Annotated in this window: 54 protein-coding genes (1 of these 54 cut by a window edge); 33 read left to right on the top strand and 21 right to left on the bottom strand. The window is 56.7% G+C overall.

What is annotated here, in order from left to right:
• Together ABIE60_RS01625 and ABIE60_RS01620 are read left to right on the top strand one after the other, a co-directional pair.
• Positions 1-580 carry the 3' portion of an undecaprenyl-diphosphate phosphatase gene (locus ABIE60_RS01625; RefSeq protein ID WP_354467213.1) on the top strand. 245 nt of this gene lie to the left of the window's left edge, so 580 of the gene's 825 nt are visible here — the last part of the coding sequence; its start codon lies beyond the left edge, outside the window; the stop codon is at positions 578-580.
• The gene (locus ABIE60_RS01620) at positions 577-1,365 is read left to right on the top strand and encodes a class I SAM-dependent methyltransferase (RefSeq protein ID WP_354467212.1); all 789 of its coding nucleotides are present in this window, start codon (positions 577-579) and stop codon (positions 1,363-1,365) included. The genes ABIE60_RS01625 and ABIE60_RS01620 overlap by 4 nt, the downstream gene beginning before the upstream one ends.
• A 6-nt stretch (positions 1,366-1,371) precedes the next feature.
• Here ABIE60_RS01620 and ABIE60_RS01615 read toward each other — a convergent pair whose 3' ends face one another.
• The gene (locus tag ABIE60_RS01615) at positions 1,372-1,623 is read right to left on the bottom strand and encodes a SlyX family protein (protein WP_354467211.1); all 252 of its coding nucleotides are present in this window, start codon (positions 1,621-1,623) and stop codon (positions 1,372-1,374) included.
• Positions 1,624-1,768: 145 nt separating this feature from the next.
• Between ABIE60_RS01615 and ABIE60_RS01610 the strand changes: the two genes are divergently transcribed.
• Positions 1,769-2,233: a cold-shock protein gene (locus tag ABIE60_RS01610; protein WP_354467209.1), complete on the top strand. Its 465-nt coding sequence runs from the start codon at positions 1,769-1,771 to the stop codon at positions 2,231-2,233.
• 50 nt (positions 2,234-2,283) lie between these two features.
• On the opposite strand, the gene hrpB is transcribed toward ABIE60_RS01610, so the two are convergent.
• Positions 2,284-4,803: an ATP-dependent helicase HrpB gene (gene hrpB / locus ABIE60_RS01605; RefSeq protein ID WP_354467207.1), complete on the bottom strand. Its 2,520-nt coding sequence runs from the start codon at positions 4,801-4,803 to the stop codon at positions 2,284-2,286.
• A gap of 135 nt (positions 4,804-4,938) precedes the next feature.
• Between hrpB and ABIE60_RS01600 the strand changes: the two genes are divergently transcribed.
• Together ABIE60_RS01600 and ABIE60_RS01595 are read left to right on the top strand one after the other, a co-directional pair.
• Positions 4,939-5,547, top strand: a complete 609-nt coding sequence (locus tag ABIE60_RS01600) for an IMPACT family protein (RefSeq protein WP_354467205.1) — start codon at positions 4,939-4,941, stop codon at positions 5,545-5,547.
• A gap of 75 nt (positions 5,548-5,622) precedes the next feature.
• Positions 5,623-7,338 carry a phosphoethanolamine transferase gene (locus ABIE60_RS01595; RefSeq protein ID WP_354467203.1) on the top strand — a complete coding sequence of 572 codons (1,716 nt, stop codon included), beginning with the start codon at positions 5,623-5,625 and terminating at the stop codon, positions 7,336-7,338.
• Here ABIE60_RS01595 and ABIE60_RS01590 read toward each other — a convergent pair.
• The 4 genes from ABIE60_RS01590 to ABIE60_RS01575 all read right to left on the bottom strand — a co-directional run bounded on the left by ABIE60_RS01590 (position 7,311) and on the right by ABIE60_RS01575 (position 11,319).
• Complete coding sequence (locus ABIE60_RS01590; RefSeq protein ID WP_354467201.1) at positions 7,311-8,339, bottom strand: sensor histidine kinase; 1,029 nt, start codon at positions 8,337-8,339, stop codon at positions 7,311-7,313. The genes ABIE60_RS01595 and ABIE60_RS01590 overlap by 28 nt on opposite strands.
• Complete coding sequence (locus ABIE60_RS01585) at positions 8,336-9,040, bottom strand: response regulator transcription factor (protein ID WP_354467200.1); 705 nt, start codon at positions 9,038-9,040, stop codon at positions 8,336-8,338. Before ABIE60_RS01585 ends, ABIE60_RS01590 begins: the two co-directional genes overlap by 4 nt.
• Positions 9,009-9,791 carry a phosphatase PAP2 family protein gene (locus tag ABIE60_RS01580; RefSeq protein WP_354467199.1) on the bottom strand — a complete coding sequence of 261 codons (783 nt, stop codon included), beginning with the start codon at positions 9,789-9,791 and terminating at the stop codon, positions 9,009-9,011. Before ABIE60_RS01580 ends, ABIE60_RS01585 begins: the two co-directional genes overlap by 32 nt.
• A 79-nt stretch (positions 9,792-9,870) precedes the next feature.
• Entirely contained in the window at positions 9,871-11,319 is a 1,449-nt protein-coding gene (locus ABIE60_RS01575) for an HD domain-containing phosphohydrolase (RefSeq protein ID WP_354467197.1), read from the bottom strand.
• Positions 11,320-11,485: 166 nt separating this feature from the next.
• Here ABIE60_RS01575 and ABIE60_RS01570 point away from each other — a divergent pair, with 166 nt between their 5' ends.
• Genes ABIE60_RS01570 through ABIE60_RS01550 form a run of 5 tightly spaced genes read left to right on the top strand, consistent with a single transcriptional unit; the run spans position 11,486 to position 14,672 of the window.
• The gene (locus ABIE60_RS01570; protein ID WP_354467195.1) at positions 11,486-11,755 is read left to right on the top strand and encodes a PepSY domain-containing protein; all 270 of its coding nucleotides are present in this window, start codon (positions 11,486-11,488) and stop codon (positions 11,753-11,755) included.
• Positions 11,756-11,765: 10 nt separating this feature from the next.
• Complete coding sequence (locus ABIE60_RS01565) at positions 11,766-12,302, top strand: cytochrome b/b6 domain-containing protein (RefSeq protein WP_354467194.1); 537 nt, start codon at positions 11,766-11,768, stop codon at positions 12,300-12,302.
• A 32-nt stretch (positions 12,303-12,334) separates the two neighbouring features.
• The gene (locus ABIE60_RS01560; protein WP_354467193.1) at positions 12,335-12,652 is read left to right on the top strand and encodes a PepSY domain-containing protein; all 318 of its coding nucleotides are present in this window, start codon (positions 12,335-12,337) and stop codon (positions 12,650-12,652) included.
• A gap of 2 nt (positions 12,653-12,654) precedes the next feature.
• Positions 12,655-13,332 (top strand): response regulator transcription factor, encoded by a 678-nt coding sequence (locus ABIE60_RS01555; protein WP_354467191.1) that lies wholly within the window; start codon positions 12,655-12,657, stop codon positions 13,330-13,332.
• The gene (locus ABIE60_RS01550; RefSeq protein WP_354467190.1) at positions 13,329-14,672 is read left to right on the top strand and encodes a sensor histidine kinase; all 1,344 of its coding nucleotides are present in this window, start codon (positions 13,329-13,331) and stop codon (positions 14,670-14,672) included. The genes ABIE60_RS01555 and ABIE60_RS01550 overlap by 4 nt, the downstream gene beginning before the upstream one ends.
• A gap of 30 nt (positions 14,673-14,702) precedes the next feature.
• On the opposite strand, the gene ABIE60_RS01545 is transcribed toward ABIE60_RS01550, so the two are convergent.
• Positions 14,703-15,257 carry an HD-GYP domain-containing protein gene (locus ABIE60_RS01545; RefSeq protein WP_354467188.1) on the bottom strand — a complete coding sequence of 185 codons (555 nt, stop codon included), beginning with the start codon at positions 15,255-15,257 and terminating at the stop codon, positions 14,703-14,705.
• A 247-nt stretch (positions 15,258-15,504) separates the two neighbouring features.
• Between ABIE60_RS01545 and ABIE60_RS01540 the strand changes: the two genes are divergently transcribed.
• The 8 genes from ABIE60_RS01540 (at position 15,505) to dnaB (ending at position 21,289) form a co-directional block, all read left to right on the top strand.
• Complete coding sequence (locus tag ABIE60_RS01540; protein WP_354467187.1) at positions 15,505-16,086, top strand: anthranilate synthase component II; 582 nt, start codon at positions 15,505-15,507, stop codon at positions 16,084-16,086.
• A 25-nt stretch (positions 16,087-16,111) separates the two neighbouring features.
• On the top strand, positions 16,112-17,152 hold the full coding sequence (gene trpD, locus ABIE60_RS01535; protein ID WP_354467185.1) for an anthranilate phosphoribosyltransferase: 1,041 nt from the start codon (positions 16,112-16,114) through the stop codon (positions 17,150-17,152).
• Positions 17,152-17,970: an indole-3-glycerol phosphate synthase TrpC gene (gene trpC / locus ABIE60_RS01530; RefSeq protein WP_354467184.1), complete on the top strand. Its 819-nt coding sequence runs from the start codon at positions 17,152-17,154 to the stop codon at positions 17,968-17,970. The genes trpD and trpC overlap by 1 nt, the downstream gene beginning before the upstream one ends.
• Positions 17,971-17,999: 29 nt before the next feature.
• Positions 18,000-18,407, top strand: a complete 408-nt coding sequence (locus ABIE60_RS01525; RefSeq protein ID WP_354467635.1) for an OsmC family protein — start codon at positions 18,000-18,002, stop codon at positions 18,405-18,407.
• A 133-nt stretch (positions 18,408-18,540) separates the two neighbouring features.
• The gene (gene rpsF / locus ABIE60_RS01520; protein WP_354467183.1) at positions 18,541-18,957 is read left to right on the top strand and encodes a 30S ribosomal protein S6; all 417 of its coding nucleotides are present in this window, start codon (positions 18,541-18,543) and stop codon (positions 18,955-18,957) included.
• 30 nt (positions 18,958-18,987) lie between these two features.
• Positions 18,988-19,218 carry a 30S ribosomal protein S18 gene (gene rpsR / locus ABIE60_RS01515; RefSeq protein ID WP_091825431.1) on the top strand — a complete coding sequence of 77 codons (231 nt, stop codon included), beginning with the start codon at positions 18,988-18,990 and terminating at the stop codon, positions 19,216-19,218.
• A gap of 127 nt (positions 19,219-19,345) precedes the next feature.
• A complete protein-coding gene (rplI, locus tag ABIE60_RS01510; RefSeq protein ID WP_354467182.1) occupies positions 19,346-19,792 on the top strand; it encodes a 50S ribosomal protein L9 in 447 nt (148 codons plus the stop codon).
• A 114-nt stretch (positions 19,793-19,906) separates the two neighbouring features.
• Positions 19,907-21,289, top strand: coding sequence for a replicative DNA helicase (dnaB, locus tag ABIE60_RS01505; protein ID WP_354467633.1), 1,383 nt, complete (start codon positions 19,907-19,909; stop codon positions 21,287-21,289).
• Between the two features lie 8 nt (positions 21,290-21,297).
• Here the strand turns inward: dnaB and ABIE60_RS01500 are convergent, their stop codons facing one another.
• From ABIE60_RS01500 to ABIE60_RS01465, 8 genes are all read right to left on the bottom strand, one after another.
• Positions 21,298-21,729, bottom strand: a complete 432-nt coding sequence (locus ABIE60_RS01500; protein ID WP_354467181.1) for an acyl-CoA thioesterase — start codon at positions 21,727-21,729, stop codon at positions 21,298-21,300.
• A gap of 24 nt (positions 21,730-21,753) precedes the next feature.
• Entirely contained in the window at positions 21,754-23,049 is a 1,296-nt protein-coding gene (gene bioA, locus ABIE60_RS01495; protein ID WP_354467180.1) for an adenosylmethionine--8-amino-7-oxononanoate transaminase, read from the bottom strand.
• Positions 23,050-23,129: 80 nt separating this feature from the next.
• Complete coding sequence (locus ABIE60_RS01490; RefSeq protein ID WP_354467631.1) at positions 23,130-24,086, bottom strand: sensor domain-containing diguanylate cyclase; 957 nt, start codon at positions 24,084-24,086, stop codon at positions 23,130-23,132.
• Positions 23,968-25,044 (bottom strand): cache domain-containing protein, encoded by a 1,077-nt coding sequence (locus tag ABIE60_RS01485; RefSeq protein WP_354467178.1) that lies wholly within the window; start codon positions 25,042-25,044, stop codon positions 23,968-23,970. The genes ABIE60_RS01490 and ABIE60_RS01485 overlap by 119 nt, the downstream gene beginning before the upstream one ends.
• A gap of 94 nt (positions 25,045-25,138) precedes the next feature.
• Positions 25,139-26,122 (bottom strand): SLAC1 anion channel family protein, encoded by a 984-nt coding sequence (locus tag ABIE60_RS01480; protein ID WP_354467176.1) that lies wholly within the window; start codon positions 26,120-26,122, stop codon positions 25,139-25,141.
• A 57-nt stretch (positions 26,123-26,179) separates the two neighbouring features.
• Positions 26,180-26,905, bottom strand: coding sequence for a tRNA (N6-threonylcarbamoyladenosine(37)-N6)-methyltransferase TrmO (tsaA, locus tag ABIE60_RS01475; protein ID WP_354467174.1), 726 nt, complete (start codon positions 26,903-26,905; stop codon positions 26,180-26,182).
• A 37-nt stretch (positions 26,906-26,942) separates the two neighbouring features.
• Entirely contained in the window at positions 26,943-28,574 is a 1,632-nt protein-coding gene (locus tag ABIE60_RS01470; protein ID WP_354467172.1) for a Na/Pi cotransporter family protein, read from the bottom strand.
• Positions 28,575-28,675: 101 nt separating this feature from the next.
• A complete protein-coding gene (locus tag ABIE60_RS01465) occupies positions 28,676-29,293 on the bottom strand; it encodes a ComF family protein (protein ID WP_354467171.1) in 618 nt (205 codons plus the stop codon).
• A gap of 176 nt (positions 29,294-29,469) precedes the next feature.
• On the opposite strand from ABIE60_RS01465, the gene bioB reads away from it, so the two are divergent.
• From bioB to ABIE60_RS01430, 7 genes are all read left to right on the top strand, one after another.
• Positions 29,470-30,525: a biotin synthase BioB gene (bioB, locus tag ABIE60_RS01460; protein WP_354467169.1), complete on the top strand. Its 1,056-nt coding sequence runs from the start codon at positions 29,470-29,472 to the stop codon at positions 30,523-30,525.
• Between the two features lie 9 nt (positions 30,526-30,534).
• On the top strand, positions 30,535-31,704 hold the full coding sequence (bioF, locus tag ABIE60_RS01455) for an 8-amino-7-oxononanoate synthase (protein WP_354467168.1): 1,170 nt from the start codon (positions 30,535-30,537) through the stop codon (positions 31,702-31,704).
• Positions 31,701-32,477 carry a pimeloyl-ACP methyl ester esterase BioH gene (gene bioH, locus ABIE60_RS01450; RefSeq protein ID WP_354467166.1) on the top strand — a complete coding sequence of 259 codons (777 nt, stop codon included), beginning with the start codon at positions 31,701-31,703 and terminating at the stop codon, positions 32,475-32,477. The genes bioF and bioH overlap by 4 nt, the downstream gene beginning before the upstream one ends.
• A complete protein-coding gene (bioC, locus tag ABIE60_RS01445) occupies positions 32,464-33,246 on the top strand; it encodes a malonyl-ACP O-methyltransferase BioC (protein ID WP_354467164.1) in 783 nt (260 codons plus the stop codon). The genes bioH and bioC overlap by 14 nt, the downstream gene beginning before the upstream one ends.
• Positions 33,243-33,929, top strand: coding sequence for a dethiobiotin synthase (bioD, locus tag ABIE60_RS01440; RefSeq protein WP_354467162.1), 687 nt, complete (start codon positions 33,243-33,245; stop codon positions 33,927-33,929). Before bioC ends, bioD begins: the two co-directional genes overlap by 4 nt.
• A gap of 134 nt (positions 33,930-34,063) precedes the next feature.
• The gene (locus tag ABIE60_RS01435; protein WP_354467160.1) at positions 34,064-34,309 is read left to right on the top strand and encodes a hypothetical protein; all 246 of its coding nucleotides are present in this window, start codon (positions 34,064-34,066) and stop codon (positions 34,307-34,309) included.
• Between the two features lie 35 nt (positions 34,310-34,344).
• The gene (locus ABIE60_RS01430; protein WP_354467159.1) at positions 34,345-35,088 is read left to right on the top strand and encodes a putative metalloprotease CJM1_0395 family protein; all 744 of its coding nucleotides are present in this window, start codon (positions 34,345-34,347) and stop codon (positions 35,086-35,088) included.
• Here the strand turns inward: ABIE60_RS01430 and ABIE60_RS01425 are convergent.
• From ABIE60_RS01425 to xseA, 3 genes are all read right to left on the bottom strand, one after another.
• Positions 35,072-35,839: an alpha/beta fold hydrolase gene (locus tag ABIE60_RS01425; protein WP_354467157.1), complete on the bottom strand. Its 768-nt coding sequence runs from the start codon at positions 35,837-35,839 to the stop codon at positions 35,072-35,074. The genes ABIE60_RS01430 and ABIE60_RS01425 overlap by 17 nt on opposite strands.
• A gap of 57 nt (positions 35,840-35,896) precedes the next feature.
• Positions 35,897-36,523: a BamJ family beta-barrel-assembly machinery protein gene (gene bamJ / locus ABIE60_RS01420; RefSeq protein WP_354467155.1), complete on the bottom strand. Its 627-nt coding sequence runs from the start codon at positions 36,521-36,523 to the stop codon at positions 35,897-35,899.
• Positions 36,524-36,592: 69 nt separating this feature from the next.
• A complete protein-coding gene (gene xseA, locus ABIE60_RS01415) occupies positions 36,593-37,936 on the bottom strand; it encodes an exodeoxyribonuclease VII large subunit (RefSeq protein WP_354467629.1) in 1,344 nt (447 codons plus the stop codon).
• A gap of 119 nt (positions 37,937-38,055) precedes the next feature.
• Here xseA and guaB point away from each other — a divergent pair, with 119 nt between their 5' ends.
• From guaB to tnpA, 3 genes are all read left to right on the top strand, one after another.
• Positions 38,056-39,525: an IMP dehydrogenase gene (guaB, locus tag ABIE60_RS01410; protein WP_354467153.1), complete on the top strand. Its 1,470-nt coding sequence runs from the start codon at positions 38,056-38,058 to the stop codon at positions 39,523-39,525.
• A gap of 92 nt (positions 39,526-39,617) precedes the next feature.
• Entirely contained in the window at positions 39,618-41,198 is a 1,581-nt protein-coding gene (guaA, locus tag ABIE60_RS01405; protein ID WP_354467152.1) for a glutamine-hydrolyzing GMP synthase, read from the top strand.
• A gap of 146 nt (positions 41,199-41,344) precedes the next feature.
• The gene (gene tnpA, locus ABIE60_RS01400) at positions 41,345-41,593 is read left to right on the top strand and encodes an IS66 family insertion sequence element accessory protein TnpA (RefSeq protein ID WP_354467151.1); all 249 of its coding nucleotides are present in this window, start codon (positions 41,345-41,347) and stop codon (positions 41,591-41,593) included.
• A gap of 13 nt (positions 41,594-41,606) precedes the next feature.
• Here the strand turns inward: tnpA and ABIE60_RS01395 are convergent.
• Positions 41,607-42,814, bottom strand: a protein-coding gene (locus ABIE60_RS01395) for an IS3-like element ISMaq2 family transposase (protein ID WP_354467149.1) whose coding sequence is annotated in 2 segments (ribosomal slippage) — positions 41,607-42,487 and positions 42,487-42,814 — 1,209 coding nt in all. Because the reading frame shifts where the segments join, the coding sequence is not laid out codon by codon here.
• A gap of 171 nt (positions 42,815-42,985) precedes the next feature.
• Here ABIE60_RS01395 and tnpB point away from each other — a divergent pair.
• The 4 genes from tnpB to tadA all read left to right on the top strand — a co-directional run bounded on the left by tnpB (position 42,986) and on the right by tadA (position 50,577).
• On the top strand, positions 42,986-43,354 hold the full coding sequence (gene tnpB, locus ABIE60_RS01390; protein ID WP_354467147.1) for an IS66 family insertion sequence element accessory protein TnpB: 369 nt from the start codon (positions 42,986-42,988) through the stop codon (positions 43,352-43,354).
• 46 nt (positions 43,355-43,400) lie between these two features.
• Complete coding sequence (tnpC, locus tag ABIE60_RS01385; RefSeq protein ID WP_354467146.1) at positions 43,401-45,086, top strand: IS66 family transposase; 1,686 nt, start codon at positions 43,401-43,403, stop codon at positions 45,084-45,086.
• A 137-nt stretch (positions 45,087-45,223) separates the two neighbouring features.
• Complete coding sequence (locus ABIE60_RS01380) at positions 45,224-49,825, top strand: NACHT domain-containing protein (RefSeq protein ID WP_354467144.1); 4,602 nt, start codon at positions 45,224-45,226, stop codon at positions 49,823-49,825.
• A gap of 233 nt (positions 49,826-50,058) precedes the next feature.
• Positions 50,059-50,577 (top strand): tRNA adenosine(34) deaminase TadA, encoded by a 519-nt coding sequence (gene tadA / locus ABIE60_RS01375; RefSeq protein WP_354467142.1) that lies wholly within the window; start codon positions 50,059-50,061, stop codon positions 50,575-50,577.
• Here tadA and mltF read toward each other — a convergent pair.
• Positions 50,569-52,068 (bottom strand): membrane-bound lytic murein transglycosylase MltF, encoded by a 1,500-nt coding sequence (gene mltF, locus ABIE60_RS01370; RefSeq protein ID WP_354467140.1) that lies wholly within the window; start codon positions 52,066-52,068, stop codon positions 50,569-50,571. The genes tadA and mltF overlap by 9 nt on opposite strands.
• A 108-nt stretch (positions 52,069-52,176) precedes the next feature.
• Between mltF and purL the strand changes: the two genes are divergently transcribed.
• On the top strand, positions 52,177-56,079 hold the full coding sequence (gene purL / locus ABIE60_RS01365; RefSeq protein WP_354467138.1) for a phosphoribosylformylglycinamidine synthase: 3,903 nt from the start codon (positions 52,177-52,179) through the stop codon (positions 56,077-56,079).
• A 133-nt stretch (positions 56,080-56,212) separates the two neighbouring features.
• Here purL and ABIE60_RS01360 read toward each other — a convergent pair whose 3' ends face one another.
• Positions 56,213-56,806 (bottom strand): OmpA family protein, encoded by a 594-nt coding sequence (locus ABIE60_RS01360; RefSeq protein WP_354467136.1) that lies wholly within the window; start codon positions 56,804-56,806, stop codon positions 56,213-56,215.
• Positions 56,807-56,933: the final 127 nt, after the last annotated feature.

Here is a 56,933-nt window from a genome sequence, read left to right as displayed (position 1 = left end):
TGCAGAAGGTCGCTTGGCCTGGCTGGTAGCGCTTGCGACCTTGCCGGCTGTGGTCAGCGGTTTCGTGTTTGCAGGTTTGATAGAACACTATGGCCGCTCCATTCTGGTGATTGCAGCGACTACGCTGATTTTTGGTGTATTGCTGGGCCTGGCGGATAAGCGGCGTCAGGAAAACAGGAGTGTCAAGCAGCTGACAAGGCGTGATGCCGTTATGATCGGTCTGGCGCAGGCGCTGGCCTTGATTCCCGGTACCTCTCGTTCGGGGATTACCATCACGGCCGCACTAATGCTCGGCTTTGAGCGCCAGGTTGCGGCTCGGTTCTCCTTTCTTTTATCAATTCCGATCATATTTGGTGCGGGGCTGTTGCAGCTGACCCATCTGGCTGAACGTGGTAATGGTGTTCACTGGCTGCAGATCGGTGTCGGCACACTGGTTGCCGGGCTCAGCGCGCTGGCCTGTATCCACCTGTTCCTCAAATGGCTAGATCGAGTCGGCATGATGCCGTTTGTCTGGTACCGGCTGGCGTTGGGCGTTGTGCTGCTGCTGGTCTGGTTGGCAGGCCCCGGAGGGTTGGTGTGAAACTGGCCGTAGGCTGGCAGGATGAGGCTGGCAGGGCAAAGGCCGAAGCACTGGCGCTTGAGCTTGGGCTTCCCTGTGTCGCGTCACCTGATCTGGCCTCGGCCGAGCTCTGGCAGCAGGTATTGCTGTTTGACTCGCAGGGGCTGGCGCTTTGCGCGACCGGGCCAAAACGCCCGGGGCCTGTCAGGGCCGATTTCGTGTCGGGTGCGGTTGCACACCGGCGTCAGTTTGGCGGGGGTACAGGCCAGTTGATTGCCAAGGCCTGCGGTATCAAGTCAGGCATTCGGCCAACCATTGTTGATGCGACCGCAGGCCTTGGGCGAGATGCCTTTGTGCTGGCAACGCTGGGGTGTCAGGTGCAGATGCTGGAGCGCTCACCGGTGGTGCATGCACTGTTGGCGGCCGGGCTGGAACAGGCCCGCAGAGACCCCGAGCTGGCTGAAACGCTGCAACGTATGACACTGGAGCGGGCTGACGGGCGTATCTGGCTGCAAAACTGTCCTGAACAGCGCCAGCCAGATCTGGTCTACCTTGATCCCATGTTCCCGCATACGGACAAGAAGGCTCAGGTCAAGAAGGAGATGCTGGCGTTCCGAGAGTTGGTGGGTCAGGACGCCGATGATGCCGAGTTGCTGGCGGCGGCACTCCAGGCAGCGCGCTGTCGAGTGGTTGTCAAACGTGCCCGCAAGGCCCCCGCCATCGCTGGTCACAAGCCCTCCCATTCGCTGGAGGGCAAGTCCAGTCGGTATGATATCTACGCCTTGAAGGCACTGAGTGGCAGCTGAAAGCACTCAGTAATGGGGCGGCGGTACATCGGCTGCGGGTGCTTCTTCACTGCCACCAAGTTCACGCAGCTGGCCATGCAGAATCTTGACCATTCGGGTCAGCTTTTCCAGATCCATCTCCTGCCGTGCCACCACCTCACTCAACTTGTCGATGGCGTCTTCCTGAAAGGCGATGCGTGACTCCAGCTCTGCCAGGGTATCGTTGTCGGCCATAATGAACTCCTTGCTGTTGGGACGGGTATCCCTAGGATAGATCATACTACCCTCTGTCAGAAAGGCTGTCGGTCTTAAGCCATTGAAAAAAAATGATGAATGGAGTATATCTGACGAGCTTCAATGCGCGTATTCAAAAACCTGCGCATCTTTATTGTATAAACATTCAGTTAATAAACAGAGAAGATCAATGAGTGGTAATCAGTTAATCAAGAGTGTGTTGGCCAGTGTTCTGGCTGCGTTTATTATTCCTTTTCTGCTGCAGCGCGTTGCGGGTATAGAAACAGGTTTTACCCTGCCGGTATTGGCAATCATTGCCGTTGTGGTTCTGTTGGTAACCCTGGCCAGTGCCTGGCAGCCAGCCGGTTCTGCCGGTGCGGCTCGTACAGCCCGTCCCTCTTCGGATTCATCAGAGCAGGATGATGACGAAGGTGACGAGAACGACGGTCGCGAGATCGGCAGTGTTAAATGGTTCAACGTGTCCAAGGGATTTGGTTTCATCACGCGTGAAAACGGCGATGATGTGTTTGTTCATTTCCGCAACATCCGTGGCCGTGGTCACCGCTCTCTGAATGAAGGTCAGAAAGTGCGTTTCAGTGTGCGTGAAAGTGACAAGGGCCTGCAGGCTGAAGACGTGTCCATCGTTCGCAGCTGATCCCCTCTGCCGGTAGCCTTGCTGCCGGCACCTTTCCATCCCTCCCTTTTTCAAGACGGCTGATGTCGTTTGGTGTATCGAGTCGGCGCTGCGTTGGCAGGGTCATCCGGCCAGGGGTGTTTTGGATAGCGTCCCTTCATCTCCTTCTTCACTTCCCTGTAGCTTCCAGCCCAGAATGCGGCCAGATCGGATGTAACCTGTAGCGGTCGTTGTGCCGGCGACAGCAGGTGCAGCGTAAGGGGAACCCCGCGGCCTACACAAGGTGTGTCAAGGCAGCCAAACATCTCCTGCAGTTTTACCGCCAGCACAGGGGGAGAGTGGCTGTAGTCGATTCGGTAGCTGGAGCCTGAAGGAACGGATATGCGTTCGGGGGCAAGCTGGTCCAGAAGCTGCTGTTGTGGCCAGTCCAGCTGGCTGCGCATGATCGACAGCAGGTCCAGTCTGGCCAGGTCGTCCTGCTGTGTGATGCCCTCCAGCCAGGGTGAAAGCCATTGCTCAAGGTTGTCGTGCAGCCATACGTCTGACAGGTCTGGCCAGTGGCATGAGCTGTCCTGGCTGGCGGCAAAGGCTACGCGTGCCCTGAACCGCTCGACTTCAGGTGTGAAATTGAGTCGTTGCAGCCCTTCGCGCTGCAGCAGCGACAGAATAGCCCTGCGCTTGTGCTCCGGGGTGACGTGCTGCAGCCGTGTTCGGCTCAGTACCAGATTGCCAATGCGCACCTGTCGTTCAGCCACAAGTCTGTTCTGTCGGCTGTCCCACTCGACGACCTCTTCGGCCCGTTTCAGATCCTTTAGCTGGCTTTCGAACAGTTCGGGGTCCAGTGCACAGGCCAGCCTGATTCTGTCTGAAGCGCGGCCGTCGTGGCTGCTGAGTGTGGCGATCGCCAGCCAGTCCTGCTGGCGTAACGGGTCCTGTTCGACAAGCGTGACCCCACGCCCCTGGCTGAGGCGATACTGTGCAGAGCCGGGCTCGCGCTGTCGGGCGATCCGATCCGGGTAGGCGCAGGCAACCAGATAACCGATCCAACGGGGCTGATCCGGGGCGCTGACCGGCTGGGAGGCGATGTCGGTGCAGCTGTTGCGCAGTTGGCGCGCAAGCTGCTGCAGTCGCCGCCGGCGTGGCTCACGACTTGAACCGTGCAGCCAGTCAAGCCGCTGGCGCAGGTCGGCGGACTGAGTATTGAGTGGGTCACGCTCCGTCAGCAGCACGGCAAGGTCTGCCGCTAATGGCAGCAAGCCGTTTTCCGCACCGCACAGCAGCATGTGGGCAAGGCGGGGGTGGGCTGGCAGCTCGGCCATACGTTCGCCTCTGGGGGTCAGTCGAAACTGGTTGGGGGCAGGGGCTTCTATCGCTTCAAGCTGCATCAACAGCTGTATCGCCTGACTGAATGTGGCCGTGGGCGGTGGCTCCAGCCAGACCAGCTCGGCTGGATCGTTGACGCCCCAGCGCAGCAGCTGCAGTGCCAGTGGTGCCAGGTCAGCCTGAAGGATTTCTGCACGTGCGTGAGGCTCAAGCTCACTGTGTTGAGCTTCGGACCAAAGCCGGTAACAGGTGCCTGGCCCGAGGCGTCCAGCCCTGCCGGCACGCTGTGTGGCGCTTGCCATCGATACGCGGGTTGTGAACAGGCGTGTCATGCCACTGGCTGGATCAAAGCGCGCCTGTCGACTCAGTCCGGAGTCGATAACAGCGTCTATGCCTTCAATAGTCAGGCTGGTTTCTGCGATGGCCGTGGCCAGTACCACTTTGCGCTTGCCAGAGGACGGTGGCAGTATCGCCTGTTGCTGCTGATCCAGTGGCAGCTCACCGTGCAGCGGGGTCAACAGCAACTCAGGATGCTGTTCAAGCAGCGGCTCCAGCAGCATCTGGGTACGGCGAATTTCGGCCAGCCCCGGGAGAAATGCCAGCAGACTGCCAGCGTGCTGCTGCAACGCCTGAGCCACCAGTTTCGCGACACGAGGCTCGATCGGCTCGTCGCTGCGACTGCGAGCGGACCAGACGATCTCCACCGGATGAGTGCGCCCGCCGGATTGCACGACCGGTGCACCGCCGAGCCGTTCAGACAATGTCGCGTGTTCGAGGGTTGCCGACATCAGCAGCAGTTTGAGCGGTGGTCCTTCGCGCAACAGCTCCCGCCCCTGCAGTGCCAGCGCCAGGCTGAGATCAGCGTCCAGGCTGCGTTCGTGAAACTCATCCAGAATCAACAGCCCGATGCCATCCAGCCCCGGGTTTTCCTGCAGCATGCGCACCAGTACCCCGCCGGTGACCACTTCCAGGCGGGTGGCATCACTGATGCATGTTTCGAGTCGAACGCGATAGCCAACGCGTTTGCCGACCGGCTCACCCAGTTGTTGCGCAAGTCGCTGGGCTGCGGCCTTGGCCGCAAGCCGGCGTGGCTCCAGCAGGATAATTTTCTGTCCTGCCAGCCAGGGCTGGTCCAGCAGTGCAAGTGGAACACGTGTGGTTTTGCCCGCCCCTGGCTCGGCCTCAAGAATCAGCTCATTTCGTCGCCCGAGTGTGGAGACGATCTCTGGCAGCAGTGAGTCGATAGGCAGCTGAGAGAGGTCGGGCATGGTCAGAATCCTTGGCAGTTCGGGCCTGCGAAGTGTACCAGCAACGCAGTCGTGGTGCTGCCCGCGACCGGACAGAAGACCGTGCGATGTACTATCATCCCGCGTGGACCTAACAATCGAGGACCTGCGTTGCTCATGACCTGTTACAGAACCCTGGCCGAGCCTGTGCACAGCGAGCTTGTGATCAAGAAGTCGCGCTTCATCGGCTGCATCGAGCCGATTCACTCCCATGCGGCCGGACTTGAGCGGGTGGCCGAACTCTGGCGGCAGCACCCGGAAGCGCGGCATATCTGCTACGCGATGCTGGTGGCCGGGCAGGTGCGCCAGTCTGATGATGGCGAGCCTTCCGGCACGGCGGCACGCCCCATGCTCAATGTGTTGCAGCACAAGGGGCTGGATTATGTACTGGCTACGGTGGTGCGTTACTTTGGCGGTATCAAGCTGGGTGCCGGCGGTTTGGTGCGTGCCTACAGCCAGGCGGTCAGCGAGCCGCTGCAGCAGGTCGAATATGTCGAGGTCAAGCCTCAGGCGCAGGCGCAGATTCGATTTGAGCATGCGCATGAAGCACTGGTGCGCCGTTTGGCCGAACAGGCCGGGCTGACACTTGAAGTGGAGTATGAACAGCAGGTGCTGGTCACTCTGCAGGGTGAAGCGGAGCCGCTGGAGCAATGCCTGCACCAACTGCAGGAGCAGACAAGGGGGGAGCTGGAGTTGCTTAACACCAATACAGATGTTGGGGTCTGATTCGAGCCTGCTTTCACGTTAGCCTCACACAGTACAGAGCATGCTGCAGCCCTGATTAATTTTCAGGACATAGCCATGCCTGTTCGCCTGTTTTCAAAACTGTCTTGCCTGCCTCGTCCTCGGCTGAGCGCCGTTCAGCTGGGCTGGTTCGTGACACTGTTGCTGGGGCTGTTCTATAACGGATCGCTCTGGCGCCTGATACTATCGCTTCAGTATGCTGATGCCGTACACAAGTGGTTTTTTGCCGCAGGTTTTTTACTGTTTCTGCTGGCGGTGATTCAGCTGTTTATGGGCTTGTTGTGCTGGCCAAGGCTGATCAAGCCGGTGGCGTTGTTTCTGCTTCTGAGCACGGCGCAGGTCGGCTATTTCATGGACAGTTATGGCATCGTGATTGACAAAACCATGGTGCAAAACCTGTTCGAGACCGACCCGGCAGAAGCGAGGGATCTGGTCACCGGCGCCATGCTGTTTAACCTGTTGTTGAAAGGCGTGCTGCCGTCCCTGTTGCTGCTGTGGATCAGAATCAAGCCTCAGCCCGTCAAGCGGATTCTGGTGGGGCAAGCCATCAGCCTGCTCAGCTGCCTGCTCCTGATCGGGCTGAATGCAACACTGCTGTATAAGGACTATTCCTCGCTGTTTCGCAATCACCGGGAGATCCGCAATCTGGCGCTGCCGTCCAGCTACCTGTACTACACCGGGCGATACCTCAGTGGAGCCTATGATGCTTCCAGGCATGTTTTTCAGCCCCTGGGGCTGGATGCCCGACTTGAATCAGCCGGGTTGCAGACTGTATCCGCGAAAGCGCAAAAGCCTGACGTGCTGATTGTGGTATTGGGTGAGACGGCACGCAGCATGAACTTTGGCCTCAACGGCTATGCGCGAGATACCACGCCCGAGCTGGAGCGCCTGCCGGTGGTGAGCTTTACGGATGTGGAATCCTGCGGTACCAGTACAGCTGTGTCGGTGCCCTGTATGTTCTCGCTGCAGGAGCGAGAACGCTATGACGATGAGCAGGTGGCCTATCAGAGCAATGTGCTGGATATTCTGCAGCATGCAGGTGTTTCTGTACGTTGGCGTGAAAACAACTCCGGTTGCAAGGGTGTGTGTGCACGCATTCCGGTGATCGAGGCGGAGCTGCTCAATCCGGGACACGACTGTACGGCAGAGGAGTGCTTCGATGATCAGTTATTATCCGGGTTGCAACAGCAGCTGGAGGGGCTGAACGGGTCTGCGGTGATCGTGCTGCATCAAAAGGGCAGTCATGGGCCGGCTTATTTCAAGCGAGTGCCTGAGACGTATCGGCATTTCACACCGGTTTGCCAAAGCAGTGAGCTGCAGACCTGTGTTCAGACCGATATCGTCAACGCCTATGACAATACCATTCGCTATACCGACCATCTGCTGGCACGGGTGATCGAGCTGTTGCAGCGGCAAGAGCAGTTTAACACCGCCATGCTCTATGTCTCGGACCATGGCGAGTCGTTGGGTGAGAATAACCTCTACTTGCATGGCATGCCCTGGCTGCTGGCGCCAGCAGAGCAAAAGCAGGTGCCTCTGATCACCTGGCTGTCAGCCGGGTTCCAGCAGGAACATGGTGTTGACTGGCAGTGCCTCAAGGCAAACAGCGACAAACCGCTCAGCCATGACTTTCTGGCACATTCTCTGTTGGGGCTGATGCAGGTCAGCACTTCGGTCTACCAGCCAGAGCTGGACCTGTTTGCGCCTTGTCGTAATGGACAGCGGAGTCTCGCGGTAGCACACACTCAGTCGGCCAAGAAGGCTGATGGCTGAAACTCGATCCGGGCCTGGAACTGCCGAGCATCCTGGTGGTAACAAAAATGTGCTCCGGCCTTGTCACACAGCTGAGCAATGATGGGCAGGCCGTAGCCAAATCCCTGTTGGTTGTTTTCTGGGCCTGCAGTTGTGACTGGGTTGGTCAGGATCAGTGAGTGAATACCCGCCTCAAGTGTCAGTGCCCCCGTACCATGGCGGCGTGCATTGCCCAGCAGATTGTCGAGTATGACCGACAGCACAAAGGGGTGAATGGACCAGTCCAGTGATGGTTCAATCTGCAGCTGCAGATCAAGTCCTGAGTGGTTACTTTGGTTGATCAGTTGCTGCAGCATGTGGCTGTCGACTTTGCAATGCTCTGAGGGCTGTTCACGGGAGAGCCAGAGGAAGGAGTCGGTCAGCTGCTCCATTCGGCTGACGGCTTGGGCAAGGCGCTGATACGCCCGTTTCTCGGCGGGATTGGTGTGATCTCTCGACATCTCCTGCAACAGGTCCAGCGAGCCATGTATCACGGTCAGGGGGGAGCGCAGTTCGTGACTGGCAAAGCGGGTAAAGTTCTGTTCCCGCTGAATAAAACCATCAATGCGCCGTAACAGCTGGGCAAAGCGCTGACTCATTTCACCCAGCTCATCCTTGCGGGGCAGGGGCTGCATCTGTGGTGCAGAAGGATCAACCGCCTCAATCGCCTGCATCAACTCTCGCACGGGGCGTGTCTGTTGCCAGATCAGCAGCAGGGTGATGCCCATGGCTCCAAGCGAAAACAGCAGAATCCCCCCAATTACGAGCGCTCGTTCCATCAGCTCGGATGAATCAGGCTCGTCCAGCAATTGCTCAATACTCGTCTGCTGGAGTTCTGGCTGACTGGCCATGTATTCGAGAATGGCTGCACGGTTGGCATCCTCAATACTTTCGACCAGGTGCCAGCCCGCCAGCCAGTACAGGCTGGTCAAGAGCAGAGTGGAGAGTCCGGTAATCAGGATGATGCGGGTCGTGAATTTCATGGTGTTTCTGCAGTTTTGGGGGCATCTGGAAGTTGTAGATACACACCGCTTCCCCTGCGGGTGTGCAGCATTGCGGAGTCGAATGGCTTGTCGAGTTGGGCTCTCAACTGATACAGCAGTGAACGCAGCGCATCACTGTCTGGGGGCTCGTCTCCCCAGATGGCCTGTTCAAGCTCGCGACGGCTGACCACGCGGGGAGCATGTGCGATCAAGTGGCGCAGCAGGGTAAAGCCCTGAGGGGTCAGCTGCAGCGGTACATCATCGCGCCGTGCCTGTTGCTGTTCCACATCCAGCTCCAGTGGACCGAAATGCAGCAGGCGCAGTTGTTGACGTGATACGCGTCGGCTCAAGGCTTCAATGCGACAAACCAGCTCGTCCATGGCAAAGGGCTTGACCAGGTAGTCGTCGGCGCCGGCGGAAAAACCGGTGACCTTGTCACTCACTTGATCGAGAGCCGTCAGCAGCAGAATCGGGGTGGTGACGCCCAGCTGACGCAGCTGCTGACAGAGCGCAAAACCACTGATGCCGGGCATCATGACATCCAGCACCAGTACGTCATGATGTTGTTGCCGGGACAGTTCGAGTGCCTGCTCGCCGGTACGGGCACAGTCAACACTGATGCCGCGCCAGCTTAAAAAGTCGGCGATCGCCTCAAGAATGCCAGGATCGTCATCGGCCAGTAGAACGGAAATCTGAGACATGGGGCAGACGCTCGCTTACTGATTTTAAATGCATCATAGAGCTGTCGGGGTGGGGGCTGCAATCGCGCCTGGGTGCCAGCATCAGCGCCGCCAGCAGGGCGTTGATCGACCAGCACAGTGCAAAACTCCAGATGTCGTGTGACAGGAAATGGGCGCCTCGCAGTTGCTGAGTGGTCCCGAACAGCAGGCCGAGCCCCAGTGCCAGGGCAAGTGCGGCATATCGCCACCGTGGCTGGACAGTGGCCGCCGCAAAATAGAGCGCAAGCCAGGCGTACCCGGCACTGGCGTGTCCGGCGGGAAAGCAGCTTCCGCTACCGCGATTGAAAAGTTGCTGCAGCAAGGGTGAGTAAGGCAACTCGCCGCCAAAAGGTTGCAGGCTCCAGGGACATTCAACGCCAAGCAAACGCTTGCCCAACAGAATCACTCCGCTGGCAATCAGTGGTGAAATGACCAGATAGGCCAACACTCTCCGATGTGGGCGCACGTGTGGATGAATACAACTGGTCCAGAGCAGCACAAAACATAACAAGAGCAGAGCAATGCTGAGCTGTCGACCGCGTTGATGGAGTAACTCACTGAACAGCCAGTGCTCCTTCAGGGTCCATTCATGACCTTCCAGCGCATAAATCCATTGGGCCAGTGTCAGGTCAAGCTGAAAACGGTGGATGATCAGGGTCGCCACCATGGCGCATGCCAGCGCCGCAAGGGCTGAGCATATGAAGCCTGTGCGGCCTGGAGGGCTGGAATTCATGCTGTAACAACCGCCACTGTAGAGGGAACTGGCATGATGCCTGTCTCAGAGTGAAGAGGACGTGAAAGCCTCGCTCGCGTCACACAGAGGTGCTTGGTCGAGACGAGCATTCGGCTGCCGAAGGAGGATCCTCAGGCTGTTCCTGACGAATCATGGCAATGAACACCCGTATCAGTTCAGGATCAAACTGCCCTTGATCCTGCTCGGATTCGAGAATATTCAGGGCTTTCGTGACGGGCATTCCGGGGCGATAGATGCGGTCACCGGTCATGGCGTCCCAGGTGTCGGCAATTGCGACGATGCGTGCCAGTAGTGGGATCTCGTCACCCTTGAGTCCATCGGGGTAGCCGGTCCCGTCCCAGCGCTCATGGTGCCAGGCGGCAATCTCGGCAAAAGCGCTGAAGCGTTTCAGCGGCTTCATGATGGCGGCGGTCATCACCGGGTGTTTTTTCATCTCCTGGTATTCGGCACCGGTGAGAGCAGAGGGTTTGTTGAGAATGGTGTCGTGAATGCCGATCTTGCCCAGATCGTGCATCAGTGCTCCCTTCTTCAGCAGGGCCAATTGGTCGGTCTCCAGACCCAGCTGCTGTCCCAGTTTGACGGCATAACGTGAGACGCGGCCGGAGTGAGCGGCGGTATAGGGGTCCTTGGCTTCCAGTGCCTGAGCCAATGCACTTAGCGTCGCCATGTAGGTTCTTTCCTGCTCGCGCAGTAATTCCTGAATACTCTCGGCCAGGTGATTGACGCCGGATGCCAGCTGTCCCATTTCATCACGGGTCGTCACGTTGACACGGCTGTCCAGCTCTCCACGGGAAAGTGCCTGTACGCAGCGATGAAGTCGCTGTATCGGGCCCGTGAGCCGAAAATGGATCAATCCGCCGAGGAACAGCAGCATCAGCAGACTGCTGATCAAAATGGTATTCCACATGGATTGCTCGAAAGGGCCATCGAAACTGCTGATCGCGTTTTTCAGGCCGGTAATATCGACCTCGGCCTCAATACCTGCGATGGCGCCACCAGGCAGGGTCATCGGCAATAGATAATCCGCCTTAATGAAGTCGCTGTCTGTGCGGTGTTCACGGGATTCGCCAAGTGATGGCTGCCGGTCATGAATGACCCGGTAATAGGTGGAGCCTGGTTGAAGTGTCTTTTGGCCCCGCTGGGCCTGGCTGTGAGCAATAATGTCGCCGTTGGCATCAAAGGCGTAGAGATCCTGAATATGCAGCTGCCAGCCAAAGTCGCTATGGCGGTTCAGATAATCCACCTCGGCTGCCAGTGCAGCGTCTGTCAGCGCAATCCGTTCCTGTTCAACATTGCGTCGAATCTGATCCAGCAGCAGATGTATTTTCTGGTCGGCCTGGGCCAAAAAGGCCTGCTCAATGACTTTGTCAGTCTTGTGTGACAGGAGATAACCGTTCAAGACCAGAATACTGATGGCAAACAACAGAAAACGTGCAGAGAGGGGTAATCGAGCGCGTTTTTCTTCTGCCTGTGAATCCTTGTGGCTGTCGTGATGATGATTCTGCATCCTGCTCTCCCGGACCTGCTCGTGATTCTGTATCACTGCTGACTATGCACAGAGCTTATTAAAGCAGCCTTAAGAAGTCCCGTGGAAAAAATCGATGCTTTAAGTTTGGTTTCAGCCAGCAAGAGTACAGTGACCCCTGTAAACCAATACAGACAGGAGAAACCTGATGAAAAAGCTGCTTGCAAGCCTGATCCTTTCCACCGCTGCCGTCTCCGGTGTGGCCATGGCTGGTGACAAATGTGATGTGCCACAGGATGAATGGCAAACCGAGGAGGCCTTCCGTGCCGCCATTGAGGCCAAGGGGTGGGAGATCAAAAAATTCAAGATTGATGACGGCTGCTATGAGGTCTATGGCTATGACGAGAAGCAGCGTCGGGTAGAGGCCTACTTCGATCCCAAGACCTTCGACATGGTCAAGATGGAACTGGACGACTGAGGATCAGACAATGAATGCCACTGTGAAAGTCTGGGATCCTCTGGTGCGGGTGTTTCACTGGTCGCTGGTGCTCTGCTTTGCGGTGGCCTGGGCCAGTGCGGACGAATGGCAGGACCTGCATGAAATAGCAGGCTATACAGCTGCGACATTGATCGCTTTCCGGTTGATATGGGGGCTTTTCGGCCCCCGTTACGCCAGGTTCAGGCAATTTGTACGTGATCCAAAAGTTGTTGCAGGATATCTGTCGGATATGCTCAAGGGGCGCGAGATACGCTATCTGGGGCACAATCCGGCTGGCGGCATGATGGTTGTGGTTTTGCTGCTCGGTATTGCCATGTTGACGCTCTCCGGCTGGCTTTACACTGACATTCTGTGGGGTGAGGAGTGGGTTGAAGAGAGCCATGAGCTGCTGGCCAATCTGATGCTTGTGCTGGCGGGGTTGCATGTGGCAGGTGTTGTTCTGGCCAGTATCCGTCACCGCGAGAGTCTGGTTAAATCGATGATCACCGGACGCAAGCGTGTGCCGGGTGAGGTCGATGTGAGTTGAGACGGTCTCGACAATTTGCTGGAGGTGACACAATGAAAAGCCTGCTTGCCATTCTGCTGTCTGGCTTTATGGCGCTGACAATGGTGCTGTCGCCTGCTGCCCTGGCCAGTCGTGATGTTGATCAGGATGAAGCGCGTCGCCTGATGTTGTCCGGGCAGATCCGACCCTTGTCGGAGTTGATGCTGCTGCATCCGGAACGGCTGAGCGGGCATCTCCTTGACGTAGAGCTGGAAGAGGAGGATGGGCGCCTGGTCTATGAAATTGAGGTGCTGGGCAAGGATGGCGTGGTACGTGAGTTCTATCTGGATGCCTCCAGTGGCGCTGTTATCAAGGAAGAGATCGAGGACTGAGCATGCGAATTCTTCTGGTTGAAGATGATGTTCGACTTGCGGCGGAGCTCAAACCTCGGCTGCAGCAGGCAGGTTTTGCCGTTGAAACCGCTCATGATGGCGAGGATGGTGAGTTTCTGGGGCGAGAGGAAAACTTTGATGCCGTTATTCTGGATTTGGGCCTTCCTCTCAGGCCCGGTCTTGAAGTGCTGACAAACTGGCGCAGCGCAGGTCTGGATATGCCGGTGCTTGTACTGACGGCACGTGACGCCTGGCATGAGCGAGTCGATGGGCTCAAGGCCGGTGCAGACGATTATCTCGGTAAGCCTTTTCATATAGAGGAGTTGCTGGCGCGTCTTGAAGCGCTGGTTCGTCGTCATCATGGCCATGCCAGCAGCCGTCTGCAGGTGGCCGGACTGGAGCTGGACAACGATCTTCAGCTGGTACGTGATCAGCAGGGGCTGGAGCATCCGTTGACCGGTCGAGAGTTTCGCCTGCTGCGTTACATGATGCTTAATGCTGACAGGGTGCTGTCCAAGAACGAGCTGAGCGAGCATGTCTACGAAGAGGAAGATCTGCGTGACAGCAACGTGATTGAGGTCTATATCAACCGTTTGCGTCAGCGTTTTGGCAAACGCTGCATCCTGACCCGGCGTGGTCAGGGATATGTGATGCCAAGTCAGCCTGAGAGCGGCTCATGAGTCGACCCCAGGCCGTGACGAGCAGCTCGCTTGAATGGCGAATTCGGCGTCAGCTCCTGCTGGTACTGCTGCTGGTCATGACCGGCCTGCTGGTGCTGGTACACATCAGTGTCAGCCATTTGACCCAGAATTTTGTCCTCAGCCGCCTGGAACATGATGCCGAGAGTCTCATTGCGGCTCTGGAACGTGGGGCTGATGGCCGCTGGCAGCTGAATGAGACGACATTGCCGCAAGTGTATCAGCGGGTTCACTCGGGGCACTATTATGTACTTGCAAGTGACACAATGACCTTGCGTTCACGCTCTCTTTGGGACCTGGAAACGTCAACTCGAATGATGCCGGTGGGTGTCAGTCGCAGTGATCTCAAGCCCGGGGTCGGTGATCAGCAGTGGTTGATCAGAGAGCAGGGGTTCAGTAAACAGGGGCAGGGCTTTTCGCTTTGGATAGCCGAAGATATTGCGGACCTGCAGCAGGAGCAGCGGCAGTTTGAAGCTGGGCTTTTGCTGCTGTTGCTGTTGAGTCTGCCGCTGTTGCTGATTCTGCAAAGGCGTGTGTTGCGTTCGGGGTTTGCCCGTCTTGAGCCCTTGCGCCAGAGTCTCGCGCGACAGCTGGCTGGTGCCGAGGTTGAGTTTCCGGCTGAGATACCTCAAGAAGTGGTGCCCTTGGTGGAAACCATCACACAACTGTTGCGGCGCTCTGGTGAGCAGACAAGTCGCTCGCGGATGGCGCTGGGCAATCTGGCACATGAACTCAAGCATCCGTTACAGGAATTGCAGTGGCTTGCACGGCAGCATCCGGACCCTGAGCAGGGTGAGCAGTTGCTGCGACTGTATCGGCAGCTACATCAGCGTATTGATCGGGAGCTGCGTCGGGCGCGGATTGCCGGTGCGCCGGGGCCGGGAAGGCAGTTCGTGCCGAAGGATGAAGTGACACATCTGGTGCGCCTGCTTCAGCGTATCGGCCGAGATGATATCGATTTTGAATCCGAGTTGCCGCCCGGAGCGATCCCTTTTGACCGTGATGACATGCTGGAGATGCTAGGTAACCTGCTGGATAACGCCTGGCGCCATGCTAATCGGCGCGTACGGCTGCGAATACAGCCCCCGGGTGATAATGCGCACCTGTGGTCAATTTGGATCGAAGATGACGGTGCCGGAGTGGGCAGTGCTGACCTGTTGCGGCTTTCTGAGCGTGGCGTGCGTCTGGATGAGCAAGCCGATGGCAGTGGTTTGGGGTTGTCGATCTGTCGGGCCGTAGCAGAGAGCTACGATGGTGAGCTGGTCTTTGCCGTTTCAGAGCTTGGAGGGCTTCAGGTAAAGGTGAGCCTGAGAGCAACATGATTCGGTTTGGCGCATGAAGCCATTCCAGCGCTACATAACGGACGTGGATATGAATGCCGTAAACTCTTTCAGTAGATCAGGGTCATACCAATGAGCATCTGAATGCAGCATGGCAATCGCATCCGCAGACGGTGTCCCCTTATGGTAAGGCCGATCTTCAGTGATGGCATCGTATGAGTCGATAATGCGGACGATTCTGGCCAGTAGAGGAATTTGCTCAGCCGATAATCTGGCCGGGTATCCACTGCCATCGAAATTTTCATGGTGGTGCAACACAATCATCACAACCTGGTCATTGAGTGCCAGCGGCTCAATAAGCTCTGCCCCGAGTCGAGAGTGTTGCTGAACCAGCAAATACTCGGCGTGGGTCAGGCGCGAAGGTTTGTGCAGAATGGATTCGCTGATCGAGAGCTTGCCGATATCATGGATTTCCGCGCCGTAGGTCAGCGTATAGGTATCATCCCTGTTCAGGGACAGGTGTTTTGCAAAGCCTTCAGCATAGGACCTCAACCGACTCTGATGACTTGCAACATCAGGGTCTCGGGCATCAACCACCCGCTGTATGAAAGCAGATATATGAGGCATGAATAATCCTTCTCATTGCCCGTCTTGATTTGATACAGACACTATAGGCCCATTTTTACAAAAATAGAAAGCGCCAGTGATCAGCGGTGGCACGGGTTTCAGTGGCATGTACCAGTTCGCTATTACATCCCTGTAATGTATTATTACTCGAAGTGTCCAATCCGTTTTACCTCGGCGATGGCAAAAGCGGATAAATGTCAGCGGCTGTTATAAAAAAGTATTGGTTAAGCAAGGGGTTACAGAAGCAGTGCTGCTGATGATCGATAATTTTGACAGTTTTACCTGGAATGTTGTCCGCTACTTTGAAGAGTTGGGGGCGGATGTGCAGGTGCACCGCAATAATGCGATCACGCTGGAGCAGATCGAAGTCCTGGCGCCCACTCATCTGGTAATATCCCCGGGGCCCTGCACGCCTGATGAAGCCGGTATTTCGGTTGCAGCCATCCGTCATTTCGCTGGTCGGCTCCCGATACTCGGTGTCTGTCTTGGCCATCAGTGCATAGGGCAGGCCTTTGGCGCTGAGGTTGTGCGGGCGCGTCAGGTCATGCACGGCAAGACCTCAGCGATTGAGCACCATGGAGATGGCCTGTTTGAAGGCCTGAAGCGACCGCTTGAGGTCACGCGTTACCACTCGCTGGTCGTACGACGCGAAAGCCTGCCGGATTGCCTTGAAATGACGGCCTGGACAACGGACGCAGAGGGCGAGCCTGACGAAATCATGGCGCTGAAGCATCGTGAACTTGAACTGTATGGGGTGCAGTTTCACCCCGAATCCGTTCTGACTGAACAGGGACACGCACTGCTGGAAAACTTTATTCAGCGGCGTTGAATCGCATACAAACAGGAGGCATTGGATGAATATTCAGGAAGCACTGGCACGTATTGTCGACCATATCGACCTCAGTTTTGAGGAGATGGAAGACGTCATGCGTCAGGTGATGACCGGACAGTGCAGTGAGTCCCAGATAGCCGGCTTTCTGGTTGGCTTGCGAATGAAAGGCGAGTCGATCGACGAGATTACCGCTGCCGCAAAAGTAATGCGTGAACTGGCCACGCCGGTACGCCCGACAGCAGGGCCGCTGGTGGATATTGTCGGAACCGGCGGGGATGGTGCCAACCTGTTCAATGTATCTTCTGCCAGTGCCTTTGTCGCCGCTGCCTGTGGTGTCAGCCTGGCCAAGCACGGCAATCGTGGTGTTTCCTCCAGCAGCGGCAGTGCTGATCTGCTGGAGCAGGCGGGCATCAACCTGGACCTGGGTGCCGATGAGGTCGCACGCTGTATTGATGAGGTTGGCATCGGTTTCATGTTTGCGCCCGGGTATCACGGTGCCATGAAGCATGCGATCGGTGCCCGCCGTGCACTGGGCATGCGTACCCTGTTCAATATACTGGGTCCCATGACCAATCCGGCTGGCGCGACTCGCGGCGTGATCGGCGTCTTCACCCCCAAACTCTGCCGCCCCATGGCGGAGGTGATGCAGCAGCTGGGTGCCGAACACATCATGGTCGTGCATGCGAAGGATGGTCTGGACGAAATCAGCCTTGCTACCCAGACCCAGGTGGCCGAGCTGCGTGATGGCAGGATCAGTGAATACAGCCTGTCTCCTGAGGATGTTGGGATCGACAGTCAGAGCCTCATCGGCCTGAGTGTGAACAGCCCTTCAGAATCACTGGCCCTGATCCAGCTGGCACTGAGCGGCTCGGATGAGCCGCTGGCACGCAAGGCGGCCGCCATGGTGGCGCTGAATGCGGGTGCAGCGGTGTATTTGAGCGGACAGGTGGAAACACACCGGGCGGGTGTTGAGCAGGCACTTGAAGCCATCCGCTCCGGCACGGCACTGGATAAAATGAAGCAGCTGGCCGCACTCAGCCAGCAGCTGGGGAAAACAGAGTAATGAATGACACACCGACAATTCTGAAAAAGATCATCGCCCGCAAACATGAAGAGGTCGCTGAGCGCCGTGCTCGCGTCTCGATTGAGGCATTGAAGCAGCGCATCGCCGCGCAGCGGGGAAGTGCAGCCGATCCGCGCGGTTTTGCCGAGGCGTTGGCATCCTCGCTGGCGTCTGGCCGGCCTGCCGTTATTGCCGAGATCAAGAAAGCGAGCCCCTCCAAAGGGGTGATTCGTGACCCCTTTGAGCCGGCTGAAATTGCTGCATCGTATGAGCGCGGTGGCGCCAGCTGCCTGTCGGTGCTGACCGATGTGGACTTTTTTCAGGGGGCTGATGAATACCTGCAGCAGGCGCGTGCGGCCTGTAAACTGCCGGTGATTCGCAAGGACTTTATCGTGGACCCCTATCAGATCTACGAAGCCCGTGCGCTCGGGGCTGACTGTATTCTGCTGATTGTGGCTGCGCTGACCGATGCTGAGCTGGAAGAGCTTGCTGCCCTGACCCATGAACTGGGCATGGATGTGCTGATCGAAGTTCACAACGAGGCCGAGCTGGTGCGCATCCTGCCGCTCAACACCCGCCTGGTCGGTATCAACAACCGCGACCTGCATACTTTCGATGTGAGTCTTGATAACACCTTCAAACTGCTGGATCGTATTCCGGACGACCGTATTGTCGTGACCGAAAGTGGCATTCTGACCCCTGAAGATGTGGCGGCGATGCAGGCACGTCAGGTCAACGCTTTCCTGATCGGTGAGGCGTTTATGCGTGCGGAAGATCCAGGTCAGCAGCTGGCGCGCTTTTTCAGCGCCGCACACTAACGCATTGTGAGGAAACAGGCAGTATGAGCATGAATGTCAGTGTTAACTGGGATGGCGATGATCGTTTCAAGGCGACCACGGGTTCCGGTTTTGAAGTGGTCATCGACAAGGATCTGAAGCAGGGGCCGCGTCCCATGGAGCTGGTGCTGACCGGCTTGGGTGGCTGCACCAGTGTTGACGTGGTGGGCATTTTGCGCAAGGCGCGTCAGGATGTGACCGGTTGTGTGGCTGAAATCAGTGCCGAGCGTTCGGACGAAGTGCCTTCGGTCTTCACCGAAATTCATGTCAAATTCATCGTCAGCGGTCGCAAGCTGAAGCCGGCCGCGGTTGAGCGTGCGGTGCGTCTGTCCGCCGAGCAGTACTGTTCGGCATCGCTGATGCTTGAGCGTGGCGGCGTGAAGATCAGTCACGGCTTTGAAATTGTGGAAGTGGAATAAACCCGTTTTTGGGCTTGTTTCTGGAAGGGCGCTGAAGTAGAATTTTGCGTCCTTTTTATTTGTTCAACTCCTTGCTTTCAACCACCGGCATTCGGCGGGTGACTTGAAGGCTGTGAAACCGTAAGGAGCAAAAATGCGTCATTACGAAATCGTATTCCTGGTTCACCCGAACCAGAGCGAGCAGGTTCCGGCGATGATCGAGCGCTACAAGACTCTGATCGAAGGTGCTCAGGGCCAGATTCACCGTCTGGAAGACTGGGGCCGTCGTCAGCTGGCTTACCCGATCAACAATGCACACAAGGCACACTACGTGCTGATGAATGTTGAAACGACTCAGGACATTCTGGACGAGCTGTCCAACATGTTCCGTTACAACGATGCTGTGCTGCGTAACATGGTGATCCGTTGCAACGAAGCGGTCGCTGAAGTTTCTCCGATCAAGGCAGCAGAGTCTCGCGAAGAGCGCAAGCCGCGTCGCGAAGAGCGTACAGAGCAGAAGCAGGACAACAGTTCTGCCGATGACAGCTCTGAAGAAGCTGCTGAAGAGTAATCGTTAACCCTATTTATTGGAGAAGTTCAGATGGCACGTTTTTTCCGTCGTCGCAAGTTCTGCCGTTTCACCGCTGAAGGCGTAAAACAGATCGATTACAAGGATCTGGATACCCTGAAAGGCTACATCACTGAAACCGGCAAAATCGTTCCGAGCCGTATCACTGGTACCAAGGCACGCTATCAGCGTCAGCTGGCCACCGCTATCAAGCGCGCCCGCTACCTGGCTCTGCTGCCGTACACCGACAGCCACGACGTTTAAGCGTCGGTTGATACAGCCGGAGGCAGCACACAGTGCTGCCAGACTAGTTTAATGCTGCTGCCCGGAGATCGCGTGCAGCAGCCGGGATTCAAGACTGCAGCCGTTGCAGAACAAGAGGTTTTACGAGATGGAAGTTATTCTGCTCGAAAATATCGGTAAGCTGGGTAATTTGGGTGACAAGGTCGCCGTTAAATCGGGCTTTGGCCGTAACTACCTGGTTCCTCAGGGTAAAGCCGTACCGGCTACCGCTGATAATGTCGCCAGGTTCGAAGAGCGTCGTGCCGAGCTGGAAAAAGCAGCCGCTGACAAGCTGGCTCAGGCCCAGGCTCGCGCCGAACAGCTGAACGAACTCGAACTGTCTCTGGTCACCAAAGCAGGTGACGAGGGTAAACTGTTCGGTTCCATCGGTACCCGTGATATCGCGGAAGCGCTGAGCTCTGCCGGCGTTCAGGCCGACAAGAGCGAAGTGCGTCTGCCGGAAGGTGCGATCCGTCACGTTGGCGAGTTCGACGTCGACATTCAGGTACACCCTGAAGTGACCGCCACCATCAAACTGGTTATTGCCGGCGAATAATTTCGCACAGCAACCCGGTTAAGAAAAAGCACTGCGTGGTATATACTGCGCAGTGCTTTTTTTATGTTCAAAAATGACGATATTGCATAGCTCAGGAGACGAGATCAGGTGGAAATGGCAGATCTGAACGACGAGGTGCTGGAGCAGATCAAGCAGCCACCCCATTCGATTGAGGCCGAGCAGTCGGTTCTGGGCGGCCTGATGCTGGACAACAACGCCTGGGATACGGTATCGGAAGTATTGCTGGAAGATCAGTTCTACCGCGGCGATCACCGCATGATCTTCCGCACCATGCAAAAGTTGATCGATGAAGGCCGACCGATCGATGTAGTCACCCTGTCGGAAGAACTGGACCGTACAGCTGAGCTGGAAAGCGCAGGTGGTCTAGAGTATCTGGTCACTCTGGCTCGCAATACCCCCAGTACCTCCAATATCCGCGCCTACTCCGAAATCGTGCGTGACCGCTCGCTGCTGCGGCAGATGATCAGCGTAGCCAACGAGATCGCCGACAGTGCGTTTCATCCCGGCGGTCGCGCCTCTGATGAAATCCTCAACGAGGCTGAGCAGAAAATCTTCCAGATTGCGGAAAATCGACCCAATCAGGGAGGTCCCGAGGGGGTAAATCCGCTGCTTAAGCGAGCGGTGGACCGGATTGACGAGCTGTTCAACAATGCGGATTCCCTCACGGGTGTCACCACCGGCTTTGATGATCTGGATGATCGTACTGGTGGCCTGCAGAACTCGGATCTGGTGATCGTGGCGGCACGTCCCTCAATGGGTAAAACCACCTTCGCCATGAACCTGGTCGAGAATGCACTGATGGCGACGGAGAAGCCGGTGCTGGTGTTCTCGCTGGAGATGCCGGCAGACCAGTTGGTAACGCGTATGTTGTCATCGCTTGGCCGTATCAATCAGACCAAGGTGCGTAACGGTCAGCTGGAAGAGGATGATTGGCCCAAGCTGACAACGGCGGTCAACATGCTCAAGAACAAGCCGCTGTTTATTGATGACCAGCCGGGTATCAGCCCCAACGAGATGCGTACTCGTGCCCGCCGTATCGTGCGTGAGCACGGTGATTTGGCCATGATCATGGTCGATTACCTGCAGCTGATGACCCTTAAAACCGGTAAAAGTGAAGGTCGTACCCAGGAAATTTCAGAGATTTCACGATCCTTGAAAGCCCTGGCCAAGGAGATGAGCTGCCCCGTTGTGGCTCTGTCGCAGTTGAACCGCAGCCTTGAGCAGCGGCCCAACAAGCGCCCGGTGAACTCCGACCTGCGTGAATCCGGTGCGATCGAGCAGGACGCAGACGTGATCATGTTCATCTACCGTGACGAGGTGTACAACGAGGACAGTCCGGACAAGGGTACCGCCGAAATCATTATCGGCAAACAACGTAACGGTCCCATTGGCTCAGTGCGCCTGGCGTTTATCGGTCAGTACACCCGTTTTGAAAATCTGTCACACATCAATTACAACTACGATGATGGCGAATAGGAAGATGCTCAGGATTCCCTGAGCATCTTGTTGCGAAACCCTTCGGGCACGGCAACCACCTTGCGGGCGGTGTAATCGAAGAACACGATGCCGGTTTTGGCATGCGCGATCTCCACCGCCGTGTCCTTGTTGCTCAGCAGATAGTAAAGATCGCAGCCGTACTTGTTGAAGTCGGCCACCGTTACGTCCACCTGTACGCGATCACCATGGAAACCTTCCGCCTTATAGACGATGGCGGAATCGGTCATGATGATACCAGCCCCTTCCACATCAAACTCGGCGTAGTGGTAGTGCTTGAGAAAGCGCAGGCGAGCCTCGTGTACCATCGACAGTACGGCGTCGTTGCCCATGTGTCCGCCGTAGTTTATATCGCTGATACGAACACACAGCTCGGTGCTGAACAGGTAATTGTCCGGCATATCCAGTTTGATCCGGGCCATCTTGTGCACTCTCCTGAAAGTTGCTTACAACCGCTCAAGTTCCTGCATCACGCTGACCATGGCGGCGGTCAGGGTGGCAAGATCTTCATCTGTCATGATATAGGCTGGCATCACATAGACAAGCCTGCCGAATGGACGCACCCACACCCCCTTTTCGACAAACATGGGCTGTACCTGCACCAGTGAAACCGGCTCATGGCGCTCGATTACGCCGATCGCGCCCAGCACTCTCACATCGGCTACGCTGGCAAGAGAGCGGGCGGGCTCAAGTCCCTGTTTCAGTCCTGATTCAATGCGTGCTACCTGAGTGCGCCAGTCGTGCTGTTCAAGCAGATTGAGGCTTTCCAGTGCCACGGCACAGGCCAGCGGATTGGCCATGAACGTGGGGCCGTGCATGAAACAGCCGGCACCGCCCGCTGAGATGGTGTGGGCAATTTCGGCGGTAGCCAGAGTGGCCGCCAAAGTCACGTAGCCGCCGGTCAGGGCCTTGCCGAGGCACATGATATCAGGGCTGATGCCGGCATGGTTACAGGCAAACAGCTCGCCGCTGCGACCAAACCCGGTGGCAATCTCGTCGGCAATCAGCAGCACCTCATACTGATCGCAGAGCGCTCGTGCCCTGCGCAGCCATTCAGGGGAATAGAAGCGCATGCCGCCAGCACCCTGAACAATGGGCTCCAGTATCAGTGCTGCCAGCTCACCATGATGCTGGGCCAGCAGGCGTTCGAGCTCTGAGATATCGGTGGCCGCAAAGTCGCCATCAAAGGGGGTCTCCGGGCGAGGGGCAAACAGCTGCTGTGCCAACACGCCACTGAACAGCTCATGCATGCCGTTCACCGGATCGCACACCGACATGGCACCAAAGGTATCGCCATGGTAGCCGTTGCGCAGGCTGATCATACGGTGCTTTTCCGGTTTGCCACGGGCGTGCCAGTACTGGATTGCCATCTTCAGCGCAACCTCAACCGAAACCGAACCGGAGTCGGCCAGAAAGACCCGTTCAAGGCCTGCCGGGGTCATGTCGACCAGTTTGCGTGACAGCTCTATCGCCGGTGTATGGGTCAGGCCGCCGAACATGACATGGGACATGCGATCGATCTGCTCGTGGGCGGCCCGGTTCAGTGCCGGATGGCTGTAGCCGTGTACTGCGGACCACCAGGAGGCCATGCCATCGATCAGTTCACGCCCGTCAGCCAGGTGCAGGCGTACACCTGAAGCGGACTCCACCGGGAACATGGGCGGCGGGTTGATCATGGACGAATAGGGGTGCCAGATATGTTGGCTGTCAAAGGCAAGCTGCTCTGTGTCGGGGCCGCGCATGCGTAATCTCCACTCCTGGGAACTGGTGTGAGGGGGCTCATTAGAACGATCTTTGTAGCGGGCTGCAACCTCTGGCAGGACTAGTGGCGCACTTCAATTCGGTTGCGGCCACCGCTTTTGGCCTGATACAGGGCAGCATCTGCTCGGCTCAGCAGCTCCGAGCTGGTGGTGTCGCTGGCATGCAATGTTGTTACGCCGATGGAAAGTGTCATGGGGACCGGCCCATCCGTGGTTTCGGTGGGTGTCTGTTCAAGCAGGTGACGCAGACGCTCTGCCAGCTGCACGGCGCCTTCAAGGTCGGTGCCGGGCAGCAGGATGGCAAATTCTTCACCCCCTAGACGACCAATCGAATCGGTCTCGCGCAGGCAGCTTCGAGCAAGGCTGGCAAAGTGCTGCAATACCAGATCGCCGACGTTGTGCCCATACTCGTCGTTGATCTGCTTGAAATGATCAAAGTCGATCATCAGCAGGCTGCTTGGATGCCCCAGGCGTTTGCTCAGGCGCTGTTCTTCGTGTAGCCGCTCAAGTAGGGCGCGCCGGTTACTCAGGCCTGTCAGGGAATCGGTGGTGGCCAGTCGCTTGAGTTTGCGCTCAGCCTCCTTGCGGTCGCTGATATCGCGGAATACGGTGACAACACCTGTTATCTGGCCGCGCTCGATCATCGGCTGGCTGGTCACTACAACGGGCAGCAACTCACCGGTTCGGGTTTTGAACTGTTCATCACCTTCGAAGGTAATGCCCTTCAGTGCCTTGGAGACAATCGGGCACTGTTGCAGTGGCAGGTCATTCTCTTCATGCTGATGCAGCAGCTGATGCAGGTTTTCGTGATACAACTTCTGTTCGTTATAACCCGTAAGATGGCTGACGGCCTTGTTGACATAAAGGGTTCTGCCCTCAGTGTCCAGCACGTAGATCCCCTCACCAACTGCAGCCCCGATGGCGTCCAGCCGATACTTCTGTACCTGAATGGCATGCCGTTGCTGGTGCAGATGAAGCATCATCCAGGCCAGCAACAGGGTGATCAGCAGGCTGACCACTAGCATGGTGTAGAACTCCCATTGCAGACCGGTCAGAAGTGGTGCTGGGTGAATGGAGAGAATGTACCCCCCCCAGTCCTCCGGTCAGTGTTTGTACCGGAATGAATGCCGCTGCATAGCCGGTGCCCTGGTGGTAAATGGCCGTGGTGAAGGGCTCTCCGGTCTTGAGTCGCTGGCGGATGTTCGGCTGGGCAGCCAGCGAATGACGCAGGGTTTCCAGTGGCAGCTCCTGGTTCAGGGCATCATTCAGGCTGTCGGTATGGAGCAGGAAGTCCGGGCTGATCAGGGCCGGTTGCAATTGATCCTGAGGTCCGCCCAACAGCACCGACTCTACGGTACTGCGCTCAAGCAGGAAGATGAAGGTCTGGCGTGGTGACAGGGATGCAAGTGTCTGACGAATGCGGGCAAAGGAAACGGCGGTTTCCATGCTGCCGATCATCTGGTTGTCGAGCATGAGTGGCTGAATGAAACGGAAGCCGATAAAAAAACGTCCAACCTCGAAGCCGTAACAGGCCTCTGGTTGATGTTGCAACCTTCGCAGTGAAGGTCTGACTTCAGCGAGAGAGTCGTCATGCACACCGGGAGCGTGGAAGCGCAGAAAGCTGGTGCCGTCTGCCTGATGGAACTGCCATTGATAAATGCCGCGCTGAACAAGGTCCTGATAGTGAGGCAGTAATCGCTGATACAGCTCTTCTCTCAGCAGCGCGCGTTCGGAATAGGCGTCTGCGCTGGCGCCAAGGTGAAACAGCTTAATCAGTTCGGGCTGACGGGCCAGGTCCGCATAAAATGTATCCATTGCCAGAGCGTAGCGGTCAAGGCTGGCATCATAGGTTGCCTGCAGCAGGGTAGAAGCATGTTCCAGGTACTGCTGTGTTCTGTCCTTCCGAACTTCATGCAGGAACAGCGCTGCCAGCAGAAAAAGGCCGGAAAGCAGTGATACATAAAGACCCTTGCGCATAATTCGGCCCTTCGTGGCTCCAGCTCCATTAAGGAGAGCGTGAAGTCAGCTTAGCACCCGTTGCTGACGGGCACAAAGCATGCTCTGGCCGGGGTCAGTCCGGCTGGAACAGGGCACCGCTGGTAATTGCGCGCAGGGTTTTGAGCAGCAGCAGACATACCACAAAGGTCACCACGATCAGTGAAAGCCAGGAGAGCAGCAGAAAAAAATCACTGCCTGTCTGTATCAACATGACTTGGGTCGCGATGCAGAAGGCTGCCAGCGGGAAGCTGTAGGCCCACCAAGAGATGAAAAAGCGAATGCGTGAAAAACGCGGCAACTGGGTAAACAGCAGTAACGTGATAAACATGGCGGCGTAATAGAGAATGCGTGCAAAGTTGTCGATCACGCCCTGATTCAATTGCAGGTAGGAGATAAAGCCGACAGCGGGTGGAGCGATCATGATAAAGAGTGTCGGCAGCATTTTTTCAGGCAAGGGGGCGTGAAACAGCATCCGGTTGAAAATCAGTGTTTTCAGCAGCAGCCAGTAAAGCAGGCCGATGCTGAAGAAGAACCAGCTGGCTTCGGTGTAGCCGTGCTGTACACCGGCAATCGGCGCGACGATGTTCCCCACGACAGGGATAAACCAGGCCGGCGTACTGTGCTGAACCTTGAACCGAGAGTGATGTATCCACTGGGTCATCACATGCAGCGTCAGCAGCAGATGAATGATGGCACCGCTGATCCAGAGGTAGCGCGACAGGGCCGGCGAAAGCTCGAGAGTGGCGGTAGCGATGAGCAGCAGGCTGATGGAGAATGCCGGAAAAAAGCTGATTTTGATCGGGTGGTTGAACTCATCCATTACCTCGCGGCTGAAGCGCAGGGTTTTGAGCAGATAGATGCTGGTAATCATCAGCAGTACGCAGGCGGTTACCACCAGCAGTATCTGTCCGACCAGTGGCGACATGCCCAGAGTATAGGATGCTTTCTGCCAGCTGAGAGTAAGGCCTCCGAGTCCCATTACCATTGCAATCAGCGCTATGGGGAAGTGCTGCAGGCGTTGCGGGGCGGACAGTGTCGAGCCGGGCTGCTCGGTCATGACGGCGACTCCTTTGTTTAGTTTATTCTAATATTCTAGGGCTCGAATCCTTACGGATCAATCCTGATCAGCCTGAGGAATAATGCTGTTTACGTCGATTCGGTCCTTGGTGATGCGAAAGCGAATGTTCAGGCCGTACAGACTGATGCCGTACTCTCTTGATTCATCCTGCTTCCTGTAAGCCGGTCGCGGGTCGCACAGCAGGACTTCACTGATCTGCCGTGCCAATGGTTGGCCAAGGCGGTCTGCATGGATCTGGCAAGCCTGTTGCGCCGACTGGCTGAAATGAACCGGAAGCTGTAGCCGCTCAATGCGTGACGCCAGAGCAAACTCTGCTTCAGGCAGGCTGTCTGCGTAGGGGAGATAGGGCTTGATGTCGAGAATGGGAGTACCGTCGAGCAGGTCGGCCCCTTCCACTTCAAGCCAGATCCGATCGCCGGTTTGCTCGATACCGCATAGACGGACCGGCGACAGGCCAATGGGATTGGGGCGAAACGGCGAGCGGGTGGCAAATACACCCAGGCGCTGGTTGCCACCCAGTCGAGGTGGCCGCACGGTGGGGCTCCAGCCCTGGTCTGAGGTTGCGCTGAACAGAAACAGCAGCCAGATATGGCTGCACTGCTCCAGCCCGCGTACCGCTTCAGGGCTTGAAAAGGGGGGTACCAGTTCGATACGGGCGCGAATCGATGCCAGTCCGGGCTGGCGCGGAATGCCGAACTTCTCGTTAAACGGGCTGTGGATAAAACCGATCGGCGTCATACTGTGGCTGTGTGGGACGGTCATCGTCTACTCCGCAGGATTCAGCCGGCAGTATACCCGATCAGGCCGCCTCAACCAGTGCTGCGCGCTTCTGCACCGGCGTTGTACTGCTCCAGTGGCGCGATGCTTTCTCGGCCTGCTCGGCCAAACGATGAATGTGGCTCAGCGCATCCAGCAGCGCAACCGAATCAGCCGTATTGAGCAGGCTGGAAATGGTCTGATTCAGCAGGCTGCCCTTGAGGTACTGATATTCACGCTGAACCTGACGCATCATTTGGTGTGCTTCGTAGCCCTGAACCGCCTGGTCTTCACGCACTTCACAGGCATCGATCAGGTGGATGACCGCCTGCTGAAACTCCTGCACGCTGCTGCGCACGCCAGGGTCCTCGAGCTGCTCGAATACCGGGTAGTATTCCGGCAGGCGGGCTGACAGGCGCGCGATTTCGCTGAAGTAGCGGGCAACTCTGAGCGAAATCGGCAGTGTTTCACTGATCTCGATACTCAGGTTCTGACGCGCCAGCTCCTGGTTGAAGTCGCCGATACGGCTGATCAACAGATTTACACTGTCCGACTGCTGTTGCAGCCGGGTGGCGGCACCGCGCTCCGCGCTGATCGCTTCACGGGCCATCCGGCTGCAGATGCGGCTGACGCGTGCCAGCTCCATATTGATCGCTTCAACCGCTAGGGAGGGGGTGGTGATGATGTTCTTGTCCAGGTATTGGGGCGTTGCTTCGTCTTCTTCCTGCGTGCGGAAGCGCTGTTTAAGGAAGTTGACCATGCGATCGGTCAGTGGCCACATCAGCAGTACGCCCAGCAGGTTGAACAGGGTGTGGAACAGGGCCAGCAGGGAAACCAGATCAAACTGGGCCGGATCCAACCGGTTGAGGAAGCCCCCCAGCAGTATCAGCAGCACCAGACCGACCAGCCCTGTCAGTAGATTGAAAATTACATGGGCGGCCGAAATGCGCTTGGCATTGGATGTGGCACCGATAGATGCCAGCAGGGCGGTTGTCGTGGTGCCCACATTGGCGCCGATAACCAGTGCAGCCGCTGCCGCCAGAGAAATGCTGCCGGTGTAAACCAGCGACAGGGCAATGGCAATGACGGCTGCGGAGGCCTGCATCAGGAAGGTCATTACAATACCGGCCAAGACAAACAGCGCCAGCGCCAATGGACCTGCACCCAGCTCTGCAAGAGGCACCGATTCGCTCAGGCCGTCAAAAGCGTCACGCAGGAAATCCAGGCCAATGAAGAAAATGCCAAAACCGGCCACGGCGGTACCGATATGTCCCAGCCGATTACTGTTCCCGGTAATGCGCAACACCATGCCCAGTCCGATCATGGGCAGTGCAAACGCACTGATCTTGAACTTGAAGCCGATCAGCGCCACCAGCCAGCCGACCATGGTGGTACCGATGTTACTGCCATAGATGATGGAAACCGACTGGGTCAGCGTCAGCAAGCCTGCGTTGACAAAACCCAGAGTCGCCACGGTTACGGCACTGGAGGACTGCACCAGTGCCGTAATCAATGCGCCAGAAACCAGCCCGCGTAGCCGCGAGCCTGTTGCCATTTCCAGTGCAGCCCGCAATGAGCGTCCCGCTGCCTGCTTAAGGCCATTGGTGAGCAGCTGCATGCCCAGCAAAAACAGACCGATACCACCAAACAGCTGTCCCAGCATTTCAAATGTCATCGCCTTTTTCCGTCCAGGCAGGAAATAACCTTCAAGCTAGCAAAAACTCGAACGCCGGTCGATATCAACCGGTTGTCAGGTATTCACAGTGCCGACGGTTCTCAATGGTTTTCCGGCGTTCTCGCCAGAACCCAGATGTCGACCTGCTTGCAACCCCGCTCAAGCAGTAATCGCGTCAGGGTTGATGCAGTGGTGCCTGTCGTCATGACATCGTCGACCAGTGCGACATGCTCCGGCACCGCAGAGCGTACAGCAAATGCACCCTGCAGGTTATGTCGCCTGTCCTCAAGGCTGAGGGACATCTGCTTGGGTGTTCGGCGATGCTTGTGCAGACAGGCGTTAAGCGGAATCTGCAGTTGCTTGCCCAGCCTTTGTGCCAACAGTTCTGCCTGATTATAACCCCTGTTTATCTGGCTGAAGCGATGCATCGGCACTGGCACAAGCGCATCAGGCCACTGGCCTTCATGGCGCTGCAGGATAAAGTCACCCAGCACCGCTGCCAGCCAGCCCAGGTGCGCGGGTTGTCGCTGATATTTAATGACAGGGATTAATTCGCTGACAGGAAAGGAATAGGTAAAAGCGGCCTGCACCCTGTCGAACAGCGGCAGCTCATGTCTGCATTGCAGGCACAAACCCGACAGGTGGCGTGGCAGAGGAAGGGCGCAGCGTGGGCAGGAATGGATCAGCCATGGCAGGTCGGCGTGGCAACCTTCACACAATCCGTGGGTCTGGCAGTCGCGTGCTCCGCAAAGTGCACATCTTTGTATGTTTTTTAAACACTTGTTGATTATATGTTTAAACATAAGTTGACAGTTCCTTCTGTCCAATTAAGATGCTGACAAGTTACATGCGATCCATGCATGTCCCATGATTATGTCACAAGGGGATTGGAGTTATGCAACGCCAGGCTGAAGTACGCCACGACTGGACCGAACAGGAAGTACGTGCGCTGTTCGAATTGCCGATGAATGATCTGCTGTTTCAGGCACAAAGCGTACACCGTCAGCACTTCAATCCCAATGAAGTACAGGTCAGCACGCTGCTGTCGATCAAGACCGGCTCCTGCCCGGAAGACTGCAAATACTGCCCGCAGAGTGCCCACTACAACACCGGTCTGGAAAAACAGCGCCTGATGGAAGTGGAAGCGGTGCTGAACAAGGCGAAACAAGCCAAGGAGTCCGGCTCTACCCGTTTCTGTATGGGCGCGGCCTGGAAGCACCCCACCGAGCGTGATCTGCCCTACGTGATAGAGATGGTCAAGGGCGTGAAGGCGATGGGACTGGAAACCTGCATGACATTGGGCATGTTGCAGGAATCCCAGGCGCAGCAGCTGGCAGAGGCGGGGCTGGACTATTACAACCACAACCTGGATACCTCGCCGGAGTTCTACGACAAGATCATCACCACGCGCAGCTACGAGGATCGTCTCAACACTCTGCAGCATGTACGCGATTCCGGCATGAAGATCTGCAGCGGTGGCATTCTCGGCATGGGTGAAACCGCCCGTGATCGTTACGGTCTGCTGATGCAACTGGCTAACCTGCCGCAGCAGCCGGAGTCGGTGCCGATCAATATGCTGGTGAAGGTGCAGGGCACGCCGCTGGAAAACGTGGAAGACCTGGACCCGCTGGAATTCATCCGCACTATCGCCGTGGCGCGCATCATGATGCCCAAATCCCATGTGCGCCTGTCCGCCGGTCGTGAACAGATGTCCGATGAGCTGCAGTCCATGGCGTTCTTTGCCGGCGCCAACTCCATCTTCTACGGTGAATGCCTGCTGACCACGCCGAACCCGGAAACCAATCGTGACCTGCAGCTGTTCAAGCGTCTGGGCATCCGCCCCGAGCAGCGCATTGAAGACTCCGATACGGACCAGGAGCAGAAGCTGGCTGCCGAGATCCAGGCGCAACAGGATGCCGAGCTGTTCGTCGACGCCACCGCCACACACTGAGGCGTGCCCATGTCCTTCAATGATCTGGCGGCTGCGCTTGAGGCGCGGCGGCAGGATAATCTGTATCGCCACCGCCGCGTGCTGGAGTCGGCGCAGGGGCCGGAGGTCAGTGTCGACGGCAAACGTTATCTGGCGTTCTGTTCCAACGATTATCTGGGACTGGCCAACCATCCTGAGGTGGTCGCTGCACTCAAGCAGGGTGCCGATACTTACGGCGTGGGCGGCGGTGCGTCTCATCTGGTCAACGGTCATTCTCAGGCGCACCATGCGCTGGAAGAAGAGCTGGCGGAATTTACCGGCCGTGAGCGGGTGCTGCTGTTCTCAACCGGTTACATGGCCAACATTGGCGCCGTCAATGCTCTGATCGGCAAACAGGATGCGGTGTTTCAGGACCGTCTCAATCATGCATCCCTTCTGGATGCGGGCCTGCTCAGTGGTGCCCGTTTCCAGCGGTACCTGCACAACGACCCCGACAGCCTGGCTCAGCGCCTGAGTCGTTCAGAGGCGCGCCGCAAGCTGGTGGTGACCGATGGTGTGTTCAGCATGGATGGCGATATCGCCGACCTGCCGCAGCTGAGCCGTGTCACTCGCGAACAGGGTGGCTGGCTGATGGTCGATGACGCCCACGGCTTTGGCTGTCTGGGGGCAGTCGGCGCAGGCTGTGTCGAACACTTTGGCCTGAGCTGCGATGAAGTCCCGGTACTGATCGGCACCCTGGGCAAGGGCTTCGGTACCTCCGGTGCCTTTGTCGCCGGCTCCGAGGTGCTGATCGAAACCCTGATCCAGTTCGCCCGCACCTACATCTATACCACCAGCATGTCGCCGGCGGTGGCTCAGGCCACCCGTGCAAGCCTCAAGCTGGTGCAGACCGAAAACTGGCGCCGTGACAAGCTGGCGCAATTGATCACCCGTTTTCGCAGTGGCTGTGAGCAGCTGGGTTATGCGCTGATGGACTCGCCAACACCGATTCAACCGATCCTGATCGGTGACGCCGGGGAGGCGATGCGGATCAGTGCCGCACTGGAAGCGCGTGGCATCTTTATCAGTGCCATCCGCCCGCCCACTGTCCCGGCCGGCAGCTCGCGCTTGCGGGTGACCCTCAGTGCGGCCCACAGCGAGGAGCAGGTGGATCGTTTGCTGGATGCATTGGATGCGGTGCGTGCAGGAGGCAAGGCATGAGTCTCTGGCATGAGACCCATGGCACAGGCCCTGACCTGGTACTGCTGCACGGCTGGGGTCTGAGCTCTGCCATCTGGGGTGACTTTGCCGACCGTCTGGCTGAGCGTTATCGTGTGACACTGATCGATCTGCCGGGGTTGGGACGTTCTGCACCTGCAGGCGATATGTCGCTGGATACGGTGGTTGAAGCCCTGCTTGACGCCGCACCCGAGCAGGCGCACTGGATCGGCTGGTCGTTGGGCGGGCAGCTGGCATTGGCCTGTGCCGAACAGGCGCCGGAACGGCTGAAAAGCCTGAGTCTGATCGCCGCCAACCCCTGTTTTGTTGCCCGTGAGGACTGGCCCTGTGCCATGGCGCCGGATGTCTTCAACGCCTTTGTCCAGTCACTGGCGGATAACGAAGCCAAGACCCTGCAGCGCTTTGCCGCTCTGCAGACCCGTGGCTCCGCCAGCGCTCGTGATGAACTGAAGCGACTTAAAAACGTTATATCAACGGCGGAGCCTCGGGCGCTGGCGGCAGCACTGATGCTGCTGGAATCCGATCTGCGCTCGGCCCTGGTCGGTCTGAACTGCCCGGCCCAGCTGATATTGGGGGATCAAGACCAACTGGTACCTGCAGGTCTGGCTGAACAGGCGCGAGCACTGAACCCGAGTTTGCAGGCTCATATGCTGGCACACAGCGCACATATGCCTTTTGTCAGCCATGCCGATGAAGTGCTGATCATGCTCAATGCGCTGGTGCGACAGGTGGACGGTGCCGATGCAGCGGGATAAGCGCAAGGTTGCCCAGGCGTTCAGTCGTGCGGCCGGAAGTTACGACTCCGTCGCTCAGTTGCAGCGTGATATCGCAGACCGTCTTCTGGAGTGGCTGCCTGAGCAGGTCGAGGGCAATCTGCTGGATCTTGGTTGTGGCACCGGCTATGCCGCGCCTCATCTGCATGCGCGTTATCCAGAATCAACGCTGCTGCATCTGGATCTGGCCCATGGCATGCTCACGTTTGCCCGTGAAGAGCGGCCGGTGCCGGGGGCATTCTATCTCTGTGGTGATGCCGAGCAGCTGCCACTGGCGGACGCCAGCGTTGAGCTGATCTGGTCCAGCCTTGCCGTGCAGTGGTGCGAACAGCCGGACCGGCTGATGATTGAGCTGGCACGGGTATTAAAGCCAGGCGGCCGTTGCCTGCTGGCTACGCTGGGGCCGGATACACTGCATGAGCTGAAGCGGGCATGGGCAGCGGTGGATGACGATGTGCATGTGAACAGCTTTACAGCGCTTGAGAAACTGCTGACGCACAACATCAGCCTGAAGCTTGAGCGTTGCGAGACTGAATACAGGGTGCTTCGTTACAATCGCCTGCAGGAACTGATGCATGAGCTCAAGGCGTTGGGTGCTCATAACGTGAACAGTCGCCGCGAGCAGGGGTTGAGCAGTCGTCAGCGCCTGATCCGGTTGCTGGATGCCTATGAACGGCAGCGCCAGGCCGACGGTTCTCTCCCCGCGACCTACGAAGTCTATTATCTGGAACTGCTCAAGGAATCCCAGTGAAAAAGCGCTTTTTCATCGCCGGTACCGATACCGATGCCGGCAAGACTCTGGTGACCACCGGACTGCTTACGGCCGCCAACCGCAGAGGGCTCAGAACCATCGGTCTGAAGCCGGTGGCGGCCGGTTGCGAACAGACGCCGGATGGGCTGCGCAACTCTGATGCGTTGCTGCTGCAGCAGGCCGCCAGCGTCAAACTGAGTTATGAACAAGTCAACCCGATCGCCTTCGAGCCCCCGATTGCGCCCCACATTGCCGCCGAACAGGAAGGACGTGTCCTGACCGCCGACCGTTTGGCTGCCTATTGTCGCGGCACCATGATGCAACCGGCGGACCTGGTGTTGGTCGAGGGGGCCGGCGGCTGGCGTGTTCCCCTGAGCATGCGGGAAAGCCTTGCGCGGTTGCCACAACTGCTGGAACTGGATGTGATTCTGGTGGTGGGGATGAAGCTGGGCTGCATCAACCACGCCATTTTGACAGCCGAGGCGATCGCCCGTGACGGCCTGCGGCTGGCGGGATGGGTCGCCAACCAGGTTGATTCTGACATGAGCTGTCTGGATGAAAATATCACCACGCTTGAGCGCTTGTTCAGGGCGCCTTTGCTGGGGCGGGTGCCTTGGCTGGAAAGTCCCGATGCGGAACAGGTTGCAGACAGGATTGATCTGAATCCACTGTTGGGTGAGTAAAAAGTGACCAATGGCTGCAGTTGTTCTATACTGCCTGCCAGATGCAATCAAGGGCGTATCGAGCGTCAGGATCCTGAGGTCCTGACAACTGCTGTGCTGGCGCCTGAACTGCAATTGAAAATGGAAGGTGCCCCATGAACGTTACATCAGCTCAGAACAGTGGCATGTTCAATGTAAACCGCACCCTGGACAATACGCCGAAAGTATCCGGCGACGCTCAGGGCAGCGGCCGTCCGGATCTGGCAGAAACAGCTTCCGGGCGTGAAGTTAATCAGGCTGTCGCCAGCTCCACCGTCAATGAAACCACCGAAGCTGCTGCTACCAAGGTGGTCAATGCGACGGATGAAGTGTTGGGCAACCTGATAGATACCATGGCCTGATACAGGAAGGGAGGGGTGATCCTCCCTGTTCTGCCATGAGCACAACACTTTCCAGTATCTCACCCCCGTCGGTTCCTGTTTCCGGCTACTATTCTCAGCCTGCCACCCGTGCAAGCCGGCCTGATTCGTCCCCGCAAGCGCCGACAGGCAGTGCAAACGACACTGCGCAAGCCTCATCATCGACACCAAAAGACACCACCTCCAGTTCGCGGCAGCAATCAGCTGAGCAGCGTCAGGAACAGCGTGTTATTCAGCAACTCAGCGCCCGTGACCGAGAGGTGCGCCAGCATGAAATGGCGCATCAGGCTGCTGGTGCCGGTATTACCGGAGCGGTTTCCTACAGTTACGAACGTGGCCCGGATGGCCAGATGTATGCTGTTGGCGGTGAGGTGAGTATTGATACCTCTGCTGTCAGCGGCGACCCTCGTGCGACACTGGAAAAGGCCGAAGCGATTATTCGTGCAGCAATGGCGCCGGCTGAACCTTCGCCTCAGGACTACAGAGTTGCCGCCAGCGCTCGTGCCATGGCCGCCGAAGCGCGTGCCGAGTTGGCCCAAATGGAAGAGAGTGAAGCGAGCGAAGAAACCGGTGAAGAACCGGAGCAGACAACGGAAACTGCAACTGAAACGCGTCAGGAAGATGATGCCGGTAACGAGAGGCGCGCCGAAATTCGTGAGGCGCAGGCTGAGTCCATTGGCCGGTTGCAGCGGCAGCTGGTTGAGACCGGTGTTTTTGCTCGGATGTACCCGCCCGGCACTTTATTCAGTTATCAGGTCTGAGGAATTTTTCGACCAGCCGAGTAAATGCGCTTGGTTTCTCGGCATGCGGCAGATGTCCCGCACCGGCGATAATCTTGAAACTGGCGGCAGGAAAACGTGACAGAATGGCCTGCTGATGCTCTGCCTTGATGTAGTTTGACTCCCCACCCTTGATGAACAGAGCCGGTCCTCTGTAGGGCGTGCCCTCGGGCGCGGCCGCTATCTGGTCATATTGCTGCTCAAGTGCGGGCAGATTCATGCGCCATGCAAAATGCCTGTCTTCGTTCCGGTAGAGGTTTTTCAGCAGGAATGCGCGTGTTGCCTCTGAACTCACATGCTGGCTCAGTATATCGTCTGCCTCGCGGCGGCTTTTCAGTTGCGACAGGTTAATGCTTTTAAGGCCCGTAAACACATCGTTATGATGTGGTGGATACTCGACCGGGGCAATATCAACCACTATCAGCCGCTCGACTTTGCCTGGATGATCCATTGCCAGCTGCATCGCGGCCTTGCCACCCATTGAGTGCCCCATCAAGCTGACCTTTTCAAGTCCCAGTCGGTTCATCAGTTCGATCACATCATCTGCCATGGCAGTGTAATCCATACGCGAATCGTGTGGGGAGCGGCCATGATTGCGAAGATCGACGGCGATCACATCAAACTGCTCGCTCAGCTGTTTGACCTGGGCACCCCAGTTTTCCAGCGTGCCAAACAGTCCGTGCAGAATGACCAGCGGGGCTCCCTGGCCACTGCGATGAAAATTCAGTTGCATGATGAATACCTGAAATGAACAGGCCGCACGTATGCTCGGCTACGTGCGGCGACAGGATCACAGAATGTCGAGCAGTTCGACATCGAATACCAGAGTGGAATAGGGCGGAATACCACCGGGAGAGCCCTGGGCACCGTAGGCCAGTTGGTAAGGTACATAGAGGCGCCATTTGGCCCCTTTGGTCATCAGTTGCAGGGCTTCGGTCCAGCCTGCGATCACGCCACCGACCGGGAATTCGGCCGGCTGGCCGCGCTCATAGGAGCTGTCGAACACCTTGCCGTCGATGAACGTGCCGTGATAGTGGGTGCGCACCTTGCTGCTGACGGTCGGATTTTCACCATTTTCGTCACCGGCTTCGATGATTTCGTACTGCAGGCCAGACTCAAGTGTCACCACACCTTCACGTTTGGCGTTGTCTGCCAGAAACGCTTCGCCCTTGGCTGCCGCTGCGCGTGCCTGTGCTTCCTGAGCTTCGCGCATGCGCTGAGTAATTTCGTTGAACGAGGCCTGAATCTGCTCGGCAGGTACCCGCAGGCCTTCACCGCCAAAGGAGTCGCGCAAACCGGTGATCACCGCTTCCACATCGACACCATCAAAGCTGCCCTGAGCCAGCTGGTCACCCATCTGGCGGCCAATGCCATAGCTGGCGCGCTGTTCTGTTGTTTCGAATACCTGTTCAGACATATTGAATCCGCTTGTCGTTCGGTTGATTAAAGAGGGCGATGCTAACATAACTGCATCTTTGACGGGGCTTCAGTTGCTGATCTTCTCGACGCGGCAGATCAGAGCACCCTGGTGCAATCGGGCCTGGATCTGCTCGCCCGGCTTGACCTGTGTGTTCGCAGTAATGGCGGTACCATCGCTGGATTGAACAATGGCGTAGCCACGCTCCAGTGTTGCCAGAGGGCTGACGCTGTTCAACTCGCGCACGAGTCCCTGCAACTTGAGCTGGCGGCGTTCAAGCAAGTGTCGTATGGAAGACTGCAGCCTCTGTTGCAGTGGCTGCAGCTGCTGTGCCTTGTGCTGCAGCATGCGAGAAGGCGAAACCTGACGCAGTCGCTGTTCCAGAGTATCCAGCCGCTGTTGGCGTCTGTTCAGCTGCTGTTGAAGCGCACGCTGCAAACGCAGTTCAAGCTGATCGAGCCGTTGACTCTGCTCACGCAGGCGCTCACCGGGGTGGCGCAGCCTGAGGCGCAGGTGATCCATCCGCTCACGGCAGCGCTGCAGCTGTAGATGCATTTGCCGCTGCAGGCGGTGCTGCAGGCTTGCGAGATGCTGCTGTTGCACCTGTTGATCCGGGCTGATCAGCTCGGCTGCAGCCGAGGGCGTAGGTGCACGCAGGTCAGCCACCAGGTCGCTGATCGACACGTCGACTTCATGCCCTACCGCAGACACAACAGGAATGCGGGATGCTGCAATGGCGTGTGCCACAATCTCCTCGTTGAAGGGCCACAGGTCTTCCAGTGAGCCGCCGCCACGACCCACAATCAGTACATCACAGCGCTGATCGCGGTTTGCCAGTTCGATGGCGCGCACAATCTGGCCTGCAGCCTCGTTACCCTGAACCGCGACCGGATATAGCGCTACCGGCAGCGCCGGGCAGCGTCGCTGCAGAACGGTCAGTATGTCGTGGATCGCCGCCCCGGTAGGGGACGTAATCACGCCAATATGGCGTGCAGGGGAGGGAAGTGGTCGTTTACGGCCGATCTCGAACAGGCCTTCACCGGCCAGTTTCAGTTTCAGCGCTTCATAGGCCAGTTGCAGCTTGCCCAGCCCGCTTTCCTGCATCTGCTCACAAATCAGCTGAAAGTCCCCGCGGCCCTCGTACAGACTTACCTTGGCCTGAATCACCACCTGGTCCCCTTCCTTCGGGCGAAAGCGAACCTGCTGGTTACGGTTGCGGAACATGGCGCAGCGTACCTGCGCTTTGTCGTCTTTCAGCGTAAAATACCAGTGTCCCGAGGAGGGACGGGCGAGGTTGCTGATCTCGCCCTCGACCCTCAGGGTCATGAAGGAATTTTCCAGCAGTGAACGCACCTGACGGTTCAGTTCACTGACACTGATGGCGGTAGAGTGTGTGGCTTCAGATCGGTTCATGCCGGCATGATAAACGACATCGGCAAAGCTGGCATCCATCGTGATCGCTGATTGTTGTCGGCGCAGGTTTTGTGTATAATTTCCTGTTTAATTTTTCACAGAAAACGGGCTGGTTCAGTATGTTGCGAATCGTTGAAGAAGCGCTAACCTTTGATGATGTTTTGCTGGTTCCGGGATACTCGGAAGTACTCCCGAAGGACGTTTCACTGAAGACCCGCCTGACCAAGGGTATTGAACTGAATATTCCGCTGGTCTCGGCGGCCATGGACACCGTTACCGAATCCCGTCTGGCCATCGCCATGGCGCAGGAAGGTGGTATCGGCATCATCCACAAGAATCTCACCCTCGAACAGCAGGCCGAAGAAGTGCGCCGGGTCAAGAAATTCGAGTCCGGTGTGGTGCTGGATCCGGTTACCTGCAGTTCCAATACCACTGTGCGCGAAATCATTGATCTGTCGCGCAAGCTGAGTTTCTCCGGCTTCCCGGTTGTGGATAACGGCGAGCTGGTGGGTATTGTTACCAGCCGCGATGTGCGTTTTGAGCATGATATGGATGCGACTGTTTCCACCATCATGACACCCAAGGATCGATTGGTTACCGCCAATGAAGGCGAAGATCCTGACGTTATTCGTGAGTTGCTGCGCAAGCACCGCATCGAAAAGATCCTGCTGGTGGATGACAACTTCTCACTGCGTGGCATGATGACCGTGAAGGACATGAGCAAGGCTCAGGCGTTCCCCTATGCCGCAAAGGACAGTCGCGGTCGTCTGATCGTCGGCGCAGCCGTGGGTACCGGCCCTGAAACCCCCGATCGTGTGGCGGCTCTGGTAGCAGCCGGTGTTGATATGATTGTGGTGGATACCGCACACGGTCACTCCAAGGGTGTTATTGATCGTGTGGCCTGGGTGAAGCAGAATTTCCCGCAGGTGCAGGTGGTAGGTGGCAACATCGCGACGGCAGAAGCCGCCATTGCGCTGGCTGAAGCAGGTGCTGATGGCGTGAAAGTAGGTATCGGTCCCGGTTCCATCTGTACTACGCGTATTGTTGCCGGTGTGGGCGTGCCGCAGATTTCGGCGATTGCCAATGTGGCGGCTGCACTGCGCGAGCATGGTGTTCCCTTGATCGCTGATGGCGGCATACGTTTCTCCGGTGACCTTTCCAAGGCAATTGCTGCCGGAGCTTCTGCTGTGATGGTCGGTTCCATGCTGGCCGGTACTGATGAGGCGCCGGGCGAAGTTGAGCTGTTCCAGGGGCGTGCCTTCAAGTCCTACCGCGGCATGGGCTCTTTGGGTGCCATGTCAGGCCTGACCGGCTCTTCCGACCGCTACTTCCAGGATGCGAAGGACGGTGCCGAGAAGTTGGTGCCGGAAGGCATCGAGGGTCGCGTGCCCTGTAAGGGGCCGATGGCGGGTGTCGTGCATCAGCTGATGGGCGGTCTGCGAGCTTCCATGGGCTATACCGGTTGTGCCACCACCGAGGAGATGCGTAACAAGCCCAAGTTTGTACGCATCACCAACGCGGGCATCACGGAAAGTCATGTGCATGACGTAAGTATTACCAAGGAAGCCCCCAACTATCGTGTGGGCTGAATAACCAATATCTAACTGACAAGTGGGGCGGTGGACTGCCCCACTTTTTGTTTGTGCCGCCTGGCGGCCAGCATTCGGTGGAGTCACTGAGTATGAGCAAAGATATTCACGCGCAACGCATCCTGATTCTGGACTTCGGGTCCCAGTACACCCAGTTGATCGCTCGTCGGGTACGCGAGATCGGGGTTTACTCCGAGATCCATGCCTTTGATATGGATGAGGCGGCGATTCGTGAATTTGCCCCCAACGGCATCATTCTGGCAGGCGGTCCTGAGTCCGTCACTGAACTGGATTCACCGCGAGCTCCGGCATGCGTATTTGACATGGGTCTGCCGGTGCTGGGCATCTGCTACGGTATGCAGACCATGGCCGAGCAGCTGGGCGGCAAGGTCGCCAGTTCCGACAAGCGCGAGTTCGGTTATGCGCGTGTGCGTCTGGCTGACAGTCCGAGCCGTCTGCTGGAAGGTATTGAAGACCACATTGCAAACAACGGCACCTTGTCACTGGACGTCTGGATGAGCCACGGCGACAAGGTGACTGAAATGCCGGATGGTTTCCACGTGATTGCGGCCACGGATTCTGCGCCGGTGGCCGCCATGTGTGATCCCAAGCGTAACCTGTACGGTGTTCAGTTCCACCCGGAAGTAACGCATACCAAACAGGGTCTGCGCATTCTGGAGCGCTTTGTACGTGAGATCTGCAACACTGATGCATTGTGGACGGCAGCGAATATTATTCAGGACCTGATCGAGAAGGTGCAGAAGCAGGTCGGTGACCAGAAAGTGCTGCTGGGCCTGTCGGGTGGTGTGGACTCGTCCGTGGTTGCAGCATTGCTGCACAAGGCGATTGGCGACAAACTGACCTGCGTGTTCGTGGACAACGGTCTGCTGCGCAAGGGTGAAGGCAACCAGGTGATGGAGATGTTCGCCCGTAACATGGGTGTCAACGTAATCCGTGTCGATGCCGAGGAGCAGTTCCTGGGCCGCCTGCTGGGCGAAGCTGATCCTGAAGCCAAGCGCAAGATCATTGGTAACACCTTCATCGAGGTGTTCGATGACGAAGCTGAAAAACTGAAGGATTGCCGCTTCCTGGCACAGGGAACCATCTATCCGGACGTGATTGAATCTGCCGCGTCCAAGACCGGCAAGGCACATGTGATCAAGTCGCACCACAATGTGGGTGGTCTGCCGGAAGACATGAAGTTCGAGCTGGTCGAGCCGCTGCGCGAGCTGTTCAAGGACGAGGTGCGCAAGATCGGTCTGGAGCTGGGTCTGCCGTATGACATGGTATACCGCCACCCCTTCCCGGGGCCGGGGCTTGGTGTGCGAATTCTGGGCGAGGTGAAGAAGGAATACGCTGAAATTCTGCGTGAAGCGGATGCGATCTTCATCGAGGAGCTGCACAAGGCCGACTGGTATCACAAGACCAGCCAGGCATTTGCCGTCTTCCTGCCGGTTAAATCGGTAGGTGTGGTGGGCGATGGCCGACGTTACGAGTACGTCATTGCCTTGCGCGCGGTGGAAACCATCGACTTTATGACTGCACGTTGGGCGCACCTGCCCTATGATCTGCTGGAAACCGTATCCAGCCGTATCATTAATGAGGTGGCCAAGGTTTCACGCGTGACCTATGACGTATCCAGCAAGCCGCCGGCCACGATCGAGTGGGAATGACCCTGCAGTGCTGTATAAAAAAACCGGCTTTGGCCGGTTTTTTTATACCCGTGATAATGACGGTAAGCGCCCTTAAATCAGCACCTTTTTTCCAGCCACTAACCGCCGCACACTGATTCCATCGTCACCCACGCGAGGAATCCATCATGAACTCAGCCGAACGCACACACCACTGGCAACAGCACATTGAACACTGGCGCGATACCGGGCTATCCGGCGCTGCGTTCTGCAAACAACAATCACTGTCCTACCACCAGTTTGTTTATTGGCGCCGAAAATTCGAAAGCACTGATGATGCGGCCGCTACCGAGCGTGTGCCTACATCCGGCTTTGCGCGCGTCACCCAGGTGGCCGCTTCACCGCTATCGGATGATCTGTGTAGTTGCCCCCGCTAAACCGGACACCACCTCATTCGTTTGATGCCAGTTCCGCCCGGTACTCCCAAGGCGATTTCATTTTCAGCCCCTTGTGCGGGTGGCTGTGATTATAGTCTTCGATCCATTCGGGCAGCTTGGCCATCACCGTGGCGGCATCAGGGAGATCGTTCAGGTACACATAGTCCCGCTTGAACGTCTTCACGAAGGCCTCAGCCATGCCGTTGCTCTGAGGGCTTCTCACGGGCGTGGTACACACCACAAAGCCCAGAGAAGACGCGAAGGATCGTGTTTCCTTGGCAATGTAGCAGCTGCCATTATCCGTCAGCCATTCCAGCGGATGAGGCACTCGCTCTGACTGGCCGAACCGGTATTCCAGGCTTTCCAGCAGTAAGTCCTGAACCATCTCACCGGTGATGCCACCCGTGGTCGCTACATAGCGCATCAGCTCGCGATCACAGCAGTCCAGGCTAAAGGCCACGCGAACGACCTCCTTGTTCCAGCAGCGGATCTCAAAGCCATCCGAGCACCAGCGAAGGTCCGGCTTCAACGTAATGACTTGGCCGTTGTGGCAGCGCTCCTGAGGCCGCCCCGTATACCGGGGTAACAGCAACCCATCCTGCTTCATCAGTCGATACACGCGCTTATGGTTCACTCGTTCATCGTTGGCTGCGAGCAATCGATTCAGTCGAGCCGTGATCCTTCGATAGCCATTGGCAGCACGAGCATCGCACAGCTCACGGATAAACGGTAAATGCCGGTCATCGTCTTGTTTGTTGTATCTCGGGCTTCGGCCTTTCTGGCGACCATGAAGACGATCCAGAAGATTGGAGCGCGATACCTTCAGCACTTCCGCAACCCGCTTCAGAGGGTATCGTCCGGTGGCAGCAACGGCATGCGCGAGATCAACTTTTTTGACTGAGCCACCTCCAGGGCTTCCCGGAGTATTTCAGCTTCCATCGTCTTGCGGCCCAACATCCGCTCCAGCTCCCGAACCTTCTTGTTCAGGGCTTTTACCTCGGATGCACTTACAACCTCATCACCGGACTCAATCGCGGACATGCCACCGTCTTTCATCAGCTTCTTCCAACGGAACAACAGACTTGCTGATATACCATGACGCCGAGCTACAAGCGATACTGACATGCCTGGTTGCTCACACTCCGCAACCATGAATGCTTTTTCCTGTGCGGAATACCGGCGACGGCGCTGAACTCCGGTTATGACTTCAATTCTCTCCACCTTGGACACTCCTTTGCACTAGGTCTATGCCTAGGCCTTTGCTTCTACCAAGGTGTCCGGTTTAAATGGGGGCTACTACAATCTGACCCTGAGGCTTCCCGGTGGCATGGCCATTACCGGTCTGCATGCCGGTAATGTCGATCTGCTCGGTGCGATCCTGAGGCAGCTTTGATGAAGCCACGGTATCTTCGTCCCTCTCGGTCAATGCCGGAGATCTATCTGTACCGTGAGCCCATTGATTTTCGCAAGCAGGCCAATGGTCTGGCGGTGCTGGTTGAGCAGGAGCTGGGACATAGCCCCTTTACCGGTGCCCTGTATGCCTTCACCAACCGGCAGCGTAACAAGATCAAGTGCCTGATGTGGGAAGACAACGGTTTTATCCTCTACTACAAGGCGCTGGCCGAAGAGAAATTCAAGTGGCCCAGCCCGGCTGATGAGCTCATGCCGTTGACCGGCGAACAGATCAACTGGTTGCTCGATGGTTATGACATCAGCCTGCTGCAAGGCCATAAAACCTTGCATTATGAGGCCGTTGGATAGCCGGTTTTGGGTGCTTCAACTGGCTGTTTTTGATATAATTTTGCCCATGAAAACACAGCCCAAAACCACCTCAAAGACGCCTGATATCAGCGGTTTATCGACCGCTGACTTGTTGTCGATGGTGGCTGGGCTGCAGCAGCAACTCGCCTCGAAAGAGGCTGTGCTTGAGCGGCAAAACCAGGTGCTTGAGCAGCGGGATCAGGCCGTCAAAGAGCGTGACCGGCAACTCCAGCAGCGCGAGCAGTACATCCTGTTGCTGGAAGAGATGCTGCGCTTGCAGCGCATCCAGCGGTTCGCCGCCAGCAGTGAAAAAACGGCCCACCAGATCCATCTCTTCGATGAGTCGGAACTGGAAGCCGAGATCGATCAGCTGCGGGATCAGCTCCCGGACGATATTGAAGTTGCTGAAGACGATACTCCTGCTGCCACGTCTGCGCCCAAACGCCGTCAGCGCGGCTTCTCCGATCACCTGCAGCGTGAGCGTATCGAGCTGCTGCTGAGTGATGAAGAGAAGGCCGGGTCCGTCAAAACCTTCTTCACCAAGGTGAAGGAAGAACTGGAATATATCCCCGCCCAGCTCAAAGTACTGGAATACTGGCAGGAAAAAGCGGTGTTCGAGGAGAACGGCGACGAGCGTATCGTAGCCGCGGCTCGCCCGACACACCCGCTAGGCAAATGTATCGCCACCCCGGCCCTGCTGGCCTACCTGATCACCTCCAAATATGCCGATGGTCTGCCGTTGTATCGGCAAGAGCAGATGTTCAAGCGTCTGGGCCACGAGCTGAGCCGCACCAGCATGGCGCACTGGATCATCCGTCTGGATGAAGTGTTCAAACCGCTGATCAACCTGATGCGGGAAGCACAGAACAGCGCGGCCTACCTGCAAGCTGATGAAACCCGGATCCAGGTACTCAAAGAGGATGGCAAGGCCGCCCAATCCGATAAATGGATGTGGGTGACCCGGGGCGGACCACCGGGCCAACCCTCAGTCCTGTTCGCCTATGATCCCTCCCGAAGTGGAGCGGTACCCGTACGCCTGCTCGATGACTTCAAGGGTGTCCTGCAGGCCGATGGTTACTCCGGTTATGCGCAGATCTGTTCAGCCAATGAGCTGACCCGCATCGGCTGCTGGGATCACGCTCGCCGCAAGTTCATCGAAGCGACCAAAGCGGCCAAGCCGGCGGGTAAAGGCAAACAGGCCAAGCTATCCAAAGCGGATGTGGCACTCGGTCACATCAACAAGCTGTATGCCATCGAGCGTCAGATCAAGGATCTGAGTGTGGCTGAACGCTATCGGATCCGTCAGGCGTCGAGCCTGCCTCGGCTGGAAGCGTTCAAGACCTGGCTGGACGCCAACGTGGGCCACGTGATGAAGGGTGGACTCACCCGCAAGGCGATGGAATACACCCTGAACCAGTGGCCCAGCCTGATCGGCTACTGTGAGCGGGGTGACCTGCACATCAGCAACGTACTGGCCGAGAATGCCATCCGTCCGTTCGCCGTGGGGCGCAAAGCTTGGTTGTTCGCGGATACCCCGCAGGGCGCTCACGCCAGTGCTACCTGTTACTCCCTGATCGAAACGGCCAAAGCCAACAATCTGGAGCCCTCGGCCTACATCCGGCACGTGCTGGAGCGCATCGCCAACGCCGACACCCTGGAAAAGCTGGAGCGACTGCTGCCCTGGAATGTTGAACTGGAGCGGACTTCAAAAAAAGTGGCGCAGTACAGTTAAGGCCAAGTGGGGCGTTTTAACGGCGGTTACTAATGACGTATGCTTGCTACTGAAAGAGCAGCGTTGTGCTGCCGGTAGAACTCTTTCGATAATTGGGTATCGTCAAACATGGAAGGCCAGAATGAAAGTCCTCACCGATGATTAGATTAGAATATTCTAATATTGAGGCCGTAGACGAAGGCCGCGTGGGACCAGATAGAGCAAATTATCTTGCCTTAACGGATGATGATTTTGAGCTCCTGCTTTACAGTATCTTTAGTGAGCGTACGACTGAGCTGCAATGGTATAGCAATGCTCGTTTGATGGTCACAGGAGCAGACCAAGGGCGGGACGTTTGGCTGACAAAGGATGAGCGGCCAGCTGGGCTTATTCAGTGCAAAAAAGTTAAAGCTGGTTTCACGCGGCCGGATACGCTCCGTGAGGTAATCAAGTTCCTTCTAAATGCGGTGCTTGATCCGGCGCTTATGCCTGACTCGCCTGGTTTCCGCTTTATTCTTGCGCTTGCTGCGGACCCTGCAAGTACAACAATCGAATTTTTCGATGCGCCACAGACTTGGCTAATTAACAGTGAAACAGAGCTTTTCGATCTGGTTGCCGACGTAATTAAAAAGTATGAAAAATTCTCGGCACTTAAGGTCGAGGCGGTCATGCCAATCATTACTGATGCCTTGAAGAGTCTTGAATACGAGCTTCTCCGGCCAGTTAACCTAGATGCGTTACTTGAGCACATGCCTGCTGTCCGCCAGCGTTTTTTCAAAGTTCAACTTGTAGTAGCTGTTGAGCATGCAGAGGCTATGATTGAGGCTCGGTTTACTGCAGCTGGCTTGGTTTCAAATAGCACAAAGACATTAACCCGAGCCGGTATTGAAGAGGACATTGCGCGTGGGTCGCTCGGTCTGGCTGATTGGCCTCAAATGATCTGGGGGCAACATATAGAGCGACCAGAGTTTGATGACCTGCTCCAAAGGCTAGATCAGCACCCTTCAGGTTCCACGCTTGTTGTCGGAGGCGCAGGGACTGGAAAATCAGCACTTCTAGCTGAGGTCTACTGTGCACTCAGAGCTTGCGGCCAGACTGTGCTGGCGATAAAAGCCGACATGCTTAGCCCGGATATTATGGATTTCGTTGATCTTGCTCGCGATCTTGGCATGTCAGGTGATATTGAGAAGGAGATTCTTTCGCTGGCGGTTGAGACACCGGTTGTACTAATCATCGATCAGCTTGACGCTGTTAGTGAAGTGATGGACCAGAGTTCACAACGGATGCAGATCCTATTGCGCCTTGCGTCTCAGCTGCAGGAGGCAAAGGATCAAGAGGGAAACCCACTCCCCATTCATATCATTGTTTCTTCACGTCCGTTTGAGGCGCAGTTCGACGCTCGATTTAGGCGGATTGATGCGGATGATTTACAGCTTTCTCAGCCTTCGTTCGAGCGGGTGTCCGTACTGCTTGATGAACTCGGTATTGACGCCTCGGTGGTGCCGGATAGTATCAAAGAGACACTGCGTATCCCATTTGCGCTCGGGTTGTACGTCGACCTTGCCAAATCGGGCTTTAATCCCGCTGGTCTTACTGCAGCAAACTTACTTGAGCGATGGCTCGACAAGAAGCTACCTACAGGTGTGGGGCGGACTGCGTGTATGAGTTTTTTGCGCCAGCTTGCAGCCGATATGACAGAGCATGAAAGCCTCTGGCGACCGGCGGCTCATTATGAGCCGGACTACAGCGAAATGCTGCGTTGGGCTGAGTCAGTTGGGATTGTCATCCGTGAAGACACCAGTATCGGCTTCAGTCATCAGTCGTGGCTCGATGATTTTCAGGCAAAAATACTCCAAACAGCAAAAGAGTTAGCTGATTATGCTTGGAGCCGTCAGGAAGGGCTGTTTGCGCGGGGAACGGTATTACGCGGCCTTGAGTACATGCGCCGGATTGATGTGCCTTCCCATGAAATGGCTGTTCGCTTGTTGCTACTAAACCCCAATACTCGCAGACATTTGCGTCACCTTGTGGCTGATCATTTAGCGAGTGCTGATGATCCTAGCGAAAGCGATATTGCTTGGGTTGATTGGATGGCGCGTAACGATCATGCACTTGCGAATCGGGCGTTCAGGCAGGTAGCGACAAGATGGTCGCGCTGGAGATTGGGGTTGCTGCCGCTCCTATCTTTTCTGCTGCAGGATGAAAAGCATCGTTGGAATGCAACCATGTTGCTTGTTCGAGAAGTTGAGGAAGACGCTGGTCGCGTTATGGATTTTGTCGACCGCTATTGGTCGGATGCTTCACATGACGGAGATGTGTTTAGTCTCTTCGAGCGCTCTGGAATTGCGTCAGATCGTGCAATCGCCCATGTTCGTAAAATATTCAGTCGAACGGCGCTGGCAGACTGGGCGATATCCCATTATGCCGAGGCTTTGCATAGGAATGGTGATACCCGTGTTGCTTTGGACGTGATCTCATTTTGGGCTGAGACACAAGCAGGGGATCGGCATAACGGTATCGGGGTTTATGGTTCTGAAGAGATTGCGGCAGCCGAACCGTTTCATTGTGCCGAACGCCTCCTGCCTTGGTTTATCAGTGTGGCCTCGCAAGAGGTTAGCGACGGACGACCTGGGCACCGGTATCCACAATCATTATCGATTCCGTACGATTGGAAATATGACTCTGACAATGGCAGTTTGATGCCGCTTCTGCGGAGCGTACTTGAAGAGTCAGCAATTTCTGCCCCGGTAGATGTGTATACCTTGCTTGCTACTGTTGTTGCTGTAGAAATTGATGAGATACAGTCGCTGGTTGCCGATACCCTGGCGGTGAATCCGGCGCGCTTTACTGAACATGCGCTCGCTTTTCTTTTTGCAGATCAACGTCGTCTTAATTTAGGTATCGACATGTTCGACGATGAAAGAGGCGTTGGGCAGATGATCTATGGCTGGTCATCAAGCAATCTGATCGCCCAGATTGTTCCTCACCTCTCCCACAGTGATATTGAGAAGGTTCGGGACTATATCGAATTGTGGAAGCCCTGGGAGAAGGAATTACAGGAAGAGAACGATCCTGCTCATAGACGGGACTTACTACGTTGGTCTGATGAGTGCCGACTGCGTTTGCTTGCTGAGCTACCAGAGCAAGTGCTGACGGCTCGGCGTCGCAGGCAAGTTGAGGAGTGGCGGGTCGAGCAGCCGAAACTGCAAGCAAAACACCGAGGGCGGATGCTGGCGCGGTATGTGGGGTCCCCTATGAGCCACGAGCAGATGGCAAAGGCAAACGACAGCGCGATTATCAATATGCTCAATGAAGTTAACGACCAGACTGGTCGCCATGAACATCCGAAAGATTGGTTAAAAGGCGGTGTTATTGAGTTGTCTCGGGCTTTTGCCGAATTTGCGAAAGCGTCCCCAGGTCGTGCTCTTGGGATCATTCCGTGCTTGGAACCTGGTCTGCACGAGCAGGTTGCCGGCGCAGCTATTCGGGAGTTATCAGGGATTGAGGAGGTTAGTGCCCTAACTATTAAGGCGTTTGTGTGGGAGCTCCATGACCGTGGTTTTTCTTCTCGCGATTTCTACCATGATGCTGCTTGTGCTATGGAGAAGCTTGCAGGGCGCCTGAACGGACTTGAAGACCGGGACATCAGCCTCCTTCGTAACTGGTTGCAACGCGATCCAGCTGTGCTAGCTGCTGAAACGGCGCAGCATGCTGAGCTAAACAGGTCCAATCGCGAACGAAATGAGAAACCAGATCAACGCCCAGAGGCGATTTTGTTTGGCCGAGGCGGCGGAATACACTTTATCCCTCAACGCAATTTCACGTTGCTATCAGCTATCGCTGCAGGTTATCTCCATCGTGATGGTGTGGATTGTGATGGTTGGCTTACAGAGTTAGAGCTACATATTACTCACCCTGAAGACCCTGAAATTTGGGGTGCGGTTCTAATGTTCAGGTCACATGAGCTCTGGTGGGCAGACGCTGCAAGAGTGGGTGAACTTATTGAGGCGATCTGGCGAAGGTTTCCTGCAGCGTTTGAAGATGCGGCTGTAATCCAATCGTTGTGGCGGTTGCGTGCTCGCATGTCTAGCAGCCTGCAGCAGGAGATGGTCAACTTTTGGCTCAGGCATAGCGATCATAAACTCAGACAGATAGGTGGAGAGTTCTCTGCTGCTAGCGTGATTGTCGATAGTGCTGCGTCTGCTGAAATGGGCAATATAGTTGAGGCAGTGATGGCAGGGAATGATATATCCGCCAAGTGTGGCGTGTTATTTTCGGCTGCTGAGGGATGGAGAGAGTCTGATCTTGATATTCGAAATCGCTCACACGGCTACCTCATGGCTGTTGCTGGTAATGTCAGTGGATTCGAGGCGCATGCTGTATCAGCAGCTGTTGGTCGTGGAGGGCAACTGCCTGCCGACGCGATGACTCGGGAGCTCCTAGCCGCTATTCCAAAAAATATTGATCTACTTAAAGAATCGATGGAACGGTTATTTGTTCACCAGCTTCAGCAGTTGTTGCTTTATCCTGGCTTTGAAGTACTGGTGCTTGAAATTGTGGAGGCTGCATCTGAGCTAGCAAGCACATCGGCAGAAAGGGCTATTGGAGGAATATACGACGGTGAATTTATAGGGCTTGTGATTGCGCTTCAGCGCTCGCCAATAGAGATTAAAACTCGTGCGATGACTGTCTATGAGCGCCTGCTTGATGCTGAGGTCTATGGTGCAGAGGATGCAGCGGCATCTGCTTTGCGCCGTTAATTAGCTAAAATCGTTATCTTGGGTGACATTGTGTTTCACGAGATGTTCTCTCTGCGCTGTCAATTAGGCATTAGCTGTCGTTAGATAACTTTTTAAATTGATGAGAGCCAGCGTGTTGAATCAATGCAAGCGTAAAATTGAGTACGCGGCTGGAAGGGGGGCGCTGCAATTGGATTACTACGGCTTTATGAGGGTGATGTTGCGTATCGGTGGAGTATAGGCAGGATAACGGGATGGATCAACAAACACGGGATCAGACCTTCATGCGCCAGGCACAGGCGCTGGCGGCGCGTGCTGCCGAACTGGGAGAGGTGCCGGTAGGGGCGCTGGTGGTGCTGGATGACGTTGTGATCGGAGAAGGCTGGAATCATCCCATCAGTGGCCATGATCCTACAGCTCATGCCGAAATTATGGCGCTGAGGCAGGCTGCAGACAAGGTGGGAAACTATCGCCTGGTGGGAGCTGAGCTGTATGTCACGATTGAGCCCTGCACCATGTGTGCCGGTGCCATCGTACACGCACGGATTGCACGGGTGGTGTTTGGTGCTACCGAGCCCAAGGCCGGTGCTGTGGTGAGCAATGGCTGCGTTTTTGATCAGCCCTGGGTCAATCATCGACCTGAATATCAGGGCGGAGTGTTGGCACAGGAGTGCAGTGAGCAGATCAGTGATTTTTTCCGCTCGCGCAGAGCACAAAAGAAACGGCTCAAGGTTTCAGGTGGCCAGATCTCAGACAGCACAGATTCAGAGTGAGCTGGGCAGGTTGCTCAGTGGCAGGGGGCGTACTTCCGGGGTGTTTTCATTTGCTTCAGCGGCATCACTGTCACTTTCAAGGTCCGGGTTCAGGTTGCGTGCCCCCGCAGTATCCACCTCCCAGCGCAACAGCTCCATATACTTGCGGATGTTGCTGACGTACTGCACCGGCTCATGTCCTCTGGCGTAGCCGTAGCGCGTTTGGTTGTAGTAACGCGGGTTGCTCAACAGAGGCAGGTGTTCGCGTACATGCTGCCACTTGTCGGGGTCCTTGCCGGCTTTCTGGGTCAGAATGCGGGCGTCTTCAAGATGACCAAACCCCACGTTGTAGCCTGCCAGTGCAAACCAGGTGTGGTCGGGCTCGGGGATCCGCTCGGGGATCTTCTGTTTAACGTTGACCAGGTATTGAGCACCGCCGAGAATGCTTTGCCTCGGGTCGGTACGGTCACCAACACCCACTTCAGTTGCCGCTGCCTGCGTCAGCATCATGATGCCACGTACCCCTGTGGGAGAGACGGCATCGGCTCTCCAGTGTGACTCCTGATAGGCGATGGCCGCCAGCAGCAGCCAATTGATCCCGCTGGCGTCTGCCGCTTCACGGAACCAGGGGTAAAGTGGTAGAAAGCGTTCTTCCAGGTCCCGCCGGAATGAAACCGTGTCGAAGAAGTTAAGCGGATTGGTGCGTGAAAAGTAGCGTTCCTCGAGGGTTTTGATCAATTGTGCTGTTTCTTCCAGGGCAAACCATTGCTGCAAAGCTGCCTTGAGAGTGCCGTCATGGTGACGATTGAGCATCCAGGCAATGGGCTGGGGTGGCTGCAGTTCAAATGCGGCTTTCAGGCCAGGATAGAATGATTTTTGTGCATCAAAAACGGTTGAATCCAGAATGGTGTAGTCGAGACTGCCCTCATGGACCCGGTCGAGCAGGTCGGTAACCGTATCATCCGGGTTGCTGAACCATCGCAGCTTGGGGAATTCTTCCTGAAGTTGATCCAGCAGCTCTTCATAACTGGAGCTTTTGAGAACACCGATGCTGCGTCCGTAAAGGTCCAGCGGGGTTTTGGGCGCCGGATTTCCCTGTCGTACTCGGTAGATCAGCACGGGGGCGCTTTGGCGGTAGGGAGGCGAAAATTCAAAGCGCTGCTGACGCTCGCGGGTGATGGTCAGGCTGGCAGCGGCCAAATGCGCGTTGCGCTCCTGCAAGACCTGAAACAGCCCCGAGAAACTGGATGGCAGGACCAGCTCAAGCTCAACCCCCAGGTGGTCGGCAAACGCCTTGGTCAGCTCATACTCAAACCCCGCCGGCTCGGAGCGGCGAATGAAGTAGGTCATGGGGGTGTTGGTGGTGGCCACCCTCAGGATACCGTTGTTGCGAATTGCATCGAGCTGGGTAGGCGTTTTCAGCCCGATTATGGCGAGCACAAGCGTGAGGCTGATCAAGGCGCCCGAGTAGATCAGCTCGCGCAGGTGGGGTGATTTACGCTCTTTAAACATAGGCTCGGCTATTCTGTATCTCGGTGGCCCGATCGGGTAAAATCAGCTTTCATTCTTTCGCTCTCCCACGCCTGGTCTGCAGGTAGAATCAAGAGGCTCGATATCAACATGCTCGTACTGCGTGGAGCTCCCGCTCTTTCGTCTTTTCGTCATGCCAAACTGCTTTCCTCGATCCGGTCACAGGTTCCGTCCGTTACTGGTCTGTACGCAGAATATACTCATTTTGCAGATCTGCAGCGTGATCTGGAGGAACAGGAGTCTCAGGTTCTTGATCGTATCCTGCGTTACGGTCCCATGGCTAGTACCGAAGAGCCCGCCGGAGAGTTGTTTCTGGTGGTGCCGCGCCCGGGTACCATCTCACCCTGGTCGAGCAAAGCCACTGATATTGCTCACAACTGTGGCCTGAGTGCCATTGAGCGTCTGGAGCGGGGCATCGCCTATTATGTTCGCGCCGAATCCTCACTGAGTGACGCGCAACGGGAACGGGTTGCTGCTCTTCTGCATGACCGTATGGTTGAAGTTGTGATGACCGCGCAGGATCAGGCCGGAGCCCTGTTCCGTCATGAGCAGCCTCGTCCAATGACTCAGGTGGATATTCTCGGTGGTGGTCGTGAAGCGCTGGCTCAGGCCAACTCTGAGCTTGGTCTGGCGTTGGCGGATGATGAAATCGATTATCTCGTGGACAGCTTTCAGGGGTTGGGCCGTAACCCCAATGATGTCGAGCTGATGATGTTTGCGCAGGCGAACTCGGAACATTGCCGTCACAAGATCTTCAATGCCAGCTGGGATATTGACGGCGTGCGTCAGACGCATTCCCTGTTTGCCATGATTCGCAATACCTACGAGCAGGCAGGTGACAATGTGCTGTCGGCTTACAAGGATAATGCATCCGTGATTGTCGGCAGCGAGGCTGGCCGCTTCTTCCCCGATCCGGCCACAGGCCAGTATGGCTACAATCCAGAAGCGATCCACATCTTGATGAAAGTGGAAACCCATAACCACCCGACGGCTATCGCACCATTTTCAGGTGCTGCCACCGGCTCCGGTGGCGAGATCCGTGACGAGGGCGCCACCGGCCGTGGCTCCAAACCCAAGGCCGGTCTCACCGGTTTCACCGTCTCTGATCTGCACATTCCGAATTTCGAGCAGCCTTGGGAGTCCGGTTATGGCAAGCCGGAGCGCATCGCATCCGCGCTGGAAATCATGATTGAAGGGCCCATCGGTGGTGCGGCATTCAACAACGAGTTTGGCCGCCCGAACCTGACCGGTTATTTCCGTACTTTTGAACAGCGGGTTCCAGGTGTCAACGGCGATGAAGTGCGCGGCTATCACAAGCCGATCATGATTGCAGGTGGTCTGGGCAACATCCGTGAAGACCACGTCGAGAAAGGCGAAATCACAGTTGGTGCCAAGCTGATATGCCTGGGTGGCCCGGCGATGCTGATCGGTCTCGGTGGCGGTGCCGCGTCTTCCATGTCGTCCGGCAGCTCCTCTGCCGATCTGGATTTTGCCTCCGTGCAGCGTGGCAACCCTGAGATCGAGCGTCGTTGTCAGGAAGTGATCGATCGCTGCTGGCAGCTGGGTGATGCCAACCCGATCGCTTTCATTCACGATGTCGGTGCCGGCGGCCTCTCCAATGCTTTCCCGGAGCTGGTGAAGGACGGGGGGCGTGGAGGCAACTTCGGCCTGCGCAACATTAACAATGATGAACCGGGCATGTCGCCACTGGAAATCTGGTGTAACGAAGCTCAGGAACGCTATGTAATGGCGGTGAAGCCTGAAGATCTGGCCCGCTTTGAAGCAATCTGCGAGCGTGAGCGTTGCCCGTTCGCAGTCGTGGGCGAAGCCACTGAAGAGCACCATCTGACGCTGGGCGATACTCACTTCGAGAACAAGCCGGTTGATCTGCCGATGAGCGTATTGTTCGGCAAGCCGCCCAAGATGCACCGTACCGTTGAGCGCATGGCGTACGAAGTGCCGGCTTTCGATACCACGGATATCGATCTGGCGGATGCTGCCGAGCGTGTACTGAAACTGCCGGCGGTGGCCTCCAAGTCTTTCCTGATCACCATTGGTGACCGTTCCATCACCGGAACCGTTGCCCGTGACCAGATGGTGGGCCCCTGGCAGGTGCCGGTGGCTGACTGTGCCGTAACGACGGCGTCCTATGACACTTTTGCCGGTGAAGCGATGGCGATGGGTGAACGTACCCCGCTGGCGCTGGTTGACTCGCCGGCTTCCGGCCGAATGGCAGTGGGTGAAACGCTGACCAACCTGGCGGCAGCGCGTATCGGCCAGTTGTCGGATATCAAGCTGTCGGCCAACTGGATGTGTGCCGCGGGTCATCCAGGTGAAGATGAAAAGCTGTATGACACCGTCAAGGCGGTGGGTATGGAGCTTTGTCCTGAGCTGGAGATCACTATCCCGGTAGGCAAGGATTCCATGTCCATGCGGACTGTCTGGGATGATAACGGCGAGCGGAAGAGTGTTACCGCTCCGATGTCGCTGGTCATCTCCGGCTTTGCGCCAGTGCTGGACGCCCGCAAGACACTGACCCCGCAGCTGCGGACCGACAAGGGTGAAACCGACCTGATTCTGCTGGATCTGGGCAATGGCCAGAACCGTATGGGTCTTTCAGCGCTGGCACAGGTTTACAACCAGGTGGGTCAAAGCGTGCCAGACGTGGATGATGCCGAGCTGCTGGCCAACTTCTTTGCCGCCATTCAGGAGCTCAACGAGCAGGGGCTGATTCTTGCCTACCATGACCGCGCAGACGGTGGTCTGTTCGCCACCATCGCCGAGATGGGCTTTGCCGGTCGTACCGGTGTGGATCTGAACCTGGATCTTTTGGCCGAAGACAACTCTGAACTGGCCGCTTCACTGTTCAATGAAGAACTGGGTGCCGTGATTCAGGTGCGTCGTGCAGATATGGAAACTGTTCTGAACGAACTGAATGCAGCAGGTCTGGCTGATGTAGCCAAGGTGATCGGTACCCTTAATCCGGACCTGCAGCTGAACTGCTTCTATGATGATGAAGAGGTTTACAGTGCTGACCTGATCCAGTTGCAGCGCTGGTGGGCCGAAACCTCTTTCCGCATTCAGGCTCTGCGTGACAACTCTGATTGTGCGCAGCAGGAGTTTGATCGTCTGCTGGACCGTGAGGATCCGGGTCTGAATGTCAGCCTGAGCTTCGACCAAAACGAGGATGTGGCGGCTGAGCTGATCGCGTCCGGTGAGCGCCCGAAAGTGGCAATCCTGCGTGAGCAGGGCGTCAACGGCCAAGTCGAAATGGCGGCGGCGTTTGACCGTGCCGGTTTTGAGGCGATCGACGTTCACATGAGTGATATCCTCTCCGGTCGCACTTCACTGGATCAGTTCCGTGGCCTTGTGGCTTGCGGTGGCTTCTCCTACGGTGATGTTCTGGGGGCCGGTGAAGGCTGGGCCAAGTCGATTCTGTTCAATGCAGTGGCGCGTGAGCAGTTCTCTGCCTTCTTCGAGCGCGAAGATACCTTTGCACTGGGTGTTTGCAACGGCTGTCAGATGCTGTCCAACCTGCATGAGTTGATTCCCGGAGCTGACCTCTGGCCGCACTTTGTGCGTAATCAGTCCGAGCAGTTTGAAGCGCGTGTCGCGATGGTGGAGGTTCAGGATAGCCCCTCTATCTTCCTGCAGGGGATGGCTGGCTCACGTATGCCGATCGCCGTGGCTCACGGAGAGGGTCGTGCCGAATTCGAGGATGACGCACATCTGCGGATGTTGAATGAGTCGGATACGGTATCGCTGCGCTATGTGGATAACCGTGGCGAGGCAACGGCCATTTATCCCGCCAACCCGAACGGATCACCGCTGGGTATTACCGGACTGACCACGCCGGACGGCCGTGTCACCATCATGATGCCGCACCCGGAGCGTGTGTTCCGTGGCGTACAGAATTCCTGGGCACCGGATGAGTGGTCCGAGGATGGCGCCTGGATGCGCATGTTCCGCAATGCGCGGGTCTGGGTGGGTTGATCAGCTAATCGCTTGAGATGGAAACGGCAGCTTCGGCTGCCGTTTTTGTTACCCGAATGGGGCGGCGACGCTGCAAACAGGCAACAAAAAAGCCGGCACAGAGCCGGCTTTTTGGTGCAGTCGAGAAGGGTTCTTATTGCTGAACGCGCTTCTGACCCATGATTTCAACGTCTACGCGACGGTCCGGACGCAGGCATGCGATCAGCTCGGCGCCACGACCGGTGCAGTTTGCAACCGGAGCAGACTCGCCCATGTAGCCGATAGACATTTTGCTGGCATCAACACCAGACTGTTCCAGCGTAGAGGCCACCGCTTCAGCACGACGCTTGGACAGCTGTTCGTTGTAGGCAGCTGAGCCGATGAAGTCGGCGTAACCAACCAGCTTCACGCTCTGCAGGCTTGCCAGTGAGCCGATGTAATCAACGATGTTGCTTACATCACCCACCTTGGTGCTGTCGAAGTCGAAGTACAGAGCGAACTTCTTCTCAACATCAGCCATGACAGCAGCAGGGGCAGCTTCAGGAGCAGGGGCGGCCTGAGCTACGACACCGTCGCAACCTTCAACAGCCTGGTCCTGAGTCCAGAAGCCGGTGTGCCAGCATTCACCGAAGCTGGTACGCCAGATAGTGTCGTCAGAGTTTACGGCATAACCCGGAACCTGAGCCTGTACCGCAGCAGAGGTACCCAGTGCCATCGCCAGTCCAGCAGCAATTGCAATTTTCTTCATCATCATATCCTTGTGTGCCAGGTGGATGTTTTTTAATTGTTTACGAGTATAGAACATTCAATCAGGTTTTTCCTTAACGGCAACCATACAGGCAACTTGAGGTCGTTAAGCAGCCGTAACCTGAATC

This window comes from Marinobacterium sp. MBR-109 (assembly GCF_040547565.1).
In the GTDB taxonomy this organism is placed as follows: domain Bacteria; phylum Pseudomonadota; class Gammaproteobacteria; order Pseudomonadales; family Balneatricaceae; genus Marinobacterium.
This window is presented reverse-complemented; position numbering and strand designations above follow the sequence as displayed.

Coding starts and splice junctions, on each gene's coding strand:
- ABIE60_RS01615 (WP_354467211.1), bottom strand. CDS start 1,623: ATGATCTATCCTAGGGATACCCGTCCCAACAGCAAGGAGTTCATTATG.
- ABIE60_RS01610 (WP_354467209.1), top strand. CDS start 1,769: ATGAGTGGTAATCAGTTAATCAAGAGTGTGTTGGCCAGTGTTCTGGCT.
- hrpB (WP_354467207.1), bottom strand. CDS start 4,803: ATGCCCGACCTCTCTCAGCTGCCTATCGACTCACTGCTGCCAGAGATC.
- ABIE60_RS01600 (WP_354467205.1), top strand. CDS start 4,939: ATGACCTGTTACAGAACCCTGGCCGAGCCTGTGCACAGCGAGCTTGTG.
- ABIE60_RS01595 (WP_354467203.1), top strand. CDS start 5,623: ATGCCTGTTCGCCTGTTTTCAAAACTGTCTTGCCTGCCTCGTCCTCGG.
- ABIE60_RS01590 (WP_354467201.1), bottom strand. CDS start 8,339: ATGAAATTCACGACCCGCATCATCCTGATTACCGGACTCTCCACTCTG.
- ABIE60_RS01585 (WP_354467200.1), bottom strand. CDS start 9,040: ATGTCTCAGATTTCCGTTCTACTGGCCGATGACGATCCTGGCATTCTT.
- ABIE60_RS01580 (WP_354467199.1), bottom strand. CDS start 9,791: ATGAATTCCAGCCCTCCAGGCCGCACAGGCTTCATATGCTCAGCCCTT.
- ABIE60_RS01575 (WP_354467197.1), bottom strand. CDS start 11,319: ATGCAGAATCATCATCACGACAGCCACAAGGATTCACAGGCAGAAGAA.
- ABIE60_RS01570 (WP_354467195.1), top strand. CDS start 11,486: ATGAAAAAGCTGCTTGCAAGCCTGATCCTTTCCACCGCTGCCGTCTCC.
- ABIE60_RS01565 (WP_354467194.1), top strand. CDS start 11,766: ATGAATGCCACTGTGAAAGTCTGGGATCCTCTGGTGCGGGTGTTTCAC.
- ABIE60_RS01560 (WP_354467193.1), top strand. CDS start 12,335: ATGAAAAGCCTGCTTGCCATTCTGCTGTCTGGCTTTATGGCGCTGACA.
- ABIE60_RS01555 (WP_354467191.1), top strand. CDS start 12,655: ATGCGAATTCTTCTGGTTGAAGATGATGTTCGACTTGCGGCGGAGCTC.
- ABIE60_RS01550 (WP_354467190.1), top strand. CDS start 13,329: ATGAGTCGACCCCAGGCCGTGACGAGCAGCTCGCTTGAATGGCGAATT.
- ABIE60_RS01545 (WP_354467188.1), bottom strand. CDS start 15,257: ATGCCTCATATATCTGCTTTCATACAGCGGGTGGTTGATGCCCGAGAC.
- trpD (WP_354467185.1), top strand. CDS start 16,112: ATGAATATTCAGGAAGCACTGGCACGTATTGTCGACCATATCGACCTC.
- trpC (WP_354467184.1), top strand. CDS start 17,152: ATGAATGACACACCGACAATTCTGAAAAAGATCATCGCCCGCAAACAT.
- ABIE60_RS01525 (WP_354467635.1), top strand. CDS start 18,000: ATGAATGTCAGTGTTAACTGGGATGGCGATGATCGTTTCAAGGCGACC.
- rpsF (WP_354467183.1), top strand. CDS start 18,541: ATGCGTCATTACGAAATCGTATTCCTGGTTCACCCGAACCAGAGCGAG.
- rpsR (WP_091825431.1), top strand. CDS start 18,988: ATGGCACGTTTTTTCCGTCGTCGCAAGTTCTGCCGTTTCACCGCTGAA.
- rplI (WP_354467182.1), top strand. CDS start 19,346: ATGGAAGTTATTCTGCTCGAAAATATCGGTAAGCTGGGTAATTTGGGT.
- dnaB (WP_354467633.1), top strand. CDS start 19,907: ATGGCAGATCTGAACGACGAGGTGCTGGAGCAGATCAAGCAGCCACCC.
- ABIE60_RS01500 (WP_354467181.1), bottom strand. CDS start 21,729: ATGGCCCGGATCAAACTGGATATGCCGGACAATTACCTGTTCAGCACC.
- bioA (WP_354467180.1), bottom strand. CDS start 23,049: ATGCGCGGCCCCGACACAGAGCAGCTTGCCTTTGACAGCCAACATATC.
- ABIE60_RS01485 (WP_354467178.1), bottom strand. CDS start 25,044: ATGCGCAAGGGTCTTTATGTATCACTGCTTTCCGGCCTTTTTCTGCTG.
- ABIE60_RS01480 (WP_354467176.1), bottom strand. CDS start 26,122: ATGACCGAGCAGCCCGGCTCGACACTGTCCGCCCCGCAACGCCTGCAG.
- tsaA (WP_354467174.1), bottom strand. CDS start 26,905: ATGACCGTCCCACACAGCCACAGTATGACGCCGATCGGTTTTATCCAC.
- ABIE60_RS01470 (WP_354467172.1), bottom strand. CDS start 28,574: ATGACATTTGAAATGCTGGGACAGCTGTTTGGTGGTATCGGTCTGTTT.
- bioB (WP_354467169.1), top strand. CDS start 29,470: ATGCAACGCCAGGCTGAAGTACGCCACGACTGGACCGAACAGGAAGTA.
- bioF (WP_354467168.1), top strand. CDS start 30,535: ATGTCCTTCAATGATCTGGCGGCTGCGCTTGAGGCGCGGCGGCAGGAT.
- bioH (WP_354467166.1), top strand. CDS start 31,701: ATGAGTCTCTGGCATGAGACCCATGGCACAGGCCCTGACCTGGTACTG.
- bioC (WP_354467164.1), top strand. CDS start 32,464: ATGCAGCGGGATAAGCGCAAGGTTGCCCAGGCGTTCAGTCGTGCGGCC.
- ABIE60_RS01435 (WP_354467160.1), top strand. CDS start 34,064: ATGAACGTTACATCAGCTCAGAACAGTGGCATGTTCAATGTAAACCGC.
- ABIE60_RS01430 (WP_354467159.1), top strand. CDS start 34,345: ATGAGCACAACACTTTCCAGTATCTCACCCCCGTCGGTTCCTGTTTCC.
- ABIE60_RS01425 (WP_354467157.1), bottom strand. CDS start 35,839: ATGCAACTGAATTTTCATCGCAGTGGCCAGGGAGCCCCGCTGGTCATT.
- bamJ (WP_354467155.1), bottom strand. CDS start 36,523: ATGTCTGAACAGGTATTCGAAACAACAGAACAGCGCGCCAGCTATGGC.
- xseA (WP_354467629.1), bottom strand. CDS start 37,936: ATGAACCGATCTGAAGCCACACACTCTACCGCCATCAGTGTCAGTGAA.
- guaB (WP_354467153.1), top strand. CDS start 38,056: ATGTTGCGAATCGTTGAAGAAGCGCTAACCTTTGATGATGTTTTGCTG.
- guaA (WP_354467152.1), top strand. CDS start 39,618: ATGAGCAAAGATATTCACGCGCAACGCATCCTGATTCTGGACTTCGGG.
- tnpA (WP_354467151.1), top strand. CDS start 41,345: ATGAACTCAGCCGAACGCACACACCACTGGCAACAGCACATTGAACAC.
- tnpB (WP_354467147.1), top strand. CDS start 42,986: ATGAAGCCACGGTATCTTCGTCCCTCTCGGTCAATGCCGGAGATCTAT.
- tnpC (WP_354467146.1), top strand. CDS start 43,401: ATGAAAACACAGCCCAAAACCACCTCAAAGACGCCTGATATCAGCGGT.
- ABIE60_RS01380 (WP_354467144.1), top strand. CDS start 45,224: ATGATTAGATTAGAATATTCTAATATTGAGGCCGTAGACGAAGGCCGC.
- tadA (WP_354467142.1), top strand. CDS start 50,059: ATGGATCAACAAACACGGGATCAGACCTTCATGCGCCAGGCACAGGCG.
- mltF (WP_354467140.1), bottom strand. CDS start 52,068: ATGTTTAAAGAGCGTAAATCACCCCACCTGCGCGAGCTGATCTACTCG.
- purL (WP_354467138.1), top strand. CDS start 52,177: ATGCTCGTACTGCGTGGAGCTCCCGCTCTTTCGTCTTTTCGTCATGCC.
- ABIE60_RS01360 (WP_354467136.1), bottom strand. CDS start 56,806: ATGAAGAAAATTGCAATTGCTGCTGGACTGGCGATGGCACTGGGTACC.